The following is a 57,671-nucleotide window of genomic DNA, read 5'->3' on the forward strand; positions in this document are numbered from 1 at the left end:
GACAAATACGTCAATACGACAACAGGCGACATCTTCGTTAAGAAAAATGGGCAATGGGAACGCGAAGGCAACCTAAAAGGACCAAAAGGCGATAAAGGTGAAACTGGAGCAGCCGGAGTAGCCGGACAAAACGGACAGAATGGACGAGACGGCAAAGACATCCTAAGCGGCACAACTGATCCAATGTCAGAAGCAGGAAAAGAAGGTGACAAATACGTCAATACGACAACAGGCGACATCTTCATTAAGAGAAATGGACAATGGGAACGCGAAGGCAATCTCAAAGGACCAAAAGGTGATAAAGGGGAAGATGGAGCAACTGGGGCAGCCGGACAAAATGGACGAGATGGACAAAACGGACAGAATGGACGAGACGGAGAAAATGGACGAGACGGAGAAAATGGACGAGACGGCAAAGACATCCTAAGTGGCACAAGCGACCCAACATCAGAAACAGGAAAAGAAGGTGACAAATACGTCAATACGACCACAGGCGACATCTTCGTTAAGAAAAACGGACAATGGGAACGCGAAGGCAATCTCAAAGGACCAAAAGGCGATAAAGGGGACACACCTACTATCACTACTCAACCAGGAGCAGATGGAATCAGTACAGATATTATTCTTACACTTCCAGGTAAAGAGCCAATTACAGTTAATGTTAAAAATGGTACGAATGGTAGAGATGGATTAAATGGTAAATCTCTAGTTGCTAAAAAAGAAGGTAACGAAACTAAGATTTATGTAGAAGATACAGCAAACCCAGGACAACCATTAGACCCTACAAAACCTCTTGCTACTATTCTTGATGGACTTAAAGGAGATAAAGGAGAAGCTGGAACAAACGGAGTAGATGGTAAATCACCAGTCATTACTATGACAGATAATGGAGATGGAACTCACTCTATTATTATTAGAAATCCAGATGGCTCTGAATCAACTACTAAAGTTAAAGATGGTAAAGATGGTAAAACAGCTACTATTACAACAACAGAAAATCCAGATGGAAGTCATACAATTACTGTCATAAATCCAGATGGTGCTTCTAAAGAAATAGTTGTTAGAGATGGTAAAACTCCGAAACTTGAAGTAATCGATAATGGCAATGGAAGTCATACCGTTAGAGTGACAGATGGAGATGGAAATGTTACAAATACTATCATCAAAGACGGTAAAGATGGTAAATCTGCAACTGCTACAACAACAGAAAATTCAGATGGCAGTCATACAGTAACGATTACAAATCCAGATGGAACTACGAATAATTTCATTGTTAAAAATGGTCGTGATGGAGTAGATGGACGTACGCCAACAGCAACAGTTCGTAACAATAATGATGGCAGCCATACGATTGTTATTACAAATCCAGATGGGGTAACAACTGAAACAACAATCCGTGATGGGCAATCGCCAAAAGTAACCATTACTGATGAACAAAATGGAACTCATAAAATTACCGTTCTAAATGGTGATGGAACAACGACTGAAATGATCATTAAAGATGGTAAATCACCAGTAGCAACTGTTACAGATAATCATGATGGTACTTACACAATTCGTGTAGAAAATGGTAATGGAACAGTTTCTGAAACGACAGTCCGTGATGGAAAATCCCCTACGGCTAAAGTCGTTAATAATGGAGATGGTACACATACGGTAACAATTGTGAATTCAGATGGTACAACAACGACTACAATCGTTCGTGATGGTCAATCACCAAAACTGGAAGTAATTGATAATCATAATGGTTCACATACTATTAAAGTGATTGGATCTGACGGAAAAGAAACAAGTACGACAATCTTTGATGGAAAATCCCCAACAGCTAAGATAGTGGATAATGGAGATGGAACTCATACTGTAATTATTGTTGATTCTAATGGACAACAATACACATCGATTATTAGAGATGGAAAAGACGGAAAAGATGGCAAGTCACCAACAGTAACTGTTCGTAATAATAATGATGGAACTCATACGATTACAATCATCAATCCAGATGGAAGTAAAACAGAAACAATCATTAAAGATGGTAAAGATGGCAAATCACCAGAAGTTACAGTGGAAGATAATGGAAATGGCACACATACTATTACAATTATTAATGTAAATGGTATTGTTTATAAAACCATTATTCGTGATGGTAAATGTGGATGTACTGATAAACCGGGAGGACATACACCAGAAAATCCAACAAATCCAAAACCAGAAAATCCGACAACTCCAGGTGGACCAACATTTGCAATGCCAGCCCCACCAGTGCATGACAAACCTGAATTTAAAGGTGGTGTACCAGGAATGCCTGCAGTACATGAAAAACCTGAGTATCCTGGAACTCCAAAAAATCCAAGTTCAGATGAAACAACGCCAGGCACACCAACACCGGGAACTTCAATGAACCCAAACCCAGGTGTACCGACACCAGGAACTTCAACAAATCCAACTCCTGTTGAACCAACATCAGAAGAAAGTACGAACCCAAATCCAAGCGTACTAACTTCAGTAGATTCAACAGATCAAAATACAGGTGTACCAATATCTGAGGGGTTAACACCAAGTAATCCGGAAGTATCAAGTGCTGTAAATGAGCATTCTGGTAGTGAATTACCTAAAACGGGTACAAAAGCAGAGTATCTTTCAATGCTTCTAGCTAGTGGAGCTTTATTAACGCTATATATTGGTAGAAGAAAAGAAGAGGAAGAATAATCGTAGTTTAAAAATTTGATTAAAATGGTTTTGTTTAGAACTTTCAAGTATCTCATAGTAATTGAGATATAAGTGCTTTAAATAAGTCATAGTGATTAAAGATAGATATTCCTGCGTAACAATTATTTTCTTAAATTCTGTTATGCAGGAAGTCTATTAACTTAACAAAAAGGATAAATATGACTTAAAAGAATGATTCAATCTATTATCATAAATCAAAGATGATAGGTAATGTGCTTCAAATGTATTAATAATTAGAATGAATGACTTAATAAACATTAATATTAAGCATTTTTAATTAAGGAGCTGAATAAAATGAAAGAAATCTTTTTGAACAAGCATAAAAAATTTTCAATAAGAAAATTAACGATTGGTACGATTTCAGTTGCGGTAGGATTAGTTTTTGTAAATGATGTAACGGGGATGAGTCGTGTGGAAGCATCGTTGTCTGTAGACGATAGTAATTATATTAATCAAACAGCAACTGATAATGGAGCCTTGGTAGAATATATTCGTCAAGCTTTAGCAACAATATCTAAAGCGGCGGATTCAACCGTATTACCAAGTAGTATTCAGAATTTAAAAGATAAAGTTCAAGCTTTATCGACTAAAAAAGAAGCAGATTATACAGAAACTGCATGGCAAGTATTTCAGGGGAAATTAACAACTGCAAAATCGGTATTAGCAGAAGCTGAAAAAGCTTATAATAAAGCAGTAACGATAAATCCTAATGCTCAATCATATGAAACAACAATCAATGAGTTGACAACTTCTTATCCAGAATATAATACGGTTGTTATCAAAGTTAGAGAAGGAGAAACTACAGAGGTTGCGGAAAATAGACATTTAACGAACATCAGAAGAATTAATCAAGTTCTAACTGCTAAGTATGCAGAGTTAAAAGAAACAGCACAATTAGTAAAAACTGTACTACCTCCAGTTGGTGGAGATATCGCTGCTCAGCAATTAGAAATTATCAATTCTGCAGAGAATATTTTGGAACTGAATAAAAAGGAATCGACATTTGCTCAAGCACAACATACTGATTTAATGGCAGGATTGTTGGAGCAACACAAGGTAACATTGTCTAATCTTTCAAATTTAAGAGGGAATATTACTTCTGAGGATCAAGCTAAAATTAAAGCCTTTTTAGAAAGTCATAATCCATCTGCAGGGGAAACTGATGTTTTTCAAGCTTTTTCTGGAGCGTTAGGGTATAAATTTAATAATGATGGTACCATAACGATTACGTATACAGATGATGGGTCGTCTGATACTGTTCCACTTAGCATTTTTGCAAAAGGTGGGTCAACACAAACAGATAGCCCAGCTGCAACATACAGTGTAACGTTCAACTATGTAAGTGGTACACCAGATAAGACTTTACCAAGTAGCATCACAGCGCCAGCAGCAGTAAATGATAAACACGCAGGTGATGTAGTGACAAGTCCAAGTGGGCAAACAGACGTAGAAGATACAGCCAATCAAGGCACATGGCACTTCAACGGCTGGGATAAAGCAAGTGTAACAATTGGCACAGCCAACGAAACAGTAACGGGAACATGGAATTTTGTACCAACACCACCAGCAGTAACTTACACTGTAACATACAATTACGTAAGCGGAACACCAGACAAGAGCTTACCAAGTAGCATCACAGCACCAGCAGTAGTGAATGAGAAACACACAGGAGATGTAGTGGCGAGTCCAACAGACCAAACGGATGTAGAAGATGCAGGCAACCAAGGGACATGGCACTTCAACGGCTGGGATAAAGCGAGTGTAACAATTGGCACAGCAAACGAAACCGTAACAGGTACATGGAATTTTGTACCAACACTACCAGTCGCAATCTACAGTGTAACGTACAACTACGTAAGCGGGACACCAGATAAGACTTTACCAAGTAGTATTACAGCGCCAGTGGCAGTTAGTGAAAAACATACTGGAGATGTAGTGGCGAGTCCAACAGGTCAAACAGACGTAGAAGATACAGCCAACCAAGGGACATGGCACTTCAACGGCTGGGATAAACCAAGTGTAACAATCGGCACAGCTAACGAAACAGTAACGGGAACATGGAATTTTGTGCCAACACCACCAGCAGCAACCTATAGTGTAACGTACAACTACGTAAGCGGGACACCAGATAAGACTTTACCAAGTAGCATCACAGCGCCAGCAGTAGTGAATGAGAAACACACAGGTGATGTAGTGGCAAGCCCAAGTGGGCAAACAGACGTAGAAGATGCAGCCAACCAAGGGATATGGCACTTTAACGGCTGGGATAAAGCAAGTGTAACAATCGGCACAGCTAACGAAACAGTAACGGGAACATGGATATTCACAGCAACACCAGGAGAAAAACCAGATACAACTTCAGGTACAACAACACCAGGAGAAAAACCAAGTACAACTCCAGGTACAACAACACCAGGAGAAAAACCAGATACAACTCCAGGTACAACAACATCAGGAGAAAAACCAGATACAACTTCAGGTACAACAATACCAGGAGAAAAACCAAGTACAACTCCAGGTGCAACAACAACAGGAGAAAAACCAGGTACAACTCCAGGCACAGTAACGCCAGGAGAAAAACCAGATACAGCTCCAGGTACAGCAACACCAGGAGAAAACCCAAGTACAACTCCAGGCACAACAACGCCAGGAGAAAACCCAAGTACAACGCCAGGAACAACCCCAGGCACAGAAACGCCAGGTGGAAACCCAGAAATGCCAAATCCGCCAGTTCATGAATTGCCAGAATTTAATGGTGGAGTCCCAGGAATACCTGAAGTACATGATAAACCAGAATTCAACGGTGGAGTTCCAACACCAGGAACTTCGACGACATCAAACCCAAGGGGAACAACACCAAGAACAACTTATCTTTTTGTGACTAGCAAAGAAGACAAGACGTTACCAAATAGTGTGGTAGAGGGTTGGAGTAAAAAAGATGGTCAATGGTTATATCAGCTTGAAGATGGTTCCCACATTGTAAATGAATGGAAGCAAATAAATGGAACATGGTATCATTTTGATAATTCCGGATTAATGCAAACTGGATGGATAAAAGAGAATGGAACATGGTACTATTTGAATGATTCAGGAGCAATGCAAACTGGATGGGTAAAAGAGAATGGAACATGGTACTACTTGAACAATTCCGGAGCAATGCAAACTGGATGGGTGAAAGAAAATGGAACATGGTACTATTTGAATCAATCAGGATCAATGGAAACAGGATGGTTCACGGTATCAGACAAATGGTATTATGCGAATGAATCAGGTGCTTTAGCAATTAATACAACTACACCAGATGGGTATACTGTTAACGCTGATGGTGAGTGGGTAGAATAAAAAGAGTTTTAGCATGCATTTGCTGTAAATTGAAACCATTCAAAAAACTTGTAAATAAGAAATAGCTCTCCGTATCACGCGGAGAGTTATTTTTCTATATACTCGGTTATTGGATACTTAATTGTAAGCGTCCAATAATGAGGTGCTTGTTATCCGACAGGAACTTCCTCTATCCTACAAATAAGAAGTAGAAATGGAGAAAATAGTAGGACAAAACAAATTTTGCCACCTAACGTTCATCAAAAAAACACAAAAAAGAAAAGAAACTTACGTCTATTCTAAAGTATGTTAATAGCTTGAGTGCCAACTAGTGGAGTTTACACAAAAATTCTTGCCACTGCCTTATTTTAAATTAGAAATATTATGAAAGAACGAATTGAAGGGGCAAGACCCATGATGGACTTAATGGCAAAAAAGATTTTTAGCAATACGGCAATCACTGCGCAATTTATACGAGACATATTTGACTTGCCAGTTGAAAGCGTAAAAATATTAGAAAGTACACAAATTCATGAATTTTATTTGGATGAATTTCCTTATTCGACTCATATTGATGTGTTGGCAGAGTTGGATGATCACACACAAATTATTATTGAAATTCAGGTAGCGTTACAAATTGACTTTATTAAGCGTTTGTGTTTATATTTATGTGAACAGATTTCCAAAAATATGAATATGTATAAAATGGATGGCACGTAAACCTATCATCTCGCAAAAGAAATGATTCCCGTATACGCTATCGCGATTACGCAGGAACGATATTTTGAAGATGATCGTATGTATCATTCATTTAGCTTAAGAGATGATGAATCCTACGAAGAATTAAAAGTATATTTTAAAGGAATCAAAGAAAAACGTAACTTAATGCGTATGGCATTTTTAGAATTAGATAAATATGATCCAACTAAAATAAAACAATATAAAAAAGTTCGATGGATTGAATTTTTCGGGAACAAACCGTATACACAAAATCCAGAGGCAATACTAGAAACAGCAGATACGATGATGAATCGAACGAATTGGACAGAGGAGGAACGAACAATGTATGATGATCGAACAAGGAAGTTAGATGGCTACTATGCGCATTTGGAGTATGTGGCAGAAGAAAAACAACTAGCAAGAATGGAAGGAATAGAAAAAGGAAGAGTAGAAGGCAGAGCAGAAGGTGCCATCATAACCATTGTTGGTTTGATAAGGAAAGGTCTTTTGTCTATTGAAAATGGAGCTCAACAGTTAAACATATCTGAATCAGAATTGACTTCGTATATGCAGTAAAAAATAACCTGAATTAATAGAATTGAAAAAGAGATCGCCGTATCATACGGTGATCTCTTTCTTATTTACAATTTTCTTGAACTTTTTCATTTGATAGACATATTGTTGTTGGACGCTTACGAAAATATCAGAGTGCGAGTTGAAAATATTACTTTGTTTTCAAAAAGAATATGATATAATGAGTCCATTGAAAAGAAAGGAGAATGAATATGGATACAAATAAAACTTATTCAGCAAAAGAGTTTACAATGACCGTATTAAATGCATTAGCATTAGGGGTAGTTGTAACTTTAATTCCGGGTGCGATTTTAGGTGAATTAACAAAAGCGTTATTACCAGTATTTCCACAAGGACAATTAATTATTCAAGCGACTCAAGTGGCTAATACTATGATGGGTGCTATTATTGGTTTAATGGTAGGACATTTCTTTAAATTTACGCCAATTCAAGCAGGAGCTATTGCTTTAGCTACTGTTTTTGCAGGAGGTGCACCTGGCTTTAATCCAGATGTTAAAGGTGTAGTATTCTCTGGTACTGGAGATATTATTACAATGGGTGTAACGGCGGCACTTGCAGCTGGATTTATTTTATGGATTGGAGATAAAGCGAGAGCTTATTCGATTATTGTAATCCCAACGGTTACATTAGTAGTCATTGGAGGGATTGGTAGACTTTCTCAACCGTACATTGTTAAAATTACAGCTTTAATTGGTCAAGGGGTAGAATTCTTATTAACATTACAACCAATTTTAATGTGTATGTTAATTGCAATGACTTTCTGTATTTTAATTGTGTCACCATTTACAACAGTAGGAATTGGTTTAGCAATTGGATTATCAGGAATTGGTTCTGGTGCTGCGAACTTAGGAATCTGTGCGGCTGGTTTTGGTTTAGCAGTTGCAGGATTAAAAGTTAATTCAGTAGGAACTTGTATTGCACACTTTATTGGATCTCCAAAAATGTCAATGGCAAATGTGATTGCAAAACCTAAAATTTTATTACCAATGTTATGTTCTTCAGCATTATTAGGTATTTTAGCAGCAGTATTTTCTATTCAAGGAACTCCTGCTAGTGCAGGTTTTGGGTTTAGTGGATTAGTAGGTCCAATTTATGCTTTAAACTTAATGGAAAATGGATGGACAGTTGGAAATATTCTATTAGTAGCAGTCATTTTTGTAGTTGCACCAATTATTTTCAACATTATTTTTATCCATGTGTTTGAAAAAGTGGTACAATGGATTCAACCGGAAGATTATAAATTAACGGTATAATAAGGAGGAATTATAATGAAAATTGCAATTGCAGGTGCGGGAGCAATGGGATGTCGCTTTGGATATATGTTAACAAAGGCAGGACAAGAAGTTGTTTTAATCGATGAATGGCCAGCGCATATTGAAGCAATTCGTACGAATGGGTTACAAGTAGTAGATGGAGATACAACAGATACATTACAAATCCCAATCTACAGACCTGAAGAAGTTCATGAAGAAGTAGATGTCGTTATTGCATTTACAAAATCAATGAAATTAGGAGAAATGCTTGAAAAAATCAAACCTATTATTCATGAAGATACAAAAGTTGTATGTTTATTAAATGGTTTAGGTCATGAATATACAATGGAAAAATATGTTCCACGTAAAAATATTATTATGGGTGTAACGATTTGGACAGCGGGAATTAATGCTCCAGGTGTAGCTCGTTTAGGTGGAACAGGTACTGTGGAAATTCAAGCAGTGGAAGAAGCAAGCGGTCGTGCGATTGCAGAAGAATTAGTTGCTGTGATGAATCAAGCAGGATTAAATGCTAGCTATAGTGAAGATGTGTTATTCTCAATTTGGAGAAAAGCATGTGTTAATGGAACAATGAATGCTACTTGTGCGATTTTAGATGCGAATATTGGAGAAGTATTCGATACTACTACAGCAGAAGCAGTTGTTGAACAAATTATTCATGAATTTGTTTCAGTTGCTCATCATGAAGGTGTAAAAATTGATGCAGCAGAAATGAAAAATTATGTTTATACTGCATCCAATAAAGTACGTGCACATTATCCATCAATGCATCAAGATTTAATGCAAAATCATCGCTTTACAGAAGTAGATTACTTAAATGGATTTGTTGCGAAACGTGGGCAAGAATATGGTATTCCAACTCCATATTGTGCGTTAATTACACAATTAATTCATGCGAAAGAACAAATTTTAAAAGTTCAATAATTCGATGAAGTGAACAGGGCGGGACGCAAGTCTCGTCTTTTTTTGTCCATAAATGAATAACCCACCTAACAGTTTAAACCGTAGTCTAAAAGGTTAGGTGGGTAGTCTTCGATGGCAGAGTTTCTGGCATAAGTGTATGATGGTTGTTATTTTTAGAATAGCTCTGCCGATCAAAGAAAAGATTAACGAAAAGAATGGAATTCTTTTCGGAAATCACAACAATAAAAAAGGAAAAATAAGTAAAATGATTATTCTTATTAATCATTTTATTATATTGTTTAAGTAATGAATTATCACTACTTTTACATCTATATTATACGATTTTTATTTCTTATTTGAAAGTAAAAATATCGAAAATTAATAAAAAATTCTTTCTTACAAAAATGTAAGAAACAAACGGAAAATGATAGCTAAAATATAGGAATACATCGTTTTTATTTGATAGAATAAATACAAATCAAAGAGAAAGTAGGAATTGACATGACATTATTAGATGTAAAACAAGTACAAAAAATTTACCATACAAGATTTGGAGCGATGCAAGTAGAGGCGTTGAAAGATATTACGTTTAGCGTTGAAAAAGGAGAATATGTTGCCATTATGGGTGAATCTGGTTCTGGTAAAACAACACTTTTAAATATTTTAGCTACATTAGATCGTCCTACAAAAGGGCAAGTATTATTGAATCAATTAGATATTCAAAATATTCCAGACAAAACATTAGCAGCCTTTCGTCGTGACCACTTAGGGTTTGTATTCCAAGATTTTAACTTACTAGAAACATTATCTGTTAAAGATAATATGTTACTTCCATTAGTTTTAGCGAAGAAAACAGTTCAAGAAATGGAGAAAAAAGTAAAACCTGTTGCCGCTTTATTAGGAATTGAAAAATTATTAGAAAAATATCCTTATGAATTATCCGGTGGTCAACAACAAAGAGTGGCTATTGGACGAGCAATGATGGCTGATCCAAGTATCTTACTAGCCGATGAACCAACAGGAGCGTTAGATTCAAAATCTTCAAGTAATATTTTAGATGTATTTGATACTTTAAATGAAAATGGCCAAACGATTTTAATGGTAACGCATAGTACATTAGCGGCTAGTCGAGCTAAACGAGTGTTATTTATTAAAGATGGAATTTTATATCATCAATTATTTAAAGGGGAACGTACGGATGAAGAAATGTTTGAAGCAATTTCTGATACGTTAACAGTAATGGCTAATCGAGGTGAGAGTCATGTTTAAATTAATTAGTTCATTAGCAGTATCCAATTTAAAGAAAAATCGAACACTTTATATTCCGTTTTCGATTGCTACTATTACGATGATGGTGATTACGTATATTTTAATGGCGCTATCTTCGAATAAAACAATATTACAAAGTAATGGTGGAAACACGGTAGTCATGGCATTAGGGTTTGGTGTTGTGATTATGTTATTGGTTTCTACCTTAACGATGATTTATGCGAATGGCTTTGTAATGAAAAATCGTTCAAAAGAATTTGGATTATATAGTATTTTAGGATTAGGTCGCTCACAAATTCAATTGTTACAAGTAGTTGAAATGCTATTGTTCGCAGTGATGAACCTGATTGTAGGACTTGTATTAGGCGTATTGTTCAATCGATTAGCCTTTGCCTTATTATTAAAAGCAATGCGCTTTAACGTTCCAATTTCATATGAATTCCAAATTGCATCAGTTATTATCATTGGAATTTTATTTAGTGGGATTTTTGTCTTCTTAATGATTTTAAATGCGATTAAAATTAGAGTTAGTCGTCCATTAGAATTATTACGTGAAAAGAAATCAGGAGAAAAAACAGGTCGTTTCTTAAGTGTTCGAGCTCTAATTGGGGTAGCGATTTTAGGGTCTGCTTATTATATTTCTCAATCCATTGAGAGTCCGATTAAAGCGTTAGGTTGGTTCTTTGTTGCAGTTATTTTAGTAGTCATCGCAACTTATATTTTATTTGATGCTGGAAGTATTGCACTGTTACGTTTCTTGAAAAATCGTAAAACATTTTATTATCGCCCAATCAACTTCATCTCAGTTTCTAATTTGATTTTTAGAATGAGAAAAAATGCGATGGGCTTAGCAAGTATTTGTATTTTATCAACAATGGTTCTTGTAACTCTTGGAACAACTGGTTCATTACAATTTGGTGCACAGGAAGTCATTAATCGAACAAGTCCAACGGATTTTACTTTTAGAAATATGTTTCGTAATCCTGAAGAAACAGCCCAATATTCAAAAGAGGCGAAACAATTAGCGGCAAGTGCTTCTTCAAAAGTGACAGATTATTTTGAGTACTCTTATATTTTAACAGGGGGAAATCAAGAAGGAAATGTATTAGATACAAACGTTAAAAAACTAGGTGCTCTTCCAGAATCAATGGTTGTTCTTGTATCCGTGGAAGATTATAATCGTAATACTGGAGAAAATATCACTGTTAAACCTGGAGAAATGGTAATAGGAGAACAATATACTGAGAAAACAAAACCAAGCTTTACTCAAGTAGCAGTTGGAGAAAATACTTTTTCAATTGGACAAGTTATTGAAGTGAATAAGTTTGCTGCAGGATTAATTGTAAATCCGAATATAACCAATCATTCTTATATTGGACTTATAAATGAAGAAGATATGGCAAAAGTTGTTCCATATTACAGTAAAGATAACGATGCAGGATATCGTGCTTATACAAGACATTATATTGCATTATGGAATACTTCTAGTCAAACTGATGAGGAGAAGAAAAAAGAATTAGAAGCGTATCAACAATCTGATATTGCTGGAGGAATCGATGGGAAAATTGAAATTGCTCAATTATTATTCCAATTTTATGGTTCCCTATTATTCTTAGGAATCTTATTAGCGATTGCCTTTTCAGTAGGAGCAGTTTTAGTCATTTACTACAAACAAGTTTCTGAAGGATATGAAGACCGTGAACGTTATGTTATCTTGAAGAAGATTGGAATTGATCAACCAATGATTCATCAATCGATTAATCGTCAAGTATTAATTGTATTCTTCTTACCATTGTTAACAGCGTTCTTACACACTGCATTATCGTATAATATGGTAAGCAAAATTGTGTTCATCTTTGGAATTAAAGGAAGTATTATTGCTTTAACAATGTTAGCAGTAGCAGGAGTCTTTATGCTTGCTTACTTCTTAGTTTACAAAATTACTTCAAGAGAATACTTCAAAATTATCAATCGATAGTAAAAATAAACGTCTTTAGTGAAAGCTAGAGGCGTTTTTTATTCAAAAAATTTTCAGTAATTATGCGAAAAAGTTCGTAGAAAAAATATTTTTTTAAAAAATTCTTAACATTTGTATCGCATGAAAGCGTAAAACATGGTATACTGGAATGTATTCAAGTAAAGAAATTTGGAGGTTTACTCATGATTGATGTTATCGACTTAAATAAAGTATTCGATAATGGCTTTGAAGCATTAAAATCCGTTAACTTTTCAATTGAACAAGGGGATTTAGTATGTTTATTAGGGCCTAGTGGTTGCGGAAAATCAACTATTTTAAATATGATTGCAGGGTTATTACAACCAACTGGTGGAGATATCCAATTTAAAAAATCTTCTGTTATTAATACAGAGCCAAAAGATAGAAATATTGGATTTGTATTCCAAAACTATGCATTATATCCTCATATGACAGTGTTAGAGAACATTATGTTCCCATTAACAGTAGGGGAAAAGAAAATCTCAAAAGAAGAAGCTAAAAAAGTTGCAGAAGAATACATGCAATTAACAAATATTGAGGAATTAGCTGAGAAAAAACCTGGTACTTTATCAGGGGGACAACAACAACGTGTTGCGATTACTCGTGCGTTAGTTCAAAAACCAGAAGTATTATTACTAGACGAACCATTAAGTAACTTAGATGCTCGTTTACGTTTGAAAATTCGTGAAGAAATTCGTCGTTTAGTAAAAGAAGTGGGAATTACAACAATCTTCGTAACTCACGACCAAGAAGAAGCTTTATCAATCAGTGATAAAATTATCTTATTAAATGAAGGTGTTATCCAACAACATGATGACCCTCAAAACTTATATTTAGAACCAAATAATTTATTTGTAGCTAAATTTATCGGAAATCCAATTATTAACATTTCAGAAGTGGATGTAAAAGATGGTGTTATTAGTCATCCGTCATTTACTTTACAAGCAAGTGAATTAGTGGAAAGTCGTTTCCGTAAAGGCTTAGAAAACGGACATTACTATTTAGGATTACGTCCTGAAGATTTAGTTCCAAGTGAAAATGGATTATTTACAGTAACCGTTACGGCTGTTGAATTAATTGGTCGTGAACGTATTTTACACTTTACATTAGGAGAACAAGATATTAAATCAATCGTAAGTGTGGAACATAAGATTGAAGAAGGAGACACACTTTCATTTGACCTTCTAAGACATAAATTATTCTTATTCGATCAAAATGGAGAACGTGTATACTAATGAAAAAATATAATCCTGAGAATCAACCAAAGGCGTGGTTATTCCTTCTTCCGTCATTAGGTGTGATTTTACTATTTAATATTTACCCATTAATTCGTTCGTTTTGGATGAGTTTCCAAAAGGGTTCATTGTTAAAACTTCAATTTACAGGTTTATCAAACTATCAAAAAGTTTTAGCAGATCCAGTATTCCATAAAGCATTAATCAATACAGCTTTATATGCATTTGTGGTAGTACCAGTTGCGCTATGTATTTCAGTTGTGATTGCTTGGATTATCTTTGAAAAGGTGAAACATAAGAGTGTGTTTGAAACAATTTTCTTCATGCCATATGTTACAAGTACAATCGCAATTGGGATTGTGTTCCGTTATTTCTTTAATGGAAGTTATGGATTAATCAACTTCTTACTAGGTTTAGTAGGAATTCCAGCAGTAAACTGGTTAGATAATGTCAATATGAGCATGCCAACATTAATTATTTTTGGTATTTGGACAGGACTTGCCTTTAATATCATTATTTTATTAGCTGGTTTAAGAAATATTGACCCAGAACATTTTAAAATTGCAAAAATGTTTGGTGCTACAGAAAAAGAAATTTTCTGGAGAATTACATTCCCTCAATTAGTTCCAACAATTGCATTCTTATCTACAGTGAACTTAATTGGTGCCTTCAAAGTATATACACAAGTATATGCATTATTTGGAGGAACAGCAGGGGTTGCTAATAGTGCGACAACAGCAGTGTACTATATTTACGACAAGTTCCATGTAGCTGGTCGTCCAGGGATTGCGATGGCAGCAACTGTAATCTTATTTGTGATTATTCTAATTGCTACTTTCTTCCAAAATAAATTCTTGAGAAGAGCGGAGGGTTAATCATGAAAAAAGTGATCAATTATTTATTATTAGCACTGATTGTGATTTTATCAATCATTACCGTATTCCCATTTGTTTATATGATTTTGACAGGATTAATGACCTATGCGGAAGCAACAAGTATTCCACCAACATTAATTCCTAAATCATTACAATGGCAAAACTACATTGAAGTATTCCAAAGAGCACCGTTCTTACGCTACTTTGCTAATACATTATTTGTATCATTATTTACAACTGCTGCAACAGTCGTTACTTCATTATTAGCAGCATTTGCTTTAACAAGTTTAGAGTTTAAATATAAAAAAGTTGTGACAATGGTGATGGTTTCACTATTAATGGTTCCTTATGAATCAATTATCTTTACCAACTATCAAACAATTGCACAATTAGGATTATTAGATACTTATCTAGCTTTAATCCTTCCATTTTTAACTAGTATTTTCTATATCTACTATCTAAATGGTTATCTTCGTGGAATTCCAAGTACATTCTACAAAGCAGCTAAAATTGATGGTGCATCTGATTTAGAATATATTCGTCGAATTTTAGTGCCAATGTGTAAGCCAGCGCTTGTAACAGTTGGAATTTTAACATTTATTATGAGCTGGAATTCATTCCTATGGCCATTACTTGCAACAAACACTAAATACTTCCGTCTATTAAACAACGGGTTATCAGCCTTCACGACTGAAAGTGGTAGTGATGTTCAATTACAAATGGCTGCCGCAACATTGACAGTAGTTCCTATTTTGATTATCTATTTCGTATTTAGAAAAGAAATTATCAGAGGGGTTGCTAAGAATGGTATCAAAGGATAAAACCGTTGTTACATTCCATAGCGGAATTCTAACAATAGGAGGAACAGTTATCGAAGTTAGTTATGGGAATTCTCATATTTTCTTTGACTTCGGAACTGAGTTTCGTCCAGAATTAGATTTACCAGATGAACAGTTACAAACACTGATTCAATATGGGATTATCCCAAAATTAAATCATGTTTATGATCCACGTTTGGGATATGAGTACGATGGAGAAGAAACGGGGGAGTATGAAAATACAGCAGTATTTTTATCACATGCTCATTTAGATCATTCAAGAATGATTAATTACTTAGACCCAGCTATTCCATTGTATACATTAAAAGAAACAAAAATGATTTTAAATAGTTTGAATCGTAATGGAGATTTTTTATTACCAACACCGTTGGAAAAATCTCCTTATACGAGAGAAATGATTGGCTTAGAACCAAATGCAGTTGTCACAGTTGGAGACATCACCGTTGAAGTTGTTCCAGTAGACCATGATGCGTATGGCGCAAGTGCGTTGTTAATTCGAACTCCAGATCATTTCATTACCTATACAGGTGATTTAAGATTACATGGTTATATTCCTGAAGCAACAGTTGAGTTTTGTAAAAAAGCAAAACATACACAGATGTTGATGATGGAAGGGGTAACGATTAGTTTCCCGGAAAGACCTGTTGATCCAGCTGAAATTAAACCAGCAAATGAATTAGAAGTCATTGAAAAAGTGGTTCAATTTCAAAAAGAAAATCCAAATCGTTCGATAGCTTTTAATGGTTATCCAGCGAATGTGGAACGCTTCGCAAAAATTGTAGAGCAATCTCCACGAACGGTAGTATTAGAAGCTCATATGGCAGCTTTACTGCAAGAAGTTTTTGGAATTCACGCTCATTATTATTATTCAAATGAAGCAAAACAGATTCCAGAATTAAATCCTAATTTTGAAGTTTCCTATCAAACACTAATAGACGATCAAAAGCAGTATTTTTGGCAAGTAGTAGATAATTTTGATAAACTACAAGAAGGAACACTGTACCTTCACTGTGATGCCCAACCATTAGGTGATTTTGATCCGAATTATCAAGTGTTCCTCGATTTATTAGCGAAACATCACATCGAATTTGTGAAAATCGCTTGTTCAGGTCATGCAAAACCTGCGGATTTAGACCGTATTATTGCAATGATTGAACCCCAACTTTTGGTTCCAATCCATACATTAAAACCAGAAAGACTGGAAAATCCGTATGGTGAAAGAATATTGCCACATCGTGGCGAAAAAATTGTGTTGTAAAACTATAAAAGAAAAAGGAGTACAATTATGAAATTCAAATCTTTAGTAAAAGCGACACTTGCGACAACATCAGTTTTAGTTTTAGGAGCTTGCGGCAATAGCGCATCAAACTCACAAAAAGAAACTAAAGCAGACATTAAAACAGAAGTAAAAGAGGAAACAAAAATTACTTTCTGGCATGCCTTAAATGGTAAATTAGAGGAAACTCTAACGAAATTAACAGAGGAGTTCATGGCTAAAAATCCTAATGTGAAAATTGAGTTACAAAACCAATCTTCATATAAAGATTTACAAGCTAAAATTAACTCTACATTAACTTCACCAAAAGATTTACCAACAATTACACAAGCATACCCAGGATGGTTATGGAATGCTGCAGATCAAGATCAATTAGTTGATTTAAAACCTTACTTAGAAAACTCAACTATTGGTATCAAAGATGATGCTGCAATTCGTTCAGAATTATTAAAAGGTGCTCAAATTAATGGTGTACAATATGGTATTCCATTTAACAAATCAACAGAAGTTTTATTCTACAATGCTGATTTATTAAAAGAGTATGGTGTTAAAGTACCAACTACTTTAGATGAATTAAAAGAAGCAGCTAAAACAATTTATGAAAAATCAAATCACCAAGTTGTAGGTGCTGGTTTTGACTCATTAAATAACTACTATGCAACTGGTATTGTGAACAAAGGTGTTCAATTCAACAAAGAATTAGACATTACTGGTAAAGAATCAAAAGAAGTAGTTTCTTACTATGCTGATGGTATTAAAGAAGGTTACTTCCGTACAGCTGGTTCAGATAAATATTTATCAGGACCATTTGCTAACAAACAAATTGCAATGTATGTAGGTTCAACTGCGGGTGAATCATTCGTAGCTAAAGGTGCTAAAGAAGCTGGATATGAATATGGTGTAGCTCCTCGTCCAGAAAAAATTAGTATCCAACAAGGTACTGATATTTATATGTTCCAAAGTGCTTCTGAAGAACAACGTACTGCAGCTTACTTATTCTTAAAATTCTTAGCTTCTCCTGAGTCTCAATTAACTTGGGCACAAGCTACAGGTTATATTCCAGTTGTTTCTAAAGTGTTAGATAGTGCAGAATACAAAAATTCTAAATCTAAAGTTCCAGCAGCAATGGCTGAAGGTAAAAAAGAATTATTCTCAATTCCTGTAATTGAAAATGCTGACTCTGCATATGCAGAAATCACTAAGATTCAAGAAAAAGTTTATAGTGATGTAAATGGTTCAAGCGTTGATAAAGTGTTAGAAGCTTCTAAAGCTGAATTCCAATCAGTTTGGAACCAATAATGTTGAATTAGACTTCCCGATATAGTAGCAAAGGACGCAAGCAAACCTGACGGTTTCATTGCTAAAATTTGAGCCTAGGGTCTCGAAGTTTCCTGCAGTATCAGCCAGTGTGGCTGATACTGCTCATACTACTATAGGAAGTCTATTCTTATTTTATGGATGTATATTGGGGTACGTTTGAAAGGAGACTTCCTTAATAGTAGTATTAGGACGCCAGTAGACCTTCGGTCTCATGGTAGTGCTACTATAGGAAGTCTTTTCTTATTTAAGTCGTAAAAAAACACACTAAATTTTTAGTGTGTTTTTTATGATTTAATCTTCATCTGTTACTTTTGAGTTTAATGTTGTTCCCCAATGTGTAATTGTACGGTGGGATTTATTTAACAATAAATTATTATCATAAATTGGTTGCCACCAGTTCCAGAATAAACCAGTTGCTTTTTCAATTTTGATTCTAATATTATGCATATTACTTTTAACTTTGAAATTAAGAGTATATCCTGAAGTACGATTATATCCATTTCCTTCCCATGAACGAGAACGGATGGATGTTGTTCCATCACTATTTTGAATTGTTTCATCCCAGAAAATCTTATAGCGAGCGATATAAGCACCCTTATGTTGAATGATAATCTCTTTATCAGGAATGGATGGTGTTATTGTTTGTTGTACTGGTTTTATTTGTTTAATGTTAATAGTCTTGGTAGGATTAAAACGAAAAACTTCAACTTCAGCAAGGCTAAGAGCCTGATGTTGATGTCTTAATTGTACACGTACATAACGTCCTAGTTTTCCATTAAATTGAATATCTAATTGATTTTTTTGAAGATGATTAATATATTGTCTAGAAACTTCTTGTCCCTTATCATCATATAAGATGACATCAAAGTTTGATAAACGTTTGGCTACTTCGCCATCACCACGATTGAATAATCTTACTAATCCTACTTGTTCACTTCGACCTAAGTCTACTTGCCACCAAGCTTTATTTTCAAAATTTGTATGTGTAATAGAATTTTGAGAATAAGTATCATTTGTGTTTCCATCTAAAGCACGGTTTGCATCTCCACCATAAGCTGTTGAACTTTGTGAAGCTTGTTTTTTCCAAGCGATATTTTCAGCTCGTAAAACTTGGACTTCTGCAAGACTAAGTGCATTATGTCCTTCTAATTCAATTCGAACAAATCGTGCTTTTTTATAATCAATCGCAAGTTGAGCAGAAGTATTTGTTAAAGCAGAGATACGTTTACGCTCAATTTCATTACCAAAGCTATCTAAAAGAATGACGTTGAAATTCGAAAGTCGGTCTTGTGCAGTATCAGTACGATTGAAAATATTAATTTGACGAATCGTTTCTTCTTTATCTAAATCGACTTGCCACCAAGGTTTTGATTGGAAATTTGTATGAGTAACAGATTGATGACCAAAATCTCCGTCAGTTTTACCATCGACTGCTCGACTTGCGTCTCCACCAAATGCAGTAGAACTTTGAGTTACTCGTTTACCTAAAGCGATATTCACAAAAGGTTCTTCACTTGGTTGAGTTGGATTTGATGGAGTAGGTGTTTTTTTAATAAATTGAATTTTATCCAACTTAGGATCTTGATATCCTAGCTTATCTAATGTTGAACGTTTACGGATATTAAAATTATCGAATAAATTTAAACGACTTTCAAAATATCCTCGAGCACCATGTTTCAAATTAGCATTACCCGTAGAAGTGACAACATCAGCATCATTATGGATTAATGGACCAACAACGTTATCATTATCGACTACATAATGTTTGATTTTTCCATTTAAGGCTAATTTCTTACTTTCTAATCCAACATCCCAAAATCCATTATTCGCATTCCAAACAGTACGTGATGTAATGACTTTAGGTGCGTTAAAAGTAGTAACCTTTTTAAGGACTTGGTCATAAAATTTAGGATATTTTTGATAAGCTTCAACAGCAGCAATTTGTGCTAAGTAACCTCCAAGTGAATGTCCAGTCATATATAAATTCGTAATACTTGAATCTTTTGCTAATTCACCAATAACTTTTCTAATATCATCAGCTTGGGCAGGTTTATTTCCACCAAATAATACTAAATCTGTTGTTAAATCCTTCATATCATCTGGGTTAGTTCCACGAATTGCTAACATTTGAACAGTATTATCTTTTAGATATGCTAAGTCACTTTTAGTTTCAAATAAAAATGCATCCATTCCACTATCTGTGTGATAAGATTTTTTCATTTTCCAGAATGGTGCTAATTCATTATGCATCATTTTGTATTCTTGTTCTTTAAGAAATAAACTTGGGAAAGGATTTTTGTGATCTAAGACTTTATTAATGTACTGTTCATCATAGTAGGCAAGATTCATAAAGAAAATAGCATCTCTATCAGTAACATACCATTGTTTTTTATTATCATCTTCATTATCTAGTAACCCATCACCATCACTGTCTTCTAGAAGAGGATGACTATTATATCCGATATATTCATGATTATTTTTTCGATAAATATAGATTTCGTCCTTATTTTTAATGCCATCATGATCATCATCACCTTCTGGATCTAAAGGTTTTTCACCATATAAAGAATTATCCATTAAGTTATTTTCTGTATGTAATTCACCTTTTGAAATTTTAAGGGCATCCTCTTTAGTAAGATTTCTAATAGGATGATGATTTTCAGCAGCTGGTTTTTCTATTTCTGTTTCAATAAATTGTTTTTGGATAACAGCCGATGGTTCGTTCGAACTTCTTTCAGTTTGAGTAGGAACTTTTGAATTTGTTGATTTATCTCCAGAAACAGAAGCTCCATTATTTTGAATTGGCTGATTTATTTTTGGTTGAGTAGAATTTAAATTTTCTTCTGATCTTGCTGTAGATTTTTTGTCAGATAAGTCAATTTGTTTAGAATTAATTTGAGTAGAAGTATTATTAATTCCTTGATTTATTTTTTGAGATTGTGAAATAGTGTCAGCGCTAGCGATTTGAGTATTAAAAAATATCGAACTTATAGCTATAGAAGCAACACCGATACTTAATTTTCTAATACTAAAATTCAAAAAAGATTGTTTAAAATTCATATAATAATTCCTTTCATAATAGTACTTTTAGTATACATGAAAGAGAAAGTAGAAACAATTTTTTAGCATTAAAAAAACAAATTATTTTTAAGTGGAGCGATGAATATAAAAAATATTACTTTGTGAAAAAGACCGTAGAACTGAAACTTTTCTACGGTCTTTTTACGATAAATTGTACTTTTAAAAAATTAATTAAACTAATTCTCCATTGTGATTTACAGAATAACCGTCAGGAGTTGTTGTATTCATGGCTAAAGCACCTGTGTTATAAGCATAGTACCATTTTCCATTATCTTTGAACCAACCAGTTTTCATTGCACCTGTAGAATCAAGATAGTACCAATAGCCACCAGTTGCTACCCAACCAGTTTTCATTGCGCCAGAATTATCAAGGAAGTACCAAGAGTTCCCGCTTTTTAGCCAGCCAGTTTTTACAATACCATTGCTGTTTAGATAGTACCAAGAACCATTTGAAGATATCCAGCCTGTTTTCATCCAGCCTTCATTATCGAAGAAGTACCAATTACCATCAATTTGTTTCCAATTTGTTGCATAATTACCATTAGAGTATTGATACCACCATTTATTTCCAGATTGTTTCCAAGTACCAGTTAAAACATTTTGTGTTAATTGTGATTTTAAATATTTAATAAATTCGGAAGGATTGTTAGTAGAAAAATAGGTTCTTTGTCCAGGTATATTTTTGAAAGAGCTAGTTTTCGTTATATGGTTTCCGATAACATTATAGCTTTCATCAAATAAATTAGCCTTAGTTGAAATTTCTTGAATACGAGAAGATAAAATTTCTGTATATAAAATGGCTGGTCCGTAATTACCAACTAATGATTCAGAATCTCCAGAAGAACTAGCTAAGCTTTGTGCAACTGCAATCCAACCATTTTTGTGTGCTGGATTATCGAATGCTGCGAGTCCCATATGAGTATATTCAGGATTAATTAGTGATTCATAATGTCCAGTTTGGCCTGATACGGATTGTCCTTCAAGTTTTTTTGATAGTCTGCTTTTTCAGCATACCACTGTTGAATAGCTGCCATAAAGCCACCGTAATTCCAAGCTAAATTTTCAGAATAAGTATAAATTCCACTAGGAAATGCACTTTGAAGATCTTTATTTGATAAGCGTACATGCCCCATTGAAATAGAAGCCTCTACAGCACGAGTGATAGCAGTTTGTTCTAATGCTGTTGACCATTTAATTGGAATATATGTAACAAGACCTTCATCTGCTGCTTCTTTACGAATTTCGTTAATACGATTGATAATTGCTTGTTTGTCTGGAGTTAATAATTCCCCTTGAATTCCAATTAAAGAATTTTCTGAAGAAGATGAAGTTGTCTCAGAAGCTAAAACATTTACTTGTGTTCCATTCATTGTTTTGGTGGAATATAGTCTATCATTAGCTAAAACTTGACTTGAAAGTGTAGCTCCTATTAAAGAAAATAGAAATAAACTTGAGAATATTATTTTTTTCATATGAAATCCCCTTTTTATATGTAATATATTTTAATTTTATCATAAGGAAAAGAAATTTGACAAATAATGAACAAGAAATGCATAAATGAATGATAACTTTTCTTTAGGAATAAAGGGGAAGAATCTATCTATTTATTTTGATTTTTGTATGATACAATGAACTGTGACTAAAGAGTGAAATGAGGGATAAAATGGAAATCAAAATTATTGAAACAAGTGATATGCATGGGTATGTGTTACCTACAAACTATGCTGAAAGAAATTTAGATTTAGGATTTAGTACAGCTAAAGCTGCAACCATTATTAAAAAAATCAAAAAAGAAGCAAAAGGCCCAGTTATTCAAATTGAAAATGGTGACTTTATTCAAGGTTCTCCATTAAGTTATTATGTTCGTAAACAAGGTCATCATATTGCCCATGACTTAACAAAAGTTTTAAACTATTTAGAATATGATTTAGGAATTTTAGGAAACCATGAATTCAACTATGGATTAGACTATTTACGTGAAGCCATTGAATCCTACAATCATCCAATTATTTGTGCGAATATTCTTTCTAAAACTGGTGAACAAGTATTTGGAGAACCGTATCGTATTATTGAAAAAGAAGGCGTTAAAATTGCCGTTTTAGGGTTAACAACTCCTTATATTCCAAAATGGGAACAACCTGCAACCGTTAAAGATTTAACCTTTATTAGTGCTTTAGAAACTGCACAGAAATATGTGCCAGAAATGCGTGAAAAAGCGGATATCGTAGTGGTGACTTACCATGGAGGGTTTGAATCAGACTTAGAAACGGGTGAACCTACAGAATTATTAACAGGAGAAAATGAAGGGTATGCGATTGCGACTAAAGTACCTGGAATTGATGCGCTTGTAACAGGACACCAACACCGTGTGATTGCGACAAAAGTGAATGGCGTTCCTGTTATTCAACCAGGATATCGTGGAGCTTATGTAGGTGAGATTAGCTTACATGTTGAAAAAGAAGGCGACCGTTATGTAGTTGTGAATAGCCAAGCGAAATTACATGAAACAGCGGGAGTTAAAGCGGATCCTAAAGTGTTAGAAATGTTTGAAGAATTACAAGCAGATGTAGAAAATTGGTTAGACACACCAGTAGGAACTGTTGTGGGAGATATGACGATTACAGATCCACAACAAGCAAGATTAGTAGAACATCCGTATATTGAATTTATTAATAAAGTTCAAATGGAAGCAACGGGTGCAGATATTTCGGGAACAGCTTTATTCAATAATGAAGGACGAGGATTTGGTTCTCAAATTGCGATGCGTGATGTCATTACAAACTACATTTATCCAAATACTTTAGCAGTGTTAAAAATTTCTGGAGAAGATTTACGTTTAGCATTAGAAAGAGTTGCGACTTACTTTATTGTAAAAGACGGAGAAGTTCAATTTAATCCAAAATATATTGAACCAAAACCACAATATTACAATTATGATATGTATGAAGGTATTGAGTATACACTTGATTTTACAAAACCATTTGGTGAACGAGTGACAAGATTAGACTATCATGGAGCTCCTGTTCAAGATACGGATGAATTAGAAGTTGTAACAAACCAATATCGTGCAGTAGGTGGCGGAAACTATGCCATGTTTAAACCAGAAAAAATTGTACGTGAAGTTCAAATTGATATGACGGAATTAATTGCCGATTATATGAAAAAACATCCTGTATTAGAAGCAACAACGAACCAAAACTTCAAGACAATTACAAAATAATTTTTTAAAGTAATGATAAAAAAACATTTTTCTTTGTAGCCGAGCTACCAAAGGAAGGTGTTTTTTTCTTATTTATTCCGTGATACAATCAAGGTGTATAAGAAATGTTTGAAATTGAGGTGAAGTAGATGCATACGGTAATGATTGTGGAAGATGAACCGATTATTCGTGATGCTGTAGCTCAGGAATTAAGTAAATGGAATTATCAAGTAGCATGTGTAACAGATTTTAATAAAGTAATGGATGATTTTGTAAAAGTGAATCCTCAGTTAGTGATATTAGATATTACGCTTCCATTTTTTAATGGTTATTATTGGTGTCAGGAAATTCGTAAAATCTCGAATGTGCCGATTTTATTTTTATCTTCTCATCAACAACCGATGGATATTGTTATGTCGATTAATATGGGGGCAGATGACTATATTACGAAACCTTTTGAAATGCCGATATTGGTAGCTAAAATTCAAGGACTTTTCCGTCGTGCATATGAATTTGTTGGAACTCAAGATTGGATTGAATATAAGGGTGCGACGTTACATTTGAAGACGACTCAATTTACTTATAAACAACAAGTGATTGATTTGACGAAAAATGAATTTCAAATTTTACGTGTACTATTTGAAAGAGTTGGCAGTTTTGTTAGCCGAGATGAATTGATGAAGGAATTATGGAATAGTGATTTCTTTATTGACGATAATACGTTAACGGTTAATGTTGCCCGTCTTCGTAAAAAATTAGAAGAATGCGGTCTAGTGAATTTTATTACGACTAAAAAAGGAATTGGTTATGGGTTGGTGGATTCCAATGAGTAAAGAGAAGAGACAGTTTATTCAACAGTGGCTATTTACTCATAAAAAATTTCTATGGTATATCGCTTTTATTCTATGCTTATGGTTAGTTTTTGGGTTTGCTTTTAATGCACTGGAATGGATGTTGTATTTAATAGTACTAGTGGTAATTTTTTCAGGCATATTTTTAACTTCATGGTGTGCAAAGGATTTTCTGCAGTATAAAAAAATAAAGGAAAATCCAAATTGGAAAGAATTGCTTCAAAGTGAAAAAGTGTGGACGACGTCTGAACAATTTTTATTAGAGAATTTAGAGGATTATGCCACTCAACTAGCACAAGCAGAATTTCAACAAAGAGAAGCTTATAAAGAACAGTTAGATTACTATACGATGTGGATTCATCAAATTAAGACAAGTATTGCTTCGAGTCAATTATTAATTCAAGCTTTACCTACGCTTCCTGAAAAGAGTCCATTAGAACAAGAGTTAATAAAAATTACAACCTATACTGATTTTGTTTTGCATTATGTGAGAATGGAGACTTTTCATCAAGATTTAGTATTGAGAGAACATTCTTTGGATAGTATGATTCGTCAGATTTTGAAGAAGTTTGCAACGTTCTTTATTTATAAAAATCTTCGTTTGTCCTATGATGCTATTGACCAAGTAATTGTGACAGATGCGAAATGGTTTAGTGTTATTTTGGAACATATTTTATTAAATTCCATTAAGTATACGGACAAAGGTGGGCAAATTTCGATTTATTTAGAAGGAGCTTATTTATGTATTCAAGATACAGGAATCGGAATTGCAGAATCTGACCAGCAAAGAATTTTTGAAAGAGGCTTTAGTGGATTTAATGGAAGAATGAATTATCATTCTTCAGGATTAGGTCTATATTTATCCAATGAAATTGCGAAAAATTTAGGATTAGAATTATCCGTAGAATCGGTTGTAGGAGAAGGAACAACTTTAAAAATTTTATTACAACAAGATAAGTTAGATACAAGGGCTTAAAAGGAGAGAAAATGACTTAAAATTTCCCATGGAACGCCCGGATATGTTATGATAGAGAGAACTGAAATAGGAGAGGTGAATGACACATGGTAGATCAATTAGAATTAGTGGTCATTACAGGAATGAGTGGTGCTGGAAAAACGGTCGCAATGCAAAGCTTCGAGGATATGGGCTATTTTTGCGTCGACAATATGCCACCAAGTTTATTACCAAAGTTTTGGGAATTAGTAAAAGAATCTGGAAAAATTACAAAAATCGCATTAGTCATCGACTTACGTTCAAGAGCGTTTTTTGATGAAATTATGACATCGATTAGTGGTTTAGATAATACATCATTTATTACTACGAAAATTTTATTTTTAGAAGCAAGTGATGATGCATTAGTTTCTCGTTATAAAGAAACTCGTCGTACTCACCCATTAGCAGGTGATGGACGTGTATATGATGGCATTGTAGCGGAACGTCGATTATTACAAGATATTAAAGTGCGCGCGCAAAAAGTCATTGATACTACAACTCTTTCTCCAAGAAAATTACGTGAGGAAATTATGCATACTTTCTCAAATGGGGATACTGATATTTTTACAATTCAAGTGGTGTCATTTGGATTTAAATATGGGATTCCAATTGATGCAGATATCGTAATGGATGTTCGATTCTTACCAAATCCGCATTATATTGATGAATTACGTCCATTAACAGGACAAGATTCTGCCGTTTATGATTATGTTATGAGTCAACCTGAAACAAAAACTTTCTATCATAAATTTATGGAATTACTAGACTTTGTTATTCCTGGTTATAAAAAAGAAGGAAAATCAAGTGTCACAATTGCGATTGGATGTACGGGTGGGCAACACCGTTCCGTTGCATTAACAGAACGTACAGGAAGAGAATTAATGTCTGACTCTTATCATGTAACGATTTCTCACCGTGATAAAGATAAACGTAAAGAAGGGAATGGTCGTTCGTGATTTTTGAAGTAGAACCTCAAGAAAAGAAGCGAAAGAAAGGTCCTAAAATTACTGTTATAGGTGGAGGAACAGGATTACCTGTCTTATTAAGAAATTTAAGAAAACAAGATGCTGAAGTAACTGCGATTGTAACGGTAGCAGATGATGGAGGAAGTTCTGGAGTTATTCGAGACTACATTAACGTTGTGCCTCCAGGAGATATTCGTAACTGCTTATGTGCATTATCTCCAATGAATTCCTTGCAAAAAGATATTTTCCAATATCGTTTTAAGTCGGATGATCAATTTTTTGCAGGTCATGCGATTGGGAATTTAATTATTGCTGCCTTAACAGAAATGCATGGAAATAATATTTTTGATGCGATTCGTCTACTTTCTAGAATGATGAGTATTGAAGGGCATGTTTACCCTGCTGCAGAAGAACCATTATTGCTAAGAGCAGAATTTGAAGATGGAACGATTGTAGATGGAGAGTCTCAATTAGCGAAGCATCGTAAAAAAATTAAACATGTTAGTGTTCATACTTATGATGAAAATCGTAAACCAATCGCTTCTCGAGATGTTGTGGAAGCAATTATGGAAGCGGATATGGTCGTTATTGGACCAGGAAGTTTATATACCAGTATTTTGCCAAACTTAATGATTGAAGATATTGGAAGAGCAGTCTGTGAAACACAGGCAGAAGTGGTGTATATTTGTAATATTATGACACAATTAGGAGAAACAGAACATTTTACGGATAGTGACCATGTTCGTGTATTACATGAACATTTAGAAGAATGTTTTATTGATACGGTATTAGTCAATACGGAGTCTGTTCCGGATGAATATTTAAATCAACAAAAGCATGAAGAATATTTGTATCAAGTAAAATATGATTTCCAAGGATTACGTGACCAAGGTTGCCGAGTGATTTCGACAGATTTTCTTAAATTAAGAGAAAATGGTGTCTATCATGATGGACAAAAAGTCATTGATGAATTATTTACTTTATTACGAAGTGTAAAACATGATTAATGAAAAAGAAGTGGGGAAGAGCAATTGTTCTTTCCCATTCCTATTGTATAGGGAAAGGGGGCTATTATGTCATTTGCATCAGAAACGAAAAAAGAATTAACACAATTAGAAGTCCATATTGAACATGCAAAAGCAGAATTAGCAGCACTGATTCGTATGAATGGTTCTTTGAGTTTATTTAATCGTCAGTTTGTATTAAATATTCAAACGGAAAATGCTGCGATTGCGAGACGTATTTTCGTATTATTAAAGCAACATTATCAAATTGAAAGTGAATTACTTGTTCGCCGTAAAATGAAATTGAAGAAAAACAATGTGTATATTGTACGTTTAAAACAAGGAACTAAGGAAATTTTAAGTGATTTAGGCATTATGGAAAACTTGGAATTAATTACACATATTCCACTAGAGATTCGTGATAATGAAGAGAAAATGCGTTCTTATTTAAGAGGGGCATTCTTAGCTGGAGGTTCCGTTAATAATCCTGAAACAAGTCGCTATCATTTAGAAATTTATTCAAACTATGAAGAACATAATGAAGATATTTGTGATATGATGAATGCTTTTGGTCTCAATGCGAGGATGATTGAGAGAAGAAATGGATTTATTACTTATTTAAAAGAAGCGGAAAAAATTGCGGATTTTCTTGCACTTATTGGTGCAGCTAATGCGATGATGAAATTTGAAGATATTCGAATTGTACGAGATATGAGAAATTCGGTGAATCGTTTAGTGAACTGTGAAAATGCTAATATTAATAAAGTGGTCAATGCAGCTTCCCGTCAAATGGAAGATATTTTATTCATTGAGGAGAAAGTTGGTTTAGAGGCTTTACCTGTAAAATTATTTGAATTAGCGCAAGTGAGAAAAGAAAATCCAGATATTAGTTTGAAGGACTTAGGAGAGATTATTCCCTCTGGTTCAATTTCTAAATCGGGGGTAAACCACCGCTTGAGAAAAATTTCTGAATTTGCCGAAAATTTAAGAAAAAATATTTCGTAAAAAAATATTTTTTGAGATTTTTTTCGTACTTATAGAGTGAAGGACAATTTGTTCTTTAATAATTCAATGGGGGTACGGAAAAATGAATCATGTTTCATTAATTGGTCGTCTGATTAAAGACGTCGCTGTTCATCAATCTGAGAAGGGGAATTCCGTTTGTCGAAATACTTTGGCAGTGCAGAGTATTTATAGACAGAATGATGGGGATAAGCAGACGGATTTTATTCAGGTGATTGCTTTTGGGAAGATGGCGGATCGGATTCAGCGTTTTGTGAAGAAGGGCGATCGTTTAGGGATTGAGGGTCGAATTCATTCGAGACATTATAAGAATCGTGATCAGCAGGATGTTTATGTGACGGAGGTTATTATTGAGGAATGTTATTTCTTAGAGCCGAAGTCGCAAGAAACTGAACCAGAAGAAACGGATGAGTTTGCTTCGATTTTCACGGTAGATGGGGAATAAGATAAAAGACTTCCAAGAATTGTAGTATTAGGACGCAAGCAGCCTCGCAAATGCGAGTCTCATTGCTAAAATTTGAGCCTAGGGTCTCAAATTTTCCTGCGCTAGAAGCCGGATGGCTTCTAGTGCCCATACTACAATGAGAAGTCTTTTTTCTGTTCTTGGGAATGACATGATGCGTAAAAAAAGAAGACTTCTGAGAATTGTAGTATTAGGACGCCAGTAGCCACCTGCGGTGTCTCTTGGCTAAAATTTGAGCCTAAGGTCTCAAATTTTCCTGCGCTAGAAGCCAGATGGTTTCTAGTGCTCATACTACAATGGGAAGTCTTTTTTCTGTTCTTGGGAATGACATGAATGCTTATAAAAAGAAGAATTCACTTTTCTATATTAAAAAATATTTTTTCCATCTTTTTTCACCCCAAAATAATCACTAAATTTAAGTTCAAAATCAAAAATGATACTCTCTAATTTTTTATGAGAAACGACAATAATAGTCTTATCAGAAAAGTTGTTTATAAAAGCTTTCCAAATTTTACCGAATGTAACGGGATCTATCGCACTAAAAGACTCATCAAAAATTAATATGTCAAATTCTACAGCCCTGATTAACAGTCTTGCAAATTCAATTAGTTGTCTTTCCCCACCAGAAAGAGTATTAAAATTTACCTCTTCATATAAACGATTGTAAATTGTTTTAGGGAAATGATGGATATCCAATAATTCTATTATTTTTTGATCTGAAATATTCTGATTTAATCGTATATTATTTATAATTGTATCGGAAAAAATAATTGGGGTTGTTTGGCTATACCAAATATTATTAAAATACTCTTCCTGCCACCTTACGAAGTTGGATAGAAACGAGCTTTTTCCAATTCCTACTGCACCTGTGAATAGATATATTTTTCCTTTTTTTAATATTATATTTTTATCCAGCTTAGAATTACCATAAGAAGCACTTATTATTTCAAAATAGTCTTTTTTCTGTAAAAGTGATGGTTTATGCTTTTGTTTTATCTCTTTTACATTTACTAGTTCTTCGAGTGTATCGACTTTGATATTAATACTACTAAATTTTACAGACAGTTGAATCAAGAGTGTCATTGCTGGTATCATCCAGATGCTTATTTGATAAATAGAAACTATACTACCAATGCTTCCTCTGCCAATAAGGTACGATCCCAAACAAAAAATAATTACAACCATAGAACTGTTAACAAATTTAATAATTGAGGTTATAAAATGCTCCAATATATTTCGTTTCTTCGATAAAGCAATTATCTCATCATTAACTTTATTTATTTCATGTATCAATTTATAATTTAATTTTTCATTATAAAACGATTTTATGCCTAAATCATCCAGGTTCTGGGAAATTGATTGTAAATGAATCATTTTATTTATTCTCATATCTTCAACTACTATCAATTTTTTGTAAAATATACTAAGTAAAAAATATACGCTAAGAAATATTATAACTATAACTAAACAAATTATTATATTCTCTATCAATATGTAAATCATTCCTAATCCAATAGTAGCAAGACACCACAATAAACTACCAATATCTCGATAAAAAAAATAACTAATTTCATTTAAACCTTTCGAAATATAGTATAAATATGCACTGTCATTTTTTGGCGTAGTTAATGATCTATTTACAAGCCTATCTATAAGACTTAAACTATTATCCAATATAAAACTTGAAATTTTCAGGTCTAAAGATATTAAATAGTTGGTAAAAAAAGGAATAATAGCAACTATTCCCCCTAAGAAAAATAATGAAAATACATCAAACTTAGGAATACTATAATTTATTGCATATTTTATAAGTATTGCTGGAAATAATAACACTATTGATCTTAGTAAGACAATCAATGAAATGAATAATAGCTTAAATATATTACTTTTCAATAAAATCTTCGATATTTCTTTCATACTAAACCTCTATGGTGTCTGTAATTATTCTTGATGGAACTATCCCTTTTTCTAAATGAGTAACCTCAAAAATGCATTTATCAGAAAAATACTCAAGAAAAAATTCTTCAATGAGTCTTCTGACATTTTCATCAACATTAGCACCTAACTCATCAATTATTATAACTTGTGCCTCAAAATTGGTTTGACGAATAAGATTGATAATTGCTTTCTGCCCTGTTGATAAATCGCTCTCTTCACTTAAATTTGTACTTAATTCTGGAATAATATCTAATAACTTAGAAAATTTAGATAGATCATCTCTCATTAAATTTTCTTCAACAGTACCTTTTATAAATGTAAAGTCTTGCGGAACAAACATTTTATATTCTTTTTTTAAATATGAATCATTAAAATATAATTCTCTACAAAGCGTTGATTTTCCCACACCATTTTTCCCCCTTATAAGAAAGTATCCATGCACATTATTGTTTAATAGATTAATTATCTGATAAATTTTTGGTGTTTTTTCTTGGTTGACTTCCTCTTTTAGTCGCTTTATCAAATTATATACTTTAGAATATGACATTAAAATTTCTTGAATAGATGAAATAAAAGCCATAGTATATTTAAAAGGAGAACTAAAATAACTTAAGTAAGTTATGACTGCTACTAATTCACCAATTGAAATTTCCCCAGAGATAACTTTCATACCACCTAAAATTATAACAAGTCCTGGTCCAATAGAATCAATGGTTCTAGGTAATAACTTAGTTTGATTAGCAGATAAATTAATTTTAACAGTTAACTCATTGATTTTATCTGATAGTGAATAAACTTGTTTTTGTATATAACTTCCAGAATAAAGAAAATATAATTTCTCTTTATTGGTTAAATATTCTTGTGTAAAAATTTTTAAAATTTTCTTTTTTTCTCTCTGTTTAATGTGTAACATTTTTTGTTTCTTTACGAGTTTGCTAAATGGTAAGAAATATATTGAATACAATATGGATAAGGTCAAAAATAATATTGGAGAAATTAGGTAAATATTTATCGCTGCAATTACAAATCCAATGAGCGTGACTAATATTTCTACAAATGACTCAATAGTGAAATTTTCAATATTTTGTAAATCATCATTAATAATTTGTGTAAACTCACCTTTTTTAATGCCATCAATTTTTTTATAGTTTTTATAATTCCAAAAAGAATATAAATAAGTTCTCAAAGTACCTACAGCGGATACAGTAAGTAATTTTATTCCAATCAAGCCTATTCTACTACAAATGAAAGCCAATAAAATTAGTAATAAAATACCACTAAATGTACTATACACTGATAAACCAGACTGAATTGAATCAATTCCGCGTCCGATTTCCTTAGGAACTATCCCTTCTAAAATAGAACCAATTATTAAAAGAACAAAGGCTAGTATAAAACTCCCAATTTTTCTCACACTAAACATTCTAATTTCTCCATGAAATAAATTTTTTTAATGATTCTAGTAATTTTGATAACTCATCATTGAATCTAGTTAAATCATTTTTTCTATAGCGAGCTGCGGTATCTCTTGACTCAAATTTTCCTCCACTAATACTACAATCTCTCATTAATAACTCGTTCGATAGCTTTAATAACACCATTATTTTCGTTTGTGTCTGTTACCATTTTACTTAAACCTTTTACTTCTTCAGTGGCATTTCCCATTGAGATTGGTAATCCTGCGTATTGAAGCATTTCGATGTCATTTGCGGCATCACCGATAGCGGCAATTTCGTTACGATTGATATTAAGTTTTTGTGCTAATTTTTCTAGTCCGTATGCTTTATTAACGCCTTTTTTTAATACTTCAACTAAATATTTTTGGCTACGAACTACATAGAATTCTTCTCTCCAAGCATCTGGAATGACTGTTTCGAATTCATTTAATTGTTCTTCATCTGCAAGTAGTAAAATTTTATAAAAATCTGTGGTAAGAGATTCTTCTGTCGTAATACGTTTAATCTCTCCGTTGATGATTTTCACATCATATTCCATCCATTCTGTTGGTTCTTGGTCAAAGGAGTAGTAATAATCAACTCCTCCTCCTAGTACGCTAATGTCATGGTCTTTTCCAAGTTGAATCCATTTTTGAATAGCAGATGAATCTACAAAGGCATCCATAATGCGATTCCCTGTTTGGCTTTCGTAAATATTAGCGCCGTTTTGACTAATAATATAATGATTTTCTTCGAGATAACCTAAGTCTTTTAAATAAGGACGAATTCCTGTTTCAGGTCTTCCTGTACATAGAACCAATAATGTGTCAGTATCTTTGTGATGGAATTCTTTGAAATATTGTTTTGTTTCTTCCAGTAATTGTTTGTTAGAATTTAGCAGCGTTCCATCCATATCGATGGCAATTAGTTTAATCATTTGAGTTCTCCTTTAGTGTTCTATGAATCTATTGTAACATAAAGAAGAGTTTTAGATATATCAACCTTCCAAAAGCCAATCAAAAATCACATCATTCGTATCAAATGCAGCGCCATTTTGACAATGAAGATCACTGTAGTCATTTTCTTTGTCGAAAATTTTCATTCTTTTATTTTGAACGTCTAATTGTTCAAAATATTGTGTTGCTAATTCAGAAGGGTAATAGTTATCATTTTTTGCAACGCAAAGAAGAACTGGATTTTTGACTGGAAGTTCTGAAAAATCTCGACATCGAGTAATAAGCTGGTTGAGCGAGTTACATCCGAAAACCCATTTTGCATGTTCAATTTGCCAATTTAAAAAGGGGACATGCGAAATATATCCTTCAATTATTTTTTCTAAAAAAGGTGGGAATTGACTTTTTAAATAGGGATGAAGGATTTTCGGGATATTTGTTTTAAAGGAGTCCAACATATTTGGAAAATAATTATATAAAACAACTTTATCGAATAAATGCTCATTTAATGCGGAAGCTCTTGCAATTAATAATCCACCTAAGGATAGTCCAATTCCAATTTTTGGTAAGACAATTTCGTCTTGATAAGTCTGAAGGACAGCTTCTACCACTAAATCCCAACGTGGAGTAAATCTTTTTTGATAAGTTCGAATAGCTCTAGATTGTCCAGGGCCTTCAAATAAAATGACATGATACCCTTCCTCTAAAGATGCTCTTACATTCGTAAAATAAAGTTCTTCTAATAATGCATCGAATCCACCACAAATGAATAATGTTCCTTTAGGAGGCTGAGTAGTTTTAAAAAATAATGTTCGTAAGGAATAATCTTCAAACGGTACTTCCTTCAATTCGTAAGGAATCGATAATAAATTAAGTCCTTTATAAAAATAATCAACAGAAAGTTCATAGCAATCCAGTTTTCGATCATCATTAGGAGATAAGAAAAATTCAGCTGCTTGAAAATATCGACTAGCTCTTAAATAGGCTTTCCCTTTAGAAATAGAACTGTTAAAGTTTTTTTGTGTTAATTTAGTACCGAGTTTATACCATTCTGCATACCAGGATTCATAATTTTTTTCTTTTATTTTTTCTGTAGTCGATTGAACTTCTGCAAAATCACTTCCACCATAGGGGCAATACCACATTAATCGTCTTGTTTCAAATTCAAATTCAAAAGTTTTAAAAAACATCGAAACACTCCTTTATAGCAATCATATTTAATTATGGGTATAATAATAATCAGATTAAGCTTGTTAGAAAAGAAGTTACTTTGAGGTGCCTATGGAAAAAGACAGATGTTTAAGAGAGTTAGCGTTACCGTTACTTGGGAAATGGAGCATATTTATTGTACTAACGTTAGCTGAAGAGGAAATGTATTTTGCTCAATTAGAGCGTGAAATTGGAATAGTTTCAAGAAAGATGTTATCGCAAACATTAAATGATTTAATGGAAATTCATATTGTTTACAAAAAAGGAGAATCTTCTACAGGACAAAAGACGTATTATGGATTAACTCCTTTAGGGAAGAGCTTATTGCCACATATTTATGGGCTTAAAATTTGGATGATAGAGAATGAGGAATTTTTACGCAAAAAATAAAGCACAAAATCGCTGGCGCTTTTCCATGATTTTGTGCTTTTTAGTAGTTTAAATCATTATTCGTTTTCTAAACGTTCAAATGCGTCATGAAGGACTTGTTTTAAAGTGGAAGCAGATAAGTCCATTTTTTCTTGTTCGGCATCTGCAAGAGGGATTTCGATAATTTGGCGAATACCATCTCGTCCAATAACGGCTGGAGCGCCAATATATACATCTTCTTGTCCGTAATGTCCTTCGAGATAGACAGATAATGGGAAGATAGCTCTTTCGTTATTTAAAATGGCTTTTGTAATTCTTGCAAGGGTTGCTCCAATACCATAGTAAGTAGCACCTTTTTTCGCAATGATTTCATAAGCAGCGTCTCTTACTTGGAAGAATACTTCGACTAATTTTTCTTCATCTGTATCTGGATTTTGGCGAACCCATTCATAAATTTGTAATCCTCCGACATTTGCATGAGACCAAACTGGGAATTCTGTATCTCCATGCTCTCCTAGGATATATCCATGAACGTTACGAGCATCAACACCAATTAATTCGGCAATTGCTTGACGGAAGCGAGCACTATCTAATGCAGTTCCAGATCCGATAACACGATGTTTTGGTAATCCAGAGAATTTCCAAGTTGCGTATGTTAAAATATCAACAGGGTTTGATGCAACTAAGAAGATTCCATCAAATCCACTTGCCATAATTGGATCAATAATTCCTTTTAAGATTTTTAAGTTTTTATGTACTAAGTCAATACGAGTTTCGCCTGGCTTTTGAGCTGCACCAGCAGTAATACAAATGACATCTGCATCATGGCAGTCTTCATAACTTGCTGCATAGATTTTCTTTGGAGAGTTAAATGCTAGCGCATGTGATAAGTCTAAGGCATCTCCTTCTGTTTTTTCTCGTGCAATATCAATAATTCCAAGTTCTTCCGCAATTCCTTGAAGAACAAGTGCATAGGCGTAGCTTGAACCTACTGCGCCATCTCCAATTAAAATTACTTTATTGCTAGGTTTAATAAATTTTTTCATATTGTTACCTCCTATTTCCTAAATGGAATAACCATGGATAGTATAACATGTTTTGTTTTGTGAAGGGTTTTCAAAAGCTTACAAAATAAATTAAATTTTCGATTTTTGAATAGTTTATGATATACTAAATAGGACTCAAGATAGAAATGGGTGTGAACGTATGAAATTAATTATTGGATTAGGAAATCCAGGAGCAAAATATAAAGGAACTCGTCATAATATTGGATTTATTACGGTTGATGAATTTGCTTATCAAGAAAATTTAGAATTTAATCAAGCATTATTTGATGCAACTTTTACTCAAACACATATCGATGGAGAAAAAGTCATTTTAATGAAGCCGTTGACGTATATGAATTTATCCGGTCAAGCGGTTCGTCCATTAATGAATTATTTTAAAATTGGAATTGAAGATATTGTTGTTCTATATGATGATATGGATCTTCCAGTTGGAAAAATTAGGTTACGTCAAAAAGGTAGTGCCGGAGGACATAACGGGATTAAGAGTATCATTAGCTGTTTAGGAAGTGACCAATTTAATCGCATTAAAATTGGCGTAGGACGACCTGCTCCAGGTAAAAGTGTGGTCAATCATGTATTAGCTAATTTTGAAAAGGAAGAACAAGAAGATATTTTAGCTTCTGTGGCTAAAAGCGTAGAAGCGTTAAGAGATTGGATAAAAGGCGATAATTTTATTCAAACCATGAATCGTTTTAATTAAATAAACTTGAAAAAAGGCTGGAGCGAAAGTTTCAACCTTTTTAGTGCGTATATAAAGAGAAAGGAATAGATATGTTACCATTAGGAATTAGTAAAAAACAAATCCATAGTTTTAAAGAATGGATAGAAAGCCTTCCTAAGATGCAAAGTCAGTTAGTGTTAGGGTTAACTGGAGCGGCGAAACATTTAGCCGTAGCAAATGCATATGAAAATTGGAAGGGGCCAATAGTTGTTGTAACACCAACAATGTTACAAGCGACTCAATTATATGAAGAATTAGTACAGTGGTATGAAGACGAAGTATATTTATTTACAGTAGAGGAATCTTTAGCTGCAGAATATTCTATTCACTCTCCTGAAGTGGTGAGTAATCGAATTCGAACATTACAGTTTTTAACAACTGGAGGAAAAGGAATCGTAGTAGTTCCATTATCAGGAATTCAAAAGCCATTAGTACCTTTAGAAGTTTGGAAGAAAAGTACCATTGAATTAGTTGTTGGAGAAACAAGGTTAGAAGTAGAAGAATTAGTCACTCAATTAGGACGGATGGGGTATCGTAGAGAAGCAATGGTAGCTACTCCAGGAGATTTTTCGGTTCGTGGAGGGATTATTGATATTTATCCGTTGGATCAAGAACATCCGATTCGGTTAGATTTTTTTGATGATGAATTAGATTCATTACGGTTTTTCGATGCAGAAACGCAACGCTCACTTGAAATGGTGGAAAATATTATTCTTTTACCGGCAACAGATATTCCATTTGAATATGAAGTGGTATTTGAGGCAAAGGCTAAGATTCAAAAAGCTTATGAAAAAGATATAAAGAGTAGTGAATCAGATGAACGTACGCAATTATTAACCAATCAAATGAATCACCTGATGACACAATTAGAAGAAGGAGAGATTCCTCCTAAAATTTCTTATTGGCTCGAACTATTGTATAAAGATAAAACGACTATTTTAGATTATGTGTCTAAAAAAGGATATTTATTAGTAGATGATTATGCTCGAATTCAAGAAAAACAACGTTCACTTCATGAAGAAGCAGGATTGTGGAAAATTCATCAATTAGAATTAGGAATGATTGCTAGTTCGATTGATATGATTTTTGAAGGAAAGAAAGTATTAAAAGATTCTACACTACCAAGAACCTATTTCTCATTATTCCAAAAAGGATTAGGGCGATTAACGTTTGAAGCCATTCATAATATTCAAGAACGTTCAATGACACAATTCTTCTCACAAATGCCAATGGTAAAAGTAGAAGCAGATCGTTGGGCGAAACAAAAAGCTACGGTTATCGTAGTGGTGGATCAGTTAACGAGAGCTGCAAAAGTAGAACAAACTTTCCATGATTTTGATATTCCAGCAACTATTACAAAAGAAGTACAAGAAGGAATTCTTCAAATTATGGTAGGAACTTTTAGCCATGGATTTGAATTACCACAAGATAAATTTGTAGTCGTTACAGAAAAGGAACTATTTAATAAATTAACGAAACGTGCCCCAAGAACTCAAAAAATTTCCAATGCGGAAAGATTGAAGAGTTATACAGAATTAGCAGTTGGAGACTATGTTGTCCATGTCAATCATGGGGTGGGTGTGTATCAAGGGATGGAAACATTAGAAATTAATGGTGTCCATCAAGATTATATGTCGATTCATTATCAAGATGGAGGGCATTTATTTGTACCTGTTCATCAAATTAAATTAGTTCAAAAATATGTTTCTTCGGATGCAAAAGTTCCTAAATTAAATAAATTAGGAAGTAGCGAATGGGCAAAAACGAAACGTAAAGTTGAAACTAAAATTGAAGATATTGCCGATGAATTAATTGAATTATATGCAAAACGTGATGCGGAAAAAGGATATGCCTTCAGCAAGGATACCGTAGAGCAAAAAGAATTTGAAGATGCTTTCCCTTATTCAGAAACTCAAGATCAATTAAGAAGTATTGAGGAAATCAAAGCAGATATGCAAAAAGATAAACCAATGGATCGTTTACTTGTTGGAGACGTTGGTTATGGGAAAACAGAAGTAGCGATGCGTGCAGTTTTCAAAGCTTTAATGGACGGAAAACAAGCAGCAGTATTAGTACCAACAACGATTTTAGCAGAACAACATTATGAAAATTTTGTTCAAAGATTTGCAGATTATCCATTCAAAATAGGATTGTTAAGTCGATTTAGATTGAAGAAAGAGCAACAAGAAACAATTGAAGGATTACAAAAAGGTCAAGTAGATGTCGTGATTGGAACGCATCGTGTTTTATCAAAAGATGTGAATTTCTTAGATTTAGGGTTATTAGTAGTCGATGAAGAACAACGATTTGGTGTAAAACATAAAGAACGATTGAAACAATTGAAATCCCAAGTCGATGTTTTAACACTAACAGCAACGCCAATTCCTAGAACATTGCATATGTCGATGTTAGGAGTACGTGATTTATCCGTTATTGAAACACCACCTTCAAACCGTTATCCTGTCCAAACTTTTGTAATGGAGCAACAAGGGATTACCATTAAAGATGGAATTGAACGGGAATTAGCTCGTGGAGGACAAGTCTTCTATTTATACAATCGTGTGGAAACCATTGAGAAGAAAGCAGATGAATTACGTCAATTAGTTCCTGAAGCAAGAGTTGGAGTCATTCATGGACAAATGAGTGAAACGACGTTAGAAAATATTTTATATCAATTTATTGAGGGAGAATATGATGTTTTAGTAACAACGACGATTATTGAAACAGGGGTAGATATTCCAAATGTAAATACTTTATTCATTGAAAATGCGGATCATATGGGATTGTCACAGTTATATCAATTACGAGGAAGAGTGGGACGTTCCAACCGTATTGCATATGCGTATTTAATGTATCAACCAGATAAAACTTTAACAGAAGTTGGAGAAAAACGTCTGCAAGCGATGCGTGACTTTACAGAATTAGGTTCTGGATTCAAAATTGCGATGCGAGATTTATCGATTCGTGGTGCAGGGAATTTATTAGGAAAACAACAGCATGGATTTATAGATTCTGTTGGATTTGATTTATATTCTCAAATGTTGAGTGAAGCAGTATTGAAAAAACAAGGGAAAGCAGTCCCAACAATGGAAGATTCTGTTGAAATTGATTTACAAGTAGATGCTTATATTCCAACTACTTATATTCAAGATGAACGTCAAAAAATTGAAATGTATAAACGAATTCGTTCTATTGATAGTATGGAAACGTATCATGAATTATTAGATGATTTTATTGACCGCTTTGGAGAATTCCCTGATGAAGTGAGCTATTTATTAGAAGTTGGAATGCTAAAATATTTTGCAGAGCAGTTATCGATTACTTCGATTAAGAAAAAACAATATTCAATCATTATATCTATTGCTCAACCAGTAGTTCAACAATTAGAAGGAGTTGCCATTTTTGAAGCCCTTGGGCCAGTGAAATTACCTGCTCAAGTTACTAAAAAAGGTACAACTTTACAAGTATTGCTCAATGTAACGAATCAACCAACGGATTTATGGTTAGAACAAATCAAAATTTTCTTAGAAAAATGTTGTGAAGTTGTAGAAGCGCAAAAAGAGGAAAATGAATAAGAACACAAGAGGGGGGATTCAATGATTAAATCGAATAGACAGATGATGCAAGGAGCGTTGGTATTGTCACTAGCAGCCTTCATTGCGAAAATATTAAGTGCCGTTTATCGAGTTCCTTTTCAAAATATGGTTGGGAATACTGGTTTTTACGTTTATCAACAAGTATATCCTATTTATGGAATTGGAATGACCTTTGCTCTCTCTGGTTTTCCAGTATTTGTCTCAGCATTAATTGCTCAGTATCGTTCGGATTATGAATTAACTCCTCTTTTAAAACGATTATTTTGGATTTTAAGTGGATTAGGAATAGGCATATATTTAGTTTTATATACACAGTCAGAACTGATTGCTTTATGGATGGGAGATACTTTATTATCTCCAGTTATTCAAAGTGTATCGTGGATGTTTTTAATGATGCCATTTTTGGTAATTGCTAGAGGGTATTTCCAAGGAACGAATCGAATGGTTCCAACAGCAGTTTCTCAAGTAATGGAACAAGTCGTTCGAGTGAGTGTGATCTTATTAGCTGCCAGTTTTTATGGAGGTCTCACGAATGATTTATATGTAGTGGGAACTTGGGCAATGTCGAGTGCCGTTGTGGCTGCAGTGATGGCAACTTTTGTATTATTGTATTATAAAAAATCAGATTCATTTGAAAATTGGAATGGCAGTCGTGTCATTGAACCTCATAAGATTCAATGGGGAGTATTGCTGAAGAGATTAGTCATTGAAGGTGGAACTATATGTTTATTAAGTTCAATATTAGTATTGTTCCAATTAATCGATTCATTTACGTTGTTTAAAGGCTTAGTTGAACAGGGAATGAGTCAAGAAGTTGCCAAAGATTTAAAAGGGATTTTTGATAGAGGACAGCCACTTGTTCAATTAGGAATGGTTGTTGGAGTTGGATTTTCTTCAAGTTATTTACCATTACTGAGTCGTAGTTATACAAAACAACATTTAGAAGAATTCAAACAATTGAAACACTCACTCTTAAAAATGACGATGGTATTTTCAGTTGTGGCAACAGTAGGATTGTTAGTCATTTTACCAAGAGTTAATCATATGCTTTTTGGGGATATTCAAGGAAACGATGTACTGAGTATTTATATTATCAGTATTGTGTTAGCATCGATGATGATGGCTTACCATGGGCTATTACAAAGTACGGGAAAATATTCCATTACGCTTATAGCATTATTTGTAGGACTGATTGCTAAGGGTGTCGGCAATCTTTGGTTTATTCCTTTGTTTCAAACATTAGGAGCGAGTATTGCGACGATTTTAGGGTTATCTGTGATGCTAGGAATGATTTGGATGCTGAGTGGAGAGAGTACGTCTTCTTCGAGTCATCAACAGGCAACGATTATAAAATTAGGAATTGTAACAATAGGAATGGCAGTCGTGGTAGGAATTTTGAATATTCTATTTGAACGCTATTTTCCTTCTGGAGATTCCCGAACAAAAGATACGCTGATTGCTCTTTTATTAGTAAGTGTTGGAATGATTGTATTTTTAATAGGTGCAATTCGTATAAAATTATTTACCATTCGTGAATGGTTGATGATTCCAAAAGGAAAAACATTGTTAAGATTGACAAGAAAATGGAAATGAGGAGGAGAACAGGATGAGATTAGATAAATATTTAAAAGTATCACGATTAATTAAAAGAAGAAGCGTTGCAAAAGAAGTAGCGGATAAAGGAAGAATTACCGTCCAAGATAAAGTGGCAAAATCTTCAACAGATGTAAAAGTAGGAGATATTATTACCATTCAATTTGGAAATAAGACCGTAACCGTTCGAGTAGATGCGATTCTAGATTCAACTAGAAAAGAAGATGCAAAAGAAATGTTTACGATTTTAGAAGAAAAACAAGTTGTAAAAACAGAAGAGTTTTAAAACGGAGAAGAGAGAGTTGTTTCGTCAACCTCTCTTATTTTTTAGAAAATCTTAAACAGAGGAAATATTGAGAAAGAAAAATGTTTTCATTATACTGTATGTGAAGAAAGTAACTATTTTATATTTAGTCAGAGAAAGGATGAGGAAGATGAATAAAGGTAGTAAAATATATATGAGTGTTGCAATGATTACTTCTGCTGCCATTTGTTTATTTGGTTTATACTTTAGTACAAAGGAAATTGTCGAAGTGACGTCTGTATCGTGGAGAGCGATTGGAGAAAGTTGTTTTGCTTTTTTATGTGCAATGGTTAGTATGATAAAATTACCTTTAAAAACTAAAAAAGGAATTTTAGTGTCGGAATTATTGTTGATAGTTGTTTTGTTTGCTCCAATGATTTTAAAGGGTACTATTCCAACGCTTCAGGTATCTCCTTTTGGTGTAATTGCGGACTTAACGATTGTTTATACTATTGTAGGAGGGATGATTTTATGGATGAATAATCGAAGTAAGCAACAGGATAATGAATGGAAGCTAGAGACTATCTTTATTAATGTTCAAATGCTTATGATTATTAATGTTTTTTTTGATATTTTTTCTTTTGGAGTAGAGGTAATGGATTATGCAAGTGAACTTCAGATTGGACAGATGTTTAGAAGTGTGTTTCTTGGAACGATAAATCTTCAAATGTTATGGATAGCTTTTGGAATTTTGATTATATTTGGAAGCATACTGAAGATGTTGTATATTATTTTTAGGGTGAAGAATGATAAAGATTCAATAATGAGTATTTCTAATGAATGATGATCATATTTACTCCAATTCATGATTTCAAAATTCAAAGATAAGATTTCTTGACAATAATAGAAGAAAAGCATAGAATAATGTGCACGTTATCATTTTGATAACAGTACAAAAATTCAATGTTCATGAAAGGAGCAAGTATGATAGAAACAATTTTTAGTAGAAATTTTAATGTGTTGTTGGAAACACGTCATTTGATGGCAATTATTTTAGCTTGCTTATGTGGATGGGCCATTGGACATGAACGAAAATCGAGAAATAAACAAGCCGGTATTAAAACGCATGTAATCGTAGCTTTAACTTCAGCTTTAATGATGTTAATTTCTAAAGAAGCATTTATAGATACATCAAAATTTGATACAGCTCGTGTGGCTGCACAAGTCGTAAGTGGAATCAGTTTTATCGGTGGTGGAATTATCTTTATGCGAGATAAGAAAATTAGTGGGATTACAACTGCTTCAGGAATTTGGGCAACTGCAGGAATTGGTTTAGCAATTGGTGGAGGAATGTGGATTTTTGGAATAGTCTGTGCTGCTGTTGTAGTCATTATTCAATTATTAACGCATGAATCACCATTAAAGGCTCAAAAACGTCAAGTGAGTATTTATTGTTTAGTTCCAGATGTAACAATTATGCAAAAATTATATGATTTTTGTCATTTGGAAGAGTATCAGGCGATTCAAGTGGAAGCAAAAGAATTAGAAGACGGTCAATTTGAATTAATTGTTCGAGTAGAACATGAAGAAGAGATTGTCATTGAAAAAATTCAAGAGTATATTGAAAAACAACATTCTGATTTAGAAGTGAAGAAGATTAAGTTTAAGACAGAAGAATATTAGCAAATAAGACTTATCTGATATAGCAAACAGGACGCCAACAGAAAAGTGGTATAAGCCAGCAATGTGGCTTATGCCACTTTTTTTATAAAATTTTCCTAAAAGCATAGACTAGTTATCATATTCTTGTTATACTCGTCATATAATCATTAAAGGAGTCAGTGTAGTGAATAAACAGCAAGAAGAAAATAGCAAAATAATTGCGTTTAAAGCCAAAAAGAAAAAATTGCATAAAAGTATTCACTTACCAAAAGTAGCTATTTGGAAAAGAGTAGCTGTATGGCATTCATTATTCATGGCAGTAGTGATTGCTATTATTGGAACACTGATTTTACAAATTGTTGGGCAATTGAATCAAGCAAGTCAGATTGAAGCAAAAATTGTAGAAGCTAAGAAAGATGAAGCAAAAGTAAAAGAGCAACAAAAAGCTTTACTTCAACAAGTTGAATTGTTACAAAAAGATGATTATGTTGCAAAACTTGCACGTAGTGAATATTACTTAAGCAAATCAGGAGAAATTATTTTTAATACGCCTGATGATGCTGCACAAAATAAAATTCAACAAGCAAAAGAAAATCAATCTCGTCATTAATGTTTGCAAGTGCTACAAGTGTTGGAAATAATCTTTTATACTCGTCAAGCGTGTGTATAAAAGGAGAATTTGAAGGAGGAACGCTTTTTATATGTCAATTGAGGTAGGAACTATTTTACCTGGTAAAGTAACTGGTATTACAAATTTTGGAGCTTTTGTGGATTTAGGAAACCGTAAAACAGGATTGGTTCACATTAGTGAAGTATCTAATTCTTATATTAAAGATATTAAAGATGTCTTAACAGTCGGAGATGAAGTTCAAGTAAAAGTAATGGAAATTGCAGGAGATGGAAAGGTTAGTTTGTCGATTCGTCGTGCAAGTGCTGATGATTCTTCTGAAGAAACTGTTGAGGAAAAACCAAAATTCCAAAAATCAGCTTCACGTAATCAAGAAGGACAAGGGTTTAAGAAATCGTCTTATGCATCTAAACCTGCACCATCTTTTGAAAAAAAATCACCTTCGCAAGCAAAAGTAACAGATTTTGATGCGATGATGAGTTCCTTCTTAAAAGATTCTGAAGATCGTTTAACATCATTAAAACGTAATACAGAAGGTAAACGTGGCGGACGTGGTGGACGCCGTTCATAATAGAATGGAGAGATGAGGCTGGAGTATTCCAGTCTCATTTTTGTCATGTAAAGATTAAAGGAGGTGTTTCGATGAATGAAGTCAAACAATTTTTAGAGTGTAATATTCCAAACTGGCAACAAGAGTTCTATATTTTAGCTGTTTCTGGCGGGGTAGATTCGATGGTGTTGTTGGAACAATTTTTTCAACTTCATAAGAAGTTCCCTATTATGATTAGGGTTGTCCATATTCATCATCATCTTCGACAAGAATCGGATGAAGAAGAAGGAATGGTAAGAGAATTTTGCCGAAAAAGAAATCTAGCAATAGATGTTTACCATTGGGAAGAAGGTAGTAGTCAACATAGTGGTATTGAAGAAAAAGCAAGGCAGTTTCGTTATCAAAAATTAAAAGAATCTCAGCAAAAACATCATGCTTCTTATGTTGTGGTAGCCCATCATGCAGATGATCAAGCAGAAACGGTATTAATGAAATTGACAAGAGGAAGTACCCTTGACGGGATTGCTGGGATGAAAGCAATACGTCCATTTGGTGAAGGATATTTAATACGTCCTTTTTTAACAGTGGATAAAAAAGCTTTATATGAGTATGCTTCCGTTCATCAAATCCCTTATAGTGAAGATACGACTAATCAAAGTGTAGTATATACGAGAAATCGATTTAGACAGGAAATAATTCCATTATTTAAAAAGGAAAATCCTAAATTTAATCAAAAAATTCAAGAATTTACGAAATCGTTGCAAGAACAACAAGAATTGATTGAAACAGTAACCTATCAATGGATGGATCAAGCCTTAGTAGAATTACCCAATGGTTGGTCTTGGAATAAGGAAAGTTATATCAAGCAACCAATCGGATTACAGAAAGTTATTTTAGTGGAATTATCTAAAAAAATAGGGGGATTATTGAGTACAAAAAATGTGTCAGATATTCATAAATCTATTTTATCTGATAACTCTCAATTAAGTTTAGATTTGCCAAAAGGATGGATTTTTCAAAAAAGGTATCAGCAATTGTTTCTTGTAAAAAAAGAAATAGAAGCTATTTTTTATAAAGAATTTAGAGTAGAAAAATTTCAAATGGAAGATATTGTATTATCTAAGGATGAAATAGTATCCTTTACGAAAGAAGAAGGGTGGGAAATGATGGTTTCGTGTGAGGATTTTCCATTAATCATTCGTAGAAGAAAGTCTGGAGATTCTTTATTACTCCGTTCAAATCAACATCAAAGTTTAAGAAGATATTGTATTAATGAGAAGATTCCAAAAGAAGAAAGGGAAAAATTATGGGTTGTGGAAAATGCTGCAAAAGAAATTATAGCAATATTAGGATTTCGTAAACCACAATCATTGTCCAAAATGAAAGAAACTGATAAAATAAGAGTATTCTATAGAAAAGAAGAGGTGTCAACATGTTAGATAATTATATTGCAGAAGTATTAGTAAGTCCTGAAGAGTTGAAGGAAACGATTCAAAAATTAGGAGAAAAATTAACCGTAGAATATAAAGATAAAAATCCATTAGTGATTTGTATTTTAAAGGGAGCTATTTTCTTTATGACAGACCTTGTTCGTGCAATGGACTGTGATTTAGAAGTAGATTTTATGGATGTATCTAGTTATGGAGATGCATTTGAATCTAGTGGTCAAGTTCGAATTTTAAAAGACTTAGATCAAAGTGTAAAAGATCGCCATATTTTAATTGTAGAAGATATTATTGATACAGGTCGTACATTAGCTTATATTGTGGAGTTATTAAAACACCGTCAAGCTGCAAGTGTAAAAATTGTTACATTATTAGATAAACCTGAACGTCGTGTTATGGCGATTGAAGCAGATTATGTTGGGGTAGAAGTGCCTAATAAATTTGTAGTTGGTTATGGATTAGATTATAAACAAGGATTAAGAAACTTGCCGTATATTGGAGTTTTAAAACCAGAAATGTATGAATAATAAGATTTGGTTAAGTTATTCATCAAAGATAGTCAAATCTGATATACTATAGTCAGTATAATTATTAAAATGCAGGAGGCAAAATGAATACAAATAATAATCGTCAAATATTTCGTAATGGACTAATGTATATTATGATTTTTGTGGCAATTATTGGATTAGTTTCTTGGTTTAATCAAGGATCCAATGGGCAAACAACAGAAATTAGTTATACACAATTCGTTCAAGAATTGAAAAAAGGTGACATTAAAGAAATAAAAATGCAATATGCAAACTCCGTTTATACAATAACTGGGGAATATAAAGAAGCAAAAGAAAATTCAAATACAACTTCTAAGGGGTTGGCATTATTTGATAAGAGATCTTCTAAAACATCAAGTTTCAAAACAGTTGTTTTACCAAATGATGGAACTGTAATAGAAATTAATAATGCTGCACAACAAGCAGGCACTCAAATTACGACACTTCCTGAAAGTCAGTCTGGAATTTGGTTATCATTATTTTTACAATTAGTAATTCCAATTGTGATTTTTGGATTTTTAATGTATAACGTATTTTCTAGCCAAATGGGACAAGGTGGACCACGTGGTGTTATGAACTTTGGTCGTTCAAAAGCTACCGATCAAAAACAAAAAGTGAAGGTTCGTTTTTCAGATGTAGCAGGGGCTGAAGAAGAAAAACAAGAATTAGTAGAAGTAGTAGAATTTTTAAAAGATCCTCGTAAGTTTACAGCTCTTGGAGCTCGTATTCCAGCAGGTGTCTTATTAGAAGGCCCTCCAGGAACAGGTAAAACTTTATTAGCCAAAGCTGTTGCCGGTGAAGCAAATGTTCCATTCTTCTCCATTTCAGGTTCTGAATTTGTAGAGATGTTCGTTGGGGTAGGGGCAAGCCGTGTTCGTGATTTATTTGAAAATGCGAAAAAAAATGCTCCAGCTATTATTTTTATTGATGAAATCGATGCTGTTGGTCGTCAACGTGGTACAGGTATGGGGGGAGGTCACGATGAACGTGAACAAACTTTAAACCAATTGCTAGTTGAAATGGATGGTTTTGAAGGAACAGAAGGCGTTATCGTGATTGCTGCAACAAACCGTTCCGATGTATTAGACCCTGCATTATTACGTCCGGGACGTTTTGACCGACAAATTTTAGTAGGTCGTCCAGATGTTAAAGGACGTGAAGCAATTCTAAAAGTTCATGCTAGAAATAAAAAATTAGCAAAAGAAGTGGACTTAAAAGTGATTGCTCAACAAACTCCAGGTTTCTCTGGTGCTGAATTAGAAAACTTATTAAATGAAGCTGCTTTAGTAGCTGCAAGAAGAGATAAAACAGCGATTGACAAGTTAGATGTGGATGAAGCACATGACCGTGTTATTGCGGGGCCAGCGAAAAAAGATCGTGCAATTAGTGAAAAAGAACGTAAAATGGTTGCTTTCCACGAAGCTGGTCATACAATCGTTGGAATGGTATTAAGTGATGCACGTGTCGTTCATAAAGTGACGATTGTTCCTCGTGGACGTGCAGGTGGATATGCAATTATGCTTCCAAAAGAAGATCGCTTCTTAATGACTAAAAAAGAATTGTTCGAACAAGTAGTTGGATTACTTGGTGGACGTGCTGCTGAGGAGTTTATCTTTAATGAGAAAACGACAGGAGCAAGTAATGATTTCGAGCAAGCAACAGGAATTGTTCGTAGTATGATTACAGAATATGGAATGTATGATGAATTAGGAACGGTTCAATATGAAGGAAATCATCAAGTCTTTATTGGACGTGATTACGGACAAACAAAAGCTTATTCTGATCAAGTGGCTTTTGAAATCGATAATGCAGTTCGCTCGATTATGAAAGAAGCTTATGCACAAGCATTACAAATTTTAGAAGAACATAAAGATCAATTAACTCTAATTGCTGAAAAATTACTAGAATTAGAAACTCTTGATGAACGTACCATTAAAGCATTATTCGAAACTGGAGAAATGCCAACAGAAGACGTTGAAGAAGAGTATCCAAGTGAAATAGAAGCAGCAAGTTTTGAAGAGTCTAAAAAGGCTTTAGCAAAACGTGAAGCATCTAAACAAGATGATTCTGATGAAGAATCTGATTCAAAAGATGATGTAGAATAATGACAAGAAAGTGAGAAGGGAAAGTTAAAGCTTTTCTTTCCCACTTTTCTTTTATGAAAGAAGGAATGAAGAATGAAGGATCATTTATTAAAAGTATTAGCTTTTAATGATGAAGTTAAAGCAGTTGCGATTGTAGCAACAGAAGCAGTATCTCAAGCACAAAAACGTCATGACACTTGGAGCGCAGCTACTGCGGCATTAGGACGTACGATGATTGGAACACAATTATTAGCAACTAGTCTAAAAGGAAAAGAAAAAATTACGATTCAAGTAAATGGTGATGGTCCTGGTGGGAAAATTATGGCAGAAGCAAATGGTTTAGGTCAAATGAGAGGATATATCTCAAATCCCCATGTTAGCTTACCATTAAATGAAAAAGGAAAATTAGATGTTCGTGGAGTTGTGGGAACGAATGGAACCATTACCGTTATTAAAGATTTACAATTGAAAGAACCATTTTCTGGTCAAATTCCAATTGTAGACGGTGAATTAGGAATGGATTTCACATATTATTTAGCTGTTTCTGAACAAATTAATGGAGCAGTTGGAGTTTCTGTATTAGTAAATCCAGATGAATCGGTTCGTGCTGCAGGAGGATTTATGATTCAATTACTTCCTGGAGCTAGCGAAGAAACGATTGTTGAAATTGAACGACGTATTAGTGAAATGCCTCTTGTTTCAAAATTGATTGATCAACAAGAAGAGCCTATTGATTTATTAAACCGTCTATTAGGGAAAGAAAATATTAAAGTGTTGGAAGAATTACCGGTAGAATTTCATTGTCCTTGTACAAGAGAAAGATTTAGTGCAGGATTATTATCAATTGGGGTAGATGACTTGCAACATTTAATTAATGAAGATCATGGAGCAGAAATTGTTTGTCATTTCTGCGGTGAGAAATATCAATTTAGTGAAGATGATTTAAATGATTTAATCACAGAAATTAACGATCAAAAATAATGATGAAGAATAGGTTCAAAATTAGGAAGAACAAGTAACTAGATATTTATTTTTAACTTCTCTAAAATTTATCATTGCAAAAATTGTAAAACAGGTCTACAATAGCGATGAAAACGATTGTAAAAAAAGGAGAGGTTAATGATGAAACAATCTATCGGTATAGATATTGGAGGAACAAAAGTAGCAGTAGCGATTATTAATGAAAAGGGAGAAATTGTAAGCCGTAGACAAGCTCCTAGTGAAGTAGAAAGTGCAGAAACATTATTCCAACAAGTGGTACGCTTAATCAATGAAGAATTAAATGAACATCCATTTTCAATTGAAGAAATGGAAGGAATTGGAATTGGATTACCAGGAAAAGTTGATGTTGAGAATGGAGTAGCTGTTTTCCAAAATAATATTCCATGGCCAAACTTCCCAATTGTAAAAAAATTGCAAGAGGTTTATGGTTCAATTCCAGTAAAAATTGATAATGACGTAAAAGTAGCTGCTTATGCAGAATATCGTCTTCAAAACTTAACAGAAAAAGAAATGTTTGCTTATGTTACACTATCTACAGGTATTGCAGCAACAAATATTGTAAATGACCAAATTTTACGTGGTGCAGGATTCTCAGGGGAAATTGGTTTTATTCCAGTTTCATTCTTTGATCAATGGATGAGTTTAGAAGAAGCTTGTTCAGGAGTGGGAATTCAAAAGAAAGCACAAGAATTATATCAAGATACTTCTGTTACAACTAAGGATGTATTTGAAAAATGGCGTCAAGGTGATGAAATCGCTACAAATATTATTCGTCAAGCAGCTAGTGGAATTGCAAGTAGTTTACATGCCATGGTTTGTTTATTAGACCCTCATGTTATTGTTTTTGGAGGAAGTGTATCTAATTATAATTCAGACTATATTGAGTTAGTCAAAGAAATTTTGGATACTCGTCTACATGTGGAACAAAAACATGTATTACAGAGAATGCTTACTTCAACTATTAAAGGAGACAATGGGATTATTGGAGCTGGATTATTAGTTTTATAAAGAATGGAAGGTTGGAATGTTATTCCAGCCTTTTTATTTTTAGTTAAAAAAAGGAGAGTTTAAAGAAAAAATCTAAAATGTGAAGAATTTCGGTAAAATTTCTTATAAAAGTTTGCTATTTTGAGGAATACGATTTCCAGAAAAACTATAATATGGTATACTTTTATTATGTGGCAGTGTAGACATTACTGTCAGGCGATTAGATAGAGAAGGGAAATGAATAAGGTGTTTGAAAAGTTATTAGATCGTTTAATGAGTTTAAAAGGGAATACTGAAAAAATCTATCGTCATGATTTATTTTTAGAAGAAGAATTATCTCCAGCTCAATTTTGGGAATATTCAGATAAATTAGCGTATTATTTACAAGAAAGATTACAAGAAAATCGTCAACCGATTGTTGTATATGGACATAAACATCCGATGATGATTGTCTATTTTTTAGCGTGTGTTAAATCAGGGCGTGCATTTTGCCCAGTGGATATTAACACCCCAATTGATCGAGTTAAAGATATTATTGCAACAGTACAATCACCAGTTGTATTAACAAGCGAAGAGATTGCATTAGAAACGCCAGTACTAGATGTTTCAGCTACAAAAGAAATTCTTCGTACAACAACTGAAATTATTGATTCTAGTTATTATGTGAAAGATGAAGATATCTTTTATATTATTTTTACATCTGGAAGTACAGGGAAGCCAAAGGGTGTTTCTATAACGTATTATAATTTAAATCAATTTTTAAAATGGTACACAGGGTATTATACTAATAAGGGACGCCAAGTCTTTTTAGGGCATCCACCATTTTCATTTGATTTATCAGTAATGTCTTTATGGCCTGCTCTTTATATGAATGCACCTTTAATTCAAATTGATCGTCAACATTTACAAGATTTTAAAGTGCTATTTAAAACTTTACAAGAATCAAATGCTACCATTTGGATTTCTACTCCATCTTTTGCAGAAATGTGTTTAGTAGATCCTAGTTTTAATCAAGAGTTACTACCACAGGTAAATCAGTTTGTATTTTGTGGTGAAAAATTATTTGCTACTACTGCTCAAAAATTATTAGATCGTTTCCCAAATGCTGAAGTAGTGAATACATATGGTCCGACAGAATCAACGGTTATGGTTACATGGGTATCGATTACGAGAGAGATTTTAGAACAATATCCGGATAATCTACCTGTTGGTGTGATTAAACCAGGGACAACGGTAACGATTGAAGGTGGAGATAGAGGGGAAATTATTATCCAAGGGGATACAGTCGCTAATGGATATTATCAAAACCCAGAAATGACAGAAAAGAGTTTTGTCATTCCTCAAACAGGAGATCGTAGTTATAGAACAGGTGATTTAGGTCATTTTGAAGGAGATTTATTATTCTGTGAAGGACGAATTGATTTCCAAATTAAATTACATGGACATCGTATTGAATTGGAAGATATTGATAATAACTTATTAAAAAATCCAAAAGTTCGCCAAGCAGCAACTGTTCCATCCTATGCAGAAGATGGAAAAATTAAATCCATCATTTCTTATGTTGTGTATACAGGGGCTATCGAAAGTCGATTTGCAACTGGAAAGTTGATTAAACAAGATTTGGCACAATATGTTCCAGAATATATGATTCCTAAAAAAATCTTCTTTTTAGATGAAATGCCATTAAATAATAATGGTAAAATTGATAAGAAAAAATTAAAGGAGTTATAGAATGGAGTATTTTGACGGCTTAGATTTTTTTGGAGTACTATTTTTAGGGCTTATTCCAATTATTCTATTACGCCTATTTGAAAAATCAGTTTATTGGATTACTTTAATAATTTCTATTGGAATTGCGATTGCAGTATTTAAAGAGCAGCCAAACCATTTTATAAATTTAATCATTTTTATTGTGGAAACCTATTTATTAGTTCGATTAGGTTTTCATTTTAGAGAGAAAAAATCTACAAAATATCCAATTTTATTGTTTGCGAGTTTATTATTAATTGCAGCAAAAACAGTTGTTGTTTGGAAAGTTTCCATTTTTGGATTTTTAGGAATTTCTTATATGACTTTCAAAGTGTTACAAATTATTTTTGAAACGTATGACGGAGTTATTAAGGAGCCGATTAATATTTTTGATTATCTTCAATTTTTATTATTCTTCCCAACTTTTAGTGCGGGACCAATTGATAGAAGTAAAAGATTTGTAGAAGATATTCATCAAATAATTCCTAGAAAAGAATATATAGAATTATTAGGAACAGGATTGTTTCGACTAGTTTTAGGGCTTGTTTATAAAATGGTATTATCAGGATTGTTATATTTAGCATTAAACCATTTACCAAATAAAGGATTTTTATTTACAACAGTCTCCTATATGTATGTATATACGTTTTATCTATTCTTTGATTTTGCAGGATATAGTTTAATGGCTGTGGGTGTAAGTAATATCATGGGGATTCAAACTCCAATGAACTTTAATAAACCATTTTTAAGTATCGATATTAAAGATTTCTGGAATCGTTGGCATATTTCATTATCAACTTGGTTAAGAGATTTTATTTTCTCAAGAATTGTGATGAAATCAATGAGACATAAATGGTTTAAAACTCGTTTATCTACTGCTATGTTTGCATATATGATAAATATGGTTTTTATGGGATTTTGGCATGGGCTTTCATGGAGTTATATTATTTATGGAGTTTACCATGGCATTTTAATGGCTTCTTTTGAATGGTATCAGAAGAAATCTAAGTTTTATAAAAAATATAAACAGAAAACAGCTTATAAAGTTGTCAGTTGGTTTGTAACCATGCATTTAATCATGATAGGCTTGTTAATTTTCTCTGAAAAGCCATATGAATTTATTATAAAATTATTATTGAAATAATAAGGAGAGAATAGTATGTTAGAAGAAAAGGTTTTAGCAATTATTGAAGAAATTTGCGAAGATGATGTGATTTATGAAGAACGAGATATTAATTTGAAAGAAGAAGGCTTGATGGATTCATTAGCTTTTGTTGAATTATTAGTTCGAATGGAAGAGTTTGGAATTGAAGTGGCTCCTACAGAAGTAACTTATGAGGAAATTGATACGCCTAATAAAATTATTCACTATATTGAAACAAGGGTGAATCAATAATGAAGAAAATACAGGCATTTGGAATAGCCTTAGTACTTGCGCTATTAACACTTGCATTATACCTTCATATCATTAACCAAAAATTGGCGAATTATTATCACGTGAGTGATAATAGTATTCGTTATAATTTTGAATTTACAAAATATAAAGGTAGAGATATTCTAAAAGATAATATTGATGATAAAACATTAGTCGTACTAGGATCTTCAGAATTAGGAAAAGTAAGTGAACATCCTTTTCATATTAAGCAATTGTTTAATTATGATGATTTTCATATTATGGCAATTGGTGGAGGGAATTTCCAAAATATTATTCAAGCTTCCATGCTAGGATCTTTGGGGAATGATTTTCCAAAGCAAAAGTTTATTCTTAGTGAGTCATTTATTTGGTTTGATCAATTTGGAATGAATCCAAAAGCCTTTTTAAGTCGTGTTTCAAATGAACATGTCTATTACACTTTAATTAATCCTAAAATTTCAAAAGAAACCAAGGAAAAATTTATGAAGAGAGTGTTAGAATTATCAAAAGATAATAAAAATGTTCATGAAACTTTTGAACGCTATAAACGTCGCTTAGTTGATCATAAAGGAACAATTGTAGATGATTGGCTCATTAAAATAGATGTAGAAAAGTTTGCTTTAAATAATAAAATAAGTTTCTACTTTACAGGTAATGTAACGCCAATTCCTTCAAGTGGACCGGTTACTCCTAATTATGATTGGAAAGAGCTTCAAAATAAATATTTAAATGATGCGAAGGTACGAACTGAAGGTAATGATTTTGGTATTGAAAAGAGATATTATGCATCTGAAATTCAAAATAGACTTGAAAAATTGAAAAATTCTGCAGCTAAATATAAATATGATATTTCTACAGAATATGATGATTATGCCTTAGTCTTACAAATGGCAAAAGAGATGGGATTAGAAGTCGAAGTTGTTAATTTCCCAATTAATGGTAAATGGTATGATTATATTGGAATTGGTCCAGAACAACGTGCGATTTATTCTAAAAAAATAACAGAAATAACAGAATCATTTGGATATAAAATCATGGATTTAACTTCAAAGGAATATGAACCCTATTATATGTATGATACGGTTCATCCTGGATGGAAAGGATGGCCTGAAGTTGCTGAAGAAATGCTTAAATTCTATCAAAAAAATTAGCGAAAAGCATCAATTATTATTATGGACATTGGCTTTCTATGTTTTATTTGTCATGTTAGGGTTATACTTAATTCATGCAGATTTTTCAAATATCGAAGAATTTGTCTATAGCGCTTTTTAATAGAAAAAATAAGTTCCACACGACGAGTGCTGTCGTGTGGAACTTTTGTTTAGAATTTTATATTTAATAGTTCTAGCATTTCATGATAAGCTTTTTCAATTCGTTGACGGGTTGTTTCGTCAACAGTATTGGCGTATTTTGCACCAGGTAAATAATCTTCAGCTAGGAATACTTGATAATCGTATGCAGGGTAGCCTTGGAATGTACGATTGATTGGGGTACGAGAAACCCATGTTGGATGAGCTTGTACACTTGTTAAAGTCGTTTGATTTCCTTCTTTTTGAATCGTAATATCCATAATAACGCCACGTTCCGTCCAAATATTGTCTAATGTTTCAACACGTTGATTGGATAATAAATTTCCCATTGAATAAATAATAAATTTCTTTTGTCCATCTTTTTCAATAGTTTCAGTTGGTTCAGCAACGTGAGGGTGACCTCCGAAGATAACATCTGCTCCCCATTCAATCATTTTATGATAAGTGTCTACTTGAGCCTCTGTTGGAGATAATTTATATTCTACTCCCATTTGCGGCATTACAATTGTAAAATCAGCTATTTCTTCCGCTTTTTCAATTTGTTCTTTTACTTTATCCATATTTAAATCATATAAATGATTGTTGTAATCTTCTTGTGAGATACTAGCTTCAATTCCGTTAAAGCCATAGGAGAAACCTAAAATAGCAACTTTAATGCCATTCACTTCTTTAACTAAAATTCCTTCATCCGGATTTACTTTAACCCCGAAAATATCTAAACCTGCTTTACGAAATGCGGTAGCAGTATATTTTAATCCACTAATTCCTGTATCTAAAATATGGTTATGTGCTAAGTCTAAAACATCATATCCGGCGTCTTTAATACTTTGAATGACTTCTTCAGGTGCATTAAAGATTGGATAGCCGGCTAAAGGGCGATCTGGATTAATTGTTCCTTCAAAGTCACCTAATGCTAAATCAGCAGAAGAAACTAATGGTGTAATTTGTTCATAATCGTTTTTGAAATCATAAGTTTGTCCATCAAAAGCACTACCGTAAACAATGTCGTGATAGAGCATATCTCCGCTAGCTGTAATACGAGCGGTTTGAATCGTGTGATGATCGGATGATTCTATTGTACTAGTTTCGTTAGAGGAGCTATTTTTAGTGAGTGCTTGATTCTCATTTTGAATAATGGATGGAATATTTAAAATAAATATAACAATAGCAATAGATGCTAAAGCGATAAATGAAAATAATAGTTTTGCCATTCGAGCTTCTTTTAACGCACGTTTAT

The 57,671-nt window shown here is 33.4% G+C and carries 45 protein-coding genes and 3 pseudogenes (1 of these 48 running past the window's edge); 39 read left to right on the plus strand and 9 right to left on the minus strand.

Going from position 1 to position 57,671, the window contains the following annotated elements:
- The 14 genes and pseudogenes from RWM24_RS04130 to RWM24_RS04195 all read left to right on the plus strand — a co-directional run.
- Window positions 1–2,706: pseudogene (locus RWM24_RS04130) on the plus strand (hypothetical protein); the annotation flags it as partial.
- Window positions 2,707–3,021: 315 nt separating this feature from the next.
- A pseudogene (locus RWM24_RS04135) lies at window positions 3,022–5,043 on the plus strand (SHIRT domain-containing protein); the annotation flags it as partial.
- Between the two features lie 594 nt (window positions 5,044–5,637).
- Window positions 5,638–6,069 (plus strand): annotated as a pseudogene (locus RWM24_RS04140) (N-acetylmuramoyl-L-alanine amidase family protein); the annotation flags it as partial.
- Window positions 6,070–6,432: 363 nt separating this feature from the next.
- Window positions 6,433–6,768 (plus strand): PD-(D/E)XK nuclease family transposase, encoded by a 336-nt coding sequence (locus tag RWM24_RS04145; protein ID WP_314111874.1) that lies wholly within the window; start codon window positions 6,433–6,435, stop codon window positions 6,766–6,768.
- A gap of 21 nt (window positions 6,769–6,789) precedes the next feature.
- The gene (locus RWM24_RS04150) at window positions 6,790–7,344 is read left to right on the plus strand and encodes a hypothetical protein (RefSeq protein WP_314111877.1); all 555 of its coding nucleotides are present in this window, start codon (window positions 6,790–6,792) and stop codon (window positions 7,342–7,344) included.
- 209 nt (window positions 7,345–7,553) lie between these two features.
- Window positions 7,554–8,615 (plus strand): PTS sugar transporter subunit IIC, encoded by a 1,062-nt coding sequence (locus RWM24_RS04155; RefSeq protein ID WP_314111880.1) that lies wholly within the window; start codon window positions 7,554–7,556, stop codon window positions 8,613–8,615.
- Between the two features lie 15 nt (window positions 8,616–8,630).
- A complete protein-coding gene (locus RWM24_RS04160) occupies window positions 8,631–9,560 on the plus strand; it encodes a 2-dehydropantoate 2-reductase (protein WP_314111883.1) in 930 nt (309 codons plus the stop codon).
- Window positions 9,561–10,040: 480 nt separating this feature from the next.
- Complete coding sequence (locus RWM24_RS04165; RefSeq protein WP_314111885.1) at window positions 10,041–10,808, plus strand: ABC transporter ATP-binding protein; 768 nt, start codon at window positions 10,041–10,043, stop codon at window positions 10,806–10,808.
- Entirely contained in the window at window positions 10,801–12,786 is a 1,986-nt protein-coding gene (locus tag RWM24_RS04170; protein ID WP_314111887.1) for an FtsX-like permease family protein, read from the plus strand. Before RWM24_RS04165 ends, RWM24_RS04170 begins: the two co-directional genes overlap by 8 nt.
- A gap of 182 nt (window positions 12,787–12,968) precedes the next feature.
- Entirely contained in the window at window positions 12,969–14,039 is a 1,071-nt protein-coding gene (locus tag RWM24_RS04175; RefSeq protein ID WP_314111890.1) for an ABC transporter ATP-binding protein, read from the plus strand.
- Window positions 14,039–14,914, plus strand: a complete 876-nt coding sequence (locus tag RWM24_RS04180) for a sugar ABC transporter permease (protein ID WP_314111893.1) — start codon at window positions 14,039–14,041, stop codon at window positions 14,912–14,914. The genes RWM24_RS04175 and RWM24_RS04180 overlap by 1 nt, the downstream gene beginning before the upstream one ends.
- A 2-nt stretch (window positions 14,915–14,916) precedes the next feature.
- Window positions 14,917–15,735: a carbohydrate ABC transporter permease gene (locus RWM24_RS04185; RefSeq protein ID WP_314111896.1), complete on the plus strand. Its 819-nt coding sequence runs from the start codon at window positions 14,917–14,919 to the stop codon at window positions 15,733–15,735.
- Complete coding sequence (locus RWM24_RS04190) at window positions 15,719–17,011, plus strand: MBL fold metallo-hydrolase (RefSeq protein ID WP_314111898.1); 1,293 nt, start codon at window positions 15,719–15,721, stop codon at window positions 17,009–17,011. The genes RWM24_RS04185 and RWM24_RS04190 overlap by 17 nt, the downstream gene beginning before the upstream one ends.
- Before the next feature lie 27 nt (window positions 17,012–17,038).
- Window positions 17,039–18,328, plus strand: coding sequence for an extracellular solute-binding protein (locus RWM24_RS04195; protein ID WP_314111901.1), 1,290 nt, complete (start codon window positions 17,039–17,041; stop codon window positions 18,326–18,328).
- A 312-nt stretch (window positions 18,329–18,640) separates the two neighbouring features.
- Here RWM24_RS04195 and RWM24_RS04200 read toward each other — a convergent pair whose 3' ends face one another.
- From RWM24_RS04200 to RWM24_RS04210, 3 genes are all read right to left on the minus strand, one after another.
- Window positions 18,641–21,409, minus strand: coding sequence for a discoidin domain-containing protein (locus RWM24_RS04200; RefSeq protein ID WP_314111903.1), 2,769 nt, complete (start codon window positions 21,407–21,409; stop codon window positions 18,641–18,643).
- Window positions 21,410–21,601: 192 nt separating this feature from the next.
- Complete coding sequence (locus RWM24_RS04205) at window positions 21,602–22,345, minus strand: hypothetical protein (protein ID WP_314111905.1); 744 nt, start codon at window positions 22,343–22,345, stop codon at window positions 21,602–21,604.
- 20 nt (window positions 22,346–22,365) lie between these two features.
- Window positions 22,366–22,902 carry a hypothetical protein gene (locus RWM24_RS04210; RefSeq protein ID WP_314111907.1) on the minus strand — a complete coding sequence of 179 codons (537 nt, stop codon included), beginning with the start codon at window positions 22,900–22,902 and terminating at the stop codon, window positions 22,366–22,368.
- A gap of 191 nt (window positions 22,903–23,093) precedes the next feature.
- Between RWM24_RS04210 and RWM24_RS04215 the strand changes: the two genes are divergently transcribed.
- From RWM24_RS04215 to RWM24_RS04245, 7 genes are all read left to right on the plus strand, one after another.
- The gene (locus RWM24_RS04215) at window positions 23,094–24,650 is read left to right on the plus strand and encodes a 5'-nucleotidase C-terminal domain-containing protein (RefSeq protein ID WP_314111909.1); all 1,557 of its coding nucleotides are present in this window, start codon (window positions 23,094–23,096) and stop codon (window positions 24,648–24,650) included.
- A gap of 128 nt (window positions 24,651–24,778) precedes the next feature.
- A complete protein-coding gene (locus tag RWM24_RS04220; RefSeq protein WP_314111912.1) occupies window positions 24,779–25,462 on the plus strand; it encodes a response regulator transcription factor in 684 nt (227 codons plus the stop codon).
- Window positions 25,437–26,456, plus strand: coding sequence for a sensor histidine kinase (locus RWM24_RS04225; RefSeq protein WP_314111914.1), 1,020 nt, complete (start codon window positions 25,437–25,439; stop codon window positions 26,454–26,456). Before RWM24_RS04220 ends, RWM24_RS04225 begins: the two co-directional genes overlap by 26 nt.
- Window positions 26,457–26,542: 86 nt before the next feature.
- Window positions 26,543–27,430, plus strand: coding sequence for an RNase adapter RapZ (rapZ, locus tag RWM24_RS04230; RefSeq protein WP_314111916.1), 888 nt, complete (start codon window positions 26,543–26,545; stop codon window positions 27,428–27,430).
- Window positions 27,427–28,446, plus strand: a complete 1,020-nt coding sequence (locus tag RWM24_RS04235; RefSeq protein ID WP_314111917.1) for a YvcK family protein — start codon at window positions 27,427–27,429, stop codon at window positions 28,444–28,446. The genes rapZ and RWM24_RS04235 overlap by 4 nt, the downstream gene beginning before the upstream one ends.
- Before the next feature lie 66 nt (window positions 28,447–28,512).
- On the plus strand, window positions 28,513–29,448 hold the full coding sequence (gene whiA / locus RWM24_RS04240; RefSeq protein ID WP_314111919.1) for a DNA-binding protein WhiA: 936 nt from the start codon (window positions 28,513–28,515) through the stop codon (window positions 29,446–29,448).
- Between the two features lie 82 nt (window positions 29,449–29,530).
- Entirely contained in the window at window positions 29,531–29,911 is a 381-nt protein-coding gene (locus tag RWM24_RS04245; RefSeq protein ID WP_314111921.1) for a single-stranded DNA-binding protein, read from the plus strand.
- 384 nt (window positions 29,912–30,295) lie between these two features.
- Here RWM24_RS04245 and RWM24_RS04250 read toward each other — a convergent pair whose 3' ends face one another.
- From RWM24_RS04250 to RWM24_RS04265, 4 genes are all read right to left on the minus strand, one after another.
- The gene (locus tag RWM24_RS04250; protein WP_314111923.1) at window positions 30,296–31,846 is read right to left on the minus strand and encodes an ABC transporter ATP-binding protein; all 1,551 of its coding nucleotides are present in this window, start codon (window positions 31,844–31,846) and stop codon (window positions 30,296–30,298) included.
- Window position 31,847: 1 nt separating this feature from the next.
- Window positions 31,848–33,290 carry an ABC transporter ATP-binding protein gene (locus RWM24_RS04255; protein ID WP_314111925.1) on the minus strand — a complete coding sequence of 481 codons (1,443 nt, stop codon included), beginning with the start codon at window positions 33,288–33,290 and terminating at the stop codon, window positions 31,848–31,850.
- Window positions 33,291–33,421: 131 nt separating this feature from the next.
- Window positions 33,422–34,240, minus strand: coding sequence for a Cof-type HAD-IIB family hydrolase (locus RWM24_RS04260; RefSeq protein WP_314111927.1), 819 nt, complete (start codon window positions 34,238–34,240; stop codon window positions 33,422–33,424).
- Between the two features lie 60 nt (window positions 34,241–34,300).
- Window positions 34,301–35,446, minus strand: a complete 1,146-nt coding sequence (locus RWM24_RS04265; RefSeq protein WP_314111929.1) for a dipeptidyl aminopeptidase — start codon at window positions 35,444–35,446, stop codon at window positions 34,301–34,303.
- Between the two features lie 91 nt (window positions 35,447–35,537).
- Between RWM24_RS04265 and RWM24_RS04270 the strand changes: the two genes are divergently transcribed.
- Complete coding sequence (locus RWM24_RS04270; RefSeq protein ID WP_314111931.1) at window positions 35,538–35,855, plus strand: helix-turn-helix domain-containing protein; 318 nt, start codon at window positions 35,538–35,540, stop codon at window positions 35,853–35,855.
- A 56-nt stretch (window positions 35,856–35,911) separates the two neighbouring features.
- Here the strand turns inward: RWM24_RS04270 and RWM24_RS04275 are convergent, their stop codons facing one another.
- The gene (locus RWM24_RS04275) at window positions 35,912–36,880 is read right to left on the minus strand and encodes an L-lactate dehydrogenase (RefSeq protein WP_314111932.1); all 969 of its coding nucleotides are present in this window, start codon (window positions 36,878–36,880) and stop codon (window positions 35,912–35,914) included.
- A gap of 160 nt (window positions 36,881–37,040) precedes the next feature.
- Between RWM24_RS04275 and pth the strand changes: the two genes are divergently transcribed.
- The 17 genes from pth to dltD all read left to right on the plus strand — a co-directional run bounded on the left by pth (window position 37,041) and on the right by dltD (window position 56,275).
- A complete protein-coding gene (gene pth, locus RWM24_RS04280) occupies window positions 37,041–37,601 on the plus strand; it encodes an aminoacyl-tRNA hydrolase (RefSeq protein WP_314111934.1) in 561 nt (186 codons plus the stop codon).
- A 71-nt stretch (window positions 37,602–37,672) separates the two neighbouring features.
- Window positions 37,673–41,197: a transcription-repair coupling factor gene (gene mfd / locus RWM24_RS04285; protein ID WP_314111936.1), complete on the plus strand. Its 3,525-nt coding sequence runs from the start codon at window positions 37,673–37,675 to the stop codon at window positions 41,195–41,197.
- Between the two features lie 21 nt (window positions 41,198–41,218).
- Window positions 41,219–42,811, plus strand: coding sequence for an oligosaccharide flippase family protein (locus tag RWM24_RS04290; RefSeq protein WP_314111938.1), 1,593 nt, complete (start codon window positions 41,219–41,221; stop codon window positions 42,809–42,811).
- Window positions 42,812–42,824: 13 nt separating this feature from the next.
- Window positions 42,825–43,097: an RNA-binding S4 domain-containing protein gene (locus RWM24_RS04295; protein ID WP_006703326.1), complete on the plus strand. Its 273-nt coding sequence runs from the start codon at window positions 42,825–42,827 to the stop codon at window positions 43,095–43,097.
- Window positions 43,098–43,245: 148 nt separating this feature from the next.
- Window positions 43,246–43,899 carry a hypothetical protein gene (locus RWM24_RS04300; RefSeq protein ID WP_314111940.1) on the plus strand — a complete coding sequence of 218 codons (654 nt, stop codon included), beginning with the start codon at window positions 43,246–43,248 and terminating at the stop codon, window positions 43,897–43,899.
- Between the two features lie 140 nt (window positions 43,900–44,039).
- The gene (locus tag RWM24_RS04305; protein WP_314111941.1) at window positions 44,040–44,738 is read left to right on the plus strand and encodes an MgtC/SapB family protein; all 699 of its coding nucleotides are present in this window, start codon (window positions 44,040–44,042) and stop codon (window positions 44,736–44,738) included.
- 163 nt (window positions 44,739–44,901) lie between these two features.
- Entirely contained in the window at window positions 44,902–45,327 is a 426-nt protein-coding gene (locus tag RWM24_RS04310) for a septum formation initiator family protein (RefSeq protein ID WP_314111943.1), read from the plus strand.
- A gap of 91 nt (window positions 45,328–45,418) precedes the next feature.
- Window positions 45,419–45,916, plus strand: coding sequence for a S1 domain-containing RNA-binding protein (locus RWM24_RS04315; protein WP_314111945.1), 498 nt, complete (start codon window positions 45,419–45,421; stop codon window positions 45,914–45,916).
- A 71-nt stretch (window positions 45,917–45,987) separates the two neighbouring features.
- Entirely contained in the window at window positions 45,988–47,334 is a 1,347-nt protein-coding gene (gene tilS / locus RWM24_RS04320; protein ID WP_314111946.1) for a tRNA lysidine(34) synthetase TilS, read from the plus strand.
- Entirely contained in the window at window positions 47,328–47,867 is a 540-nt protein-coding gene (gene hpt, locus RWM24_RS04325) for a hypoxanthine phosphoribosyltransferase (RefSeq protein WP_314111948.1), read from the plus strand. Before tilS ends, hpt begins: the two co-directional genes overlap by 7 nt.
- Before the next feature lie 83 nt (window positions 47,868–47,950).
- Window positions 47,951–49,993 (plus strand): ATP-dependent zinc metalloprotease FtsH, encoded by a 2,043-nt coding sequence (gene ftsH / locus RWM24_RS04330; RefSeq protein ID WP_314111950.1) that lies wholly within the window; start codon window positions 47,951–47,953, stop codon window positions 49,991–49,993.
- Window positions 49,994–50,065: 72 nt separating this feature from the next.
- A complete protein-coding gene (gene hslO / locus RWM24_RS04335) occupies window positions 50,066–50,953 on the plus strand; it encodes an Hsp33 family molecular chaperone HslO (RefSeq protein WP_314111952.1) in 888 nt (295 codons plus the stop codon).
- Window positions 50,954–51,091: 138 nt separating this feature from the next.
- Window positions 51,092–51,982, plus strand: coding sequence for an ROK family protein (locus RWM24_RS04340; RefSeq protein WP_314111954.1), 891 nt, complete (start codon window positions 51,092–51,094; stop codon window positions 51,980–51,982).
- Window positions 51,983–52,198: 216 nt separating this feature from the next.
- Window positions 52,199–53,692, plus strand: coding sequence for a D-alanine--poly(phosphoribitol) ligase subunit DltA (gene dltA, locus RWM24_RS04345; protein WP_314111956.1), 1,494 nt, complete (start codon window positions 52,199–52,201; stop codon window positions 53,690–53,692).
- 1 nt (window position 53,693) lies between these two features.
- Window positions 53,694–54,854: a D-alanyl-lipoteichoic acid biosynthesis protein DltB gene (gene dltB, locus RWM24_RS04350; RefSeq protein WP_314111957.1), complete on the plus strand. Its 1,161-nt coding sequence runs from the start codon at window positions 53,694–53,696 to the stop codon at window positions 54,852–54,854.
- A 15-nt stretch (window positions 54,855–54,869) separates the two neighbouring features.
- Window positions 54,870–55,106: a D-alanine--poly(phosphoribitol) ligase subunit DltC gene (dltC, locus tag RWM24_RS04355; RefSeq protein ID WP_314111959.1), complete on the plus strand. Its 237-nt coding sequence runs from the start codon at window positions 54,870–54,872 to the stop codon at window positions 55,104–55,106.
- Entirely contained in the window at window positions 55,106–56,275 is a 1,170-nt protein-coding gene (dltD, locus tag RWM24_RS04360; RefSeq protein WP_314111961.1) for a D-alanyl-lipoteichoic acid biosynthesis protein DltD, read from the plus strand. The genes dltC and dltD overlap by 1 nt, the downstream gene beginning before the upstream one ends.
- A 170-nt stretch (window positions 56,276–56,445) precedes the next feature.
- Here the strand turns inward: dltD and RWM24_RS04365 are convergent, their stop codons facing one another.
- Window positions 56,446–57,671, minus strand: the 3' portion of a protein-coding gene (locus RWM24_RS04365; RefSeq protein WP_314111963.1) for a CapA family protein. The gene runs 28 nt beyond the window's last position; 1,226 of the gene's 1,254 nt are visible here — the last part of the coding sequence; the start codon falls outside the window, past its right edge; the stop codon is at window positions 56,446–56,448.

Origin of the sequence: uncultured Granulicatella sp., assembly GCF_963516875.1 — a bacterium.
Lineage (GTDB): Bacteria > Bacillota > Bacilli > Lactobacillales > Aerococcaceae > Granulicatella.

Bases quoted from the DNA above. Each gene is read 5' to 3' on its own strand.
- RWM24_RS04225 (WP_314111914.1), top strand. From the start codon at position 25,437: ATGGGTTGGTGGATTCCAATGAGTAAAGAGAAGAGACAGTTTATTCAA.
- RWM24_RS04250 (WP_314111923.1), bottom strand. From the start codon at position 31,846: ATGAAAGAAATATCGAAGATTTTATTGAAAAGTAATATATTTAAGCTA.
- RWM24_RS04210 (WP_314111907.1), bottom strand. From the start codon at position 22,902: ATGAAAAAAATAATATTCTCAAGTTTATTTCTATTTTCTTTAATAGGA.
- RWM24_RS04165 (WP_314111885.1), top strand. From the start codon at position 10,041: ATGACATTATTAGATGTAAAACAAGTACAAAAAATTTACCATACAAGA.
- RWM24_RS04185 (WP_314111896.1), top strand. From the start codon at position 14,917: ATGAAAAAAGTGATCAATTATTTATTATTAGCACTGATTGTGATTTTA.
- RWM24_RS04195 (WP_314111901.1), top strand. From the start codon at position 17,039: ATGAAATTCAAATCTTTAGTAAAAGCGACACTTGCGACAACATCAGTT.
- RWM24_RS04265 (WP_314111929.1), bottom strand. From the start codon at position 35,446: ATGTTTTTTAAAACTTTTGAATTTGAATTTGAAACAAGACGATTAATG.
- RWM24_RS04315 (WP_314111945.1), top strand. From the start codon at position 45,419: ATGTCAATTGAGGTAGGAACTATTTTACCTGGTAAAGTAACTGGTATT.
- RWM24_RS04275 (WP_314111932.1), bottom strand. From the start codon at position 36,880: ATGAAAAAATTTATTAAACCTAGCAATAAAGTAATTTTAATTGGAGAT.
- whiA (WP_314111919.1), top strand. From the start codon at position 28,513: ATGTCATTTGCATCAGAAACGAAAAAAGAATTAACACAATTAGAAGTC.
- ftsH (WP_314111950.1), top strand. From the start codon at position 47,951: ATGAATACAAATAATAATCGTCAAATATTTCGTAATGGACTAATGTAT.
- tilS (WP_314111946.1), top strand. From the start codon at position 45,988: ATGAATGAAGTCAAACAATTTTTAGAGTGTAATATTCCAAACTGGCAA.
- dltC (WP_314111959.1), top strand. From the start codon at position 54,870: ATGTTAGAAGAAAAGGTTTTAGCAATTATTGAAGAAATTTGCGAAGAT.
- mfd (WP_314111936.1), top strand. From the start codon at position 37,673: ATGTTACCATTAGGAATTAGTAAAAAACAAATCCATAGTTTTAAAGAA.
- RWM24_RS04205 (WP_314111905.1), bottom strand. From the start codon at position 22,345: ATGGGACTCGCAGCATTCGATAATCCAGCACACAAAAATGGTTGGATT.
- hpt (WP_314111948.1), top strand. From the start codon at position 47,328: ATGTTAGATAATTATATTGCAGAAGTATTAGTAAGTCCTGAAGAGTTG.
- RWM24_RS04305 (WP_314111941.1), top strand. From the start codon at position 44,040: ATGATAGAAACAATTTTTAGTAGAAATTTTAATGTGTTGTTGGAAACA.
- RWM24_RS04215 (WP_314111909.1), top strand. From the start codon at position 23,094: ATGGAAATCAAAATTATTGAAACAAGTGATATGCATGGGTATGTGTTA.
- dltB (WP_314111957.1), top strand. From the start codon at position 53,694: ATGGAGTATTTTGACGGCTTAGATTTTTTTGGAGTACTATTTTTAGGG.
- RWM24_RS04200 (WP_314111903.1), bottom strand. From the start codon at position 21,409: ATGAATTTTAAACAATCTTTTTTGAATTTTAGTATTAGAAAATTAAGT.
- RWM24_RS04245 (WP_314111921.1), top strand. From the start codon at position 29,531: ATGAATCATGTTTCATTAATTGGTCGTCTGATTAAAGACGTCGCTGTT.
- hslO (WP_314111952.1), top strand. From the start codon at position 50,066: ATGAAGGATCATTTATTAAAAGTATTAGCTTTTAATGATGAAGTTAAA.
- dltA (WP_314111956.1), top strand. From the start codon at position 52,199: ATGAATAAGGTGTTTGAAAAGTTATTAGATCGTTTAATGAGTTTAAAA.
- RWM24_RS04145 (WP_314111874.1), top strand. From the start codon at position 6,433: ATGAAAGAACGAATTGAAGGGGCAAGACCCATGATGGACTTAATGGCA.
- RWM24_RS04155 (WP_314111880.1), top strand. From the start codon at position 7,554: ATGGATACAAATAAAACTTATTCAGCAAAAGAGTTTACAATGACCGTA.
- RWM24_RS04295 (WP_006703326.1), top strand. From the start codon at position 42,825: ATGAGATTAGATAAATATTTAAAAGTATCACGATTAATTAAAAGAAGA.
- RWM24_RS04300 (WP_314111940.1), top strand. From the start codon at position 43,246: ATGAATAAAGGTAGTAAAATATATATGAGTGTTGCAATGATTACTTCT.
- RWM24_RS04175 (WP_314111890.1), top strand. From the start codon at position 12,969: ATGATTGATGTTATCGACTTAAATAAAGTATTCGATAATGGCTTTGAA.
- RWM24_RS04255 (WP_314111925.1), bottom strand. From the start codon at position 33,290: ATGTTTAGTGTGAGAAAAATTGGGAGTTTTATACTAGCCTTTGTTCTT.
- RWM24_RS04150 (WP_314111877.1), top strand. From the start codon at position 6,790: ATGATTCCCGTATACGCTATCGCGATTACGCAGGAACGATATTTTGAA.
- RWM24_RS04290 (WP_314111938.1), top strand. From the start codon at position 41,219: ATGATTAAATCGAATAGACAGATGATGCAAGGAGCGTTGGTATTGTCA.
- RWM24_RS04340 (WP_314111954.1), top strand. From the start codon at position 51,092: ATGATGAAACAATCTATCGGTATAGATATTGGAGGAACAAAAGTAGCA.
- RWM24_RS04170 (WP_314111887.1), top strand. From the start codon at position 10,801: ATGTTTAAATTAATTAGTTCATTAGCAGTATCCAATTTAAAGAAAAAT.
- RWM24_RS04160 (WP_314111883.1), top strand. From the start codon at position 8,631: ATGAAAATTGCAATTGCAGGTGCGGGAGCAATGGGATGTCGCTTTGGA.
- RWM24_RS04180 (WP_314111893.1), top strand. From the start codon at position 14,039: ATGAAAAAATATAATCCTGAGAATCAACCAAAGGCGTGGTTATTCCTT.
- RWM24_RS04270 (WP_314111931.1), top strand. From the start codon at position 35,538: ATGGAAAAAGACAGATGTTTAAGAGAGTTAGCGTTACCGTTACTTGGG.
- pth (WP_314111934.1), top strand. From the start codon at position 37,041: ATGAAATTAATTATTGGATTAGGAAATCCAGGAGCAAAATATAAAGGA.
- rapZ (WP_314111916.1), top strand. From the start codon at position 26,543: ATGGTAGATCAATTAGAATTAGTGGTCATTACAGGAATGAGTGGTGCT.
- dltD (WP_314111961.1), top strand. From the start codon at position 55,106: ATGAAGAAAATACAGGCATTTGGAATAGCCTTAGTACTTGCGCTATTA.
- RWM24_RS04260 (WP_314111927.1), bottom strand. From the start codon at position 34,240: ATGATTAAACTAATTGCCATCGATATGGATGGAACGCTGCTAAATTCT.
- RWM24_RS04190 (WP_314111898.1), top strand. From the start codon at position 15,719: ATGGTATCAAAGGATAAAACCGTTGTTACATTCCATAGCGGAATTCTA.
- RWM24_RS04220 (WP_314111912.1), top strand. From the start codon at position 24,779: ATGCATACGGTAATGATTGTGGAAGATGAACCGATTATTCGTGATGCT.